Here is a 56941-nt window from a genome sequence, read left to right as displayed (position 1 = left end):
GGCGGCGTCGCTCGGCATGGTGCATTACAGCTCAAGTGCAGAGCTTACCGAGGTGAACGCCTTTGCCTTGGAGCATACGCCGAAGGAGCCGCAGCCTCCCGTGTGGGGCAACACGAAGACCCCGGCGTTCGGCAAGCCGTTTGCCGCGCCGCGGGAGGGAGCCCAGAAGCTGGAGCGGCGCGGCAAGGACGTGTACATCCAGTGGGATGTGGCTCATTCCAATGCAAGGCCGGTTGGTTACACGCTTTATGTGAAGGAAGGAGAGACCTTCCGATTCAATAAGGATTTGGCGGAGCAGAGTCAAGCGGTCGTCCATCTTCGCCCGGAAGTCCCGTCCGATTACGCGGGCCGGGGGGAACGCGCAGGACGCTTCCCTTATGAGGCGAAGGTGGAGGGGCTTATTCCAGGCAAAACGTACTTCCTCGTCATCCGGGCGAAGAACGCAGCCGGTCAATATGAGGAGAACCGGAAAGTGATGCGTGTAGTGGCGCCGTAGCATACCAGGAGAGCTGCGGCCCTTACCTGGAACCGGAAACAAAGAAAAGCCTGAGGCGTGAGCATGATCCACACCTCAGGCTTTAGCTATGTTTTACTCGGCAAGGGCTTGAAGTTCCTGCTTCCCGTCCCTACGATTTGTACTGTAGCCTTTACCGTCACTTTCACGTTGGGAAATTCCTCTCGCCAATTCATCTGTTTCCACCGGTTCAAGCCAATGGAATTTCTAACATAACGACCGATTCCAAGATTATCGACACGGTGGGTTTGCTGTTGCTTAATGATCGCTGCCGCCCTTCTCTCGAATTGCTCCTCCAGCTGCGCTTCAACGGCATGCTGTTCTTCCTTCTTGCTAAGATCGTGCCCCCCGTAATACTCCAAAACATACCCCTTAAGGCTGATAGCAACCGTCACCTGGATCGGTTCTTCCCGCTGCGCAAGTACTTCGATCTTTCTCTTGTTAGCTATGAAGCTGAGAACCAACCGTTCTTGCTTGGAGGATTCGGGCTCCTTCCAATTAAAGCTGATGTCTCCGTGCCGGTATCGATCCATCATCGAGAGGAACACCCGGGTTTCCGGCGGGTTAATTCGAGTAATATACCGATCGTCCTGGAACAAAGCGATCCCGCTGACCATGAAAAAGTCTTTCGTTTTCTTAATGATAGGCATGATCGGATCGATGCCGTCATCGTAGTAGTCCCGCGTGAATTCATGGAGCGTCGTCATGGGGATTGTGTTGAACTGGTGTTCTTTTTCCATCATGGTATGCAGGAAAGAGTCGATCTTGGCATCGTGCTTGAACTGAGCGGAGAGAAAGTCCTTACTGCTGCTGCCTTCCACCATCGTAAGTTTGACACGGTTTCCAATCTGGGGATCGCGGAGCATGGAATCGGATATTTTGTATATTCCCTCGCGGGCGATATCCTCATTATAAAGAATCGTGCGCAGCTGGCCGCTGACGATAATCCGATCGGATCTTCTTGAAAGATAAAGCTTCGCTTCCTTGCTTGAGGAAGCGGTTGTGCTGATGGCCTCTCGCCGGTCCTCTCCATCCTCTGAAATATGCGGCCCCGATACGGTTACGACGATATTGTTCGGTGCATCGAGGCCAAGCTTGGCATCCACTTTGTCATAACCTATCGTTTCGACCGTTAATAGCTTCTCAATCACCAATTGGTAGGAGCAGCCTCCGCATAACATCACTGCTATCACAGCGGAGATCCAGGCACTACGGTTGTTCATGGCTTAGGTTCCTCCTGAAAAGCACGATAAGAAGCAAGAGAATGCAGGGAACCAGGCAGGCTACGGCGCTCTCCAGCGTAAAGATCTGCTTCAGCCAATATTTGGTTTCCTGTTCCCCTTGGACCATGGTTGACAAGAGGTAAGAGCCAAGGAGAATGATGAATGTCCTCCAAAAATAAGAAACACGCGGTGTAAGTCGTTCGAAGGTTTCCAGGGCAATCCAGTAATACATGCAGACGGTAACCAGCATTTTCAAGAAGAACACGCTGAGAAGCAGGGTTTCAAGCCGCTCCACGAACGGTGCCCGTATATACTGAAGCATGCTGATGACAGGATAATAATCGATCTTTATCTGCTCAAAGCAAAAGAAGCCGAAGTTCGTAAAGGAAACGATCAAATAGATACCTGTTGTGAACAGGTTTCCGTACTGAAGTGATTTGGCGAATTTGGCTTTGCGATCGACATAGGGAAACAGGAATAGAAAGATTTCAAATCCGAGAAAGGCTCCAAACACGCTCAGCTGGCCGCTGAAATCAAATTTGCCCAATTGCATGAAATAGGGCGTTAGCCTAGTGAAACTGAAGTGGGGAATGACATACAGCGACAAAAAGATCATCCAAACGGAAAGCAGGAAAAAAATCGTCGTTGCCTTAACCATATTGTAGATTTTCTTGGATAGCATGAAGAACACGATCAACATCATGGCGATCAGTAAGTAATCCTCCGGGACCGTTGGAAAATTATACAGCTGTATCAAAAGGACATATTCCTTTGATATCAATACGCCGATGAAGGACCAGACGATAACGAATAGCGTGTAGATCGGATACAACAAATATTTGCTCATCATTCGTTCCATAAGCTCAAAGATTCCAAGGCCCCCCCCATGCTTGTAGATGAGGGTAATCACATAGATGACCAGCGCGCTGGCCGCCGAAGGCAAGACCAGCATCACCCATCCGTTCGTACCGTAGGTCTCTGCAAGCAATCGGGGAAGGCTGAGCAGGGTAATGCCGGATTGAATCATGTACATTAAGAAAAACAGATGATAATGGTGCAGCTTTTCGTTGTTCATGCTTGCTCCTTACCGCTTCATTCTCATTCGAACCCGATTCCTCGACTTCGCTTGAGAAGGCCTTGTTGTCATCCACTTCAAGCCTGTTCTGATCAATGTATCCTTCCAATCCTTCAGCCTTAGCGGTGTGAGAGGAACAAGGTAGGACGTGCCTAGGCTCGTTAAACTCGATAAGTGAATCACCAGAATGCAAATGCCAAGGATGATTCCGTAATTGCCCAGAATGCCTGCCATCAGGATGAGGCCGAAACGGGCGAGACGGATCGATCCGCTCAGAACATAGCTGGGTATGACGAAGGAGGCCAGTGCGGAGATGGCAACGACAATAATCAAGATATTGCTCGTGAAGCCCGCCTGAACTGCCGCAGTGCCTATGACAATACCGCCGACAATACCGATGGTCTGTCCGATCTTGCTGGGAAGACGGGCGCCGGCCTCTCGAAGCAGCTCTATCGTAACTTCCATAATGAGCGACTCCAATACCGGCGGGAAGGGGACCCTTGCCCGGGACTTGGCAATGGAGCTGATCAGATCCTCCGGAATCATTTCGTAATGAAAGGAGGTCAGAGCAACGTAGAACGCGGTAAACATCAGCGATATCACCACAGCAAGCAGCCTCAGCAGTCTCGTTGCGCTTCCCAGCAGCCAACGCTGGCTGTAATCGTCTGCAGACTGGAAGAAGTCAAAGAAGCCTGTCGGTGCACAGAAGGCGAAAGGGCTTCCGTCACAGATTCCGACGATTCTCCCCGCAAGAAGCTTGGAAATCGCCACATCAGGCCGTTCCGAGGTCAGAAATTGCGGGAATAACGAATAGGCATTATCGTCAATCATCTGGATGAGAATATTTGTGTCCAGAACGCCGTCGAACTCAATATCCTGCACACGGCTTTTTAAATCATGTAAAAGCTGTTCGTTGGCGATGCCTTCGATATAGAGCAGGTGTACCTTCGTTTTGGTGACTTCTCCGACCTTGAACTGGACCACCCTCAGCTTCGGACTCTTCAGCCGGGACCGGACGAGGGAAAGGTTGGTGTCGGAATCCTCCGTGAAGGAATCGTGCGGACCCGTGATGACGGTTTCCGTGTCCGAGTTGCTGACAGGTCTTGCTTTGGTGCCCGAGACATTGACAAGATGGACCCCATCCGCGTGGAAGACGGCGCAATTCCCCTCTAGGATGAGCTCGGTAACCTTCTCTGGCTCTTGACAGCTTTGGTAAATCCCTCTTTGAAAGAGGGAGACAAGCCCATCGGGAGTATCCATATGATGCAAGGGACTGTAGACATGAAGCTCCATGAGCTTCACATCCACTAGACCGTGGAAAAAGAGAAGGGTGATCCCTAGCTCGGGCAGAGATTGTTGGCTTAGGTCGGAACAATCTCCGAATTGGTCCAAGACATCCTGAAGCATGGATATTGCGCGCATAACGTTCACAATCACCCTTCATGTGTGTTGCTAAATTTAGTATTTGTTAGAAAAAAGGGTTTATGCGGTAAAGACCATAAGAAAAAAAAGCGGCGAAAGTTCGCCGCTTCTACGGATGGTCCGTATCGATGGGATCCGCCGAAAGAAGGTCTGCATCCTCAGGGCCTACTTCCGTCTGCATGGCTGTCTCGTTATGATCCCATGCCTCCGTATCTTCGGCGGAGCTGTCTGTCTCGAACAGAGCTTCGGGATCCGCATCATCCAGGAAGTCGATCTGGTCAGGGAAGCTGGAGCGGATGAATTGCGCGGCATCCGCATGCTTCTGGAAGAAGTTCTGCACAATGGTCATCTCATCGTTGTACGGGTACTCTTGCTCCTTGCGGTTCTCTTGTTGTTCGCTCATCGGTAGGGTACCTCCTCCAAGTTGTGGGCCGGTCTTCCCGGTCCTCTTCCATCTGCTGTTACCTTGCACTCTATATCATCCGCACTCTGTTCCATAATCATACATACATGGTGAACAAGCAAAGGCCTCCCTGCCGTACGTCGTGAGACGTGAGAGGAGGGAGGCCCTTGCCGGTTCCATATTTATTTTTTTACATCAAATGAGCTCTTCAGCGACACGATCCGGTTGAATACCGGCCGCTCGGCTGTCGTATGCTTCGGGTCTACGTTAAAGTACCCATGGCGGAAAAACTGGAATTTCTCTTGCCCTTTTACGCCCGCCATGTTTTCCTCTACATAGCCTTGAAGCACCTGAAGCGAATTCGGATTGATCCGGTCGGCGAACGACTCGCTGTCCGGATTGCTGTCATCCGGCACGAGAGCTTCGTACAAGCGGAATTCCGCAGCCTGCGCCCGGGAAGCTTCGACCCAATGGATCGTGCCCTTCACCTTGCGTCCCGTGAAGCCGGTGCCGCTCTTCGTCTCCGGGTCGTAGGTGCAGCGCAGCTCGATGACGTTGCCCGCAGCATCCTTGATGACTTCCTCGCACTTGATGAAATACGCGTGCTTGAGGCGCACTTCGTTGCCGGGATATAAGCGGTGGTAGCCCTTGATCGGCTCCTCCATGAAATCGTCCTGCTCGATATAGATCTCGCGGGAGAACGGGATTTGGCGATGGCCCATTTCCGGGTTCTCGCTATTGTTCTCCGCCTCCAGCATTTCGACTTGCCCTTCCGGATAATTGGTGATGACGACCTTCAGCGGCTGCAGCACCGCCATCGTCCGCAGCGCCTTCAGCTTCAAGTCCTCGCGGACAAAATACTCCAGCTGGGCAAAATCCACCGTGCTGTACGCCTTGGACACCCCGGTTTCACGGATAAAATTGCGGATCGCTTCCGGCGTAAAGCCGCGGCGGCGTACACCCGAGATCGTCGGCAGGCGCGGATCGTCCCAGCCATCAACGATACCGTCCTCCACCATTTGGCGCAGGTAGCGCTTGCCCATAATCGTGTCGGTCAGGCGCAGCTTGGCGAACTCGTATTGATGCGGAACGTTCGGCATCTCGCACTCCTGTACGACCCAGTCATACAGCGGGCGCTGATCCTCGAACTCCAGCGTACAGATGGAGTGGGTAATGCCTTCAATGGCATCCTCGAGCGGATGTGCATAAGCATACATCGGGTAGATGCACCATTTGTCCCCGGTATTGTGATGGTGGGCATGGGCGATACGATAAATGACCGGATCGCGCATATTGATGTTCGGCGAGCTCATATCGATCTTGGCGCGGAGCACCTTCTCGCCGTTGCCGAATTCGCCCTTGCGCATGCGCTCGAACAGGTCAAGATTCTCTTCTACGCTGCGGCCGCGATATGGGCTCTCGGTACCGGGAACCGTAAGGGTACCGCGTGTCTCGCGGATTTCATCGGCGCTGAGGTCGTCGACGTAGGCCTTGCCTTTTTTAATAAGAAGAACGGCCCGGCTGTACATTTCATCGAAATAATTGGAGGCGAAAAATAACCCGTCCCAGTCAAAACCGAGCCATTTGACGTCCTCTTTAATGGCGTTTACGTATTCCGTATCTTCCTTCAGCGGGTTGGTATCGTCAAAACGAAGGTTCGTTCTGCCGCCGAATTCATCTGCAAGCTCGAAGTTGAGGATAATCGATTTGGCGTGACCGATGTGCAGGTAGCCGTTCGGCTCCGGCGGGAAGCGGGTGACGATTTCCTTCACTTTGCCTGATTTGAGATCTTCCGTCACGATGTGCTTAATAAAATTAGAGGATGAGGAAGGTGCCGTTTTTGTCGTTTCCACGAGAGATCAACCTTTCTAGGGACAGGAATTGATTACCACTTAGCATATACCAAAAGAGGCCTCTTTACTCGCACCGCGGGGGTGCCGCTGAAAAAACTTATTCCTTCCATAGTATCAAATTGAGTTGCCTGAGGAAAGTCCTTCGGCCCTTAGAGGAAAAGAATTGTACTGCAACAAAATCACAGGCAGTGTCGTTTAGGGTAGAGAGGCATTACCTTGATGCGATGGGACTCTTTCAAGAGCTTGCTCCTTAGGGCCTGATCTTGTGTCTGAAAGCCCAAGAAATGCGCCGCAGGCCAATTCGATCCAGATTTAACAAATTATATAAAAGCGCTTCCAATATCCTCCTTTCGGAGGGAGTGAAAGAGCCCTTTCCTATTGCGAAAGGCTCTTTTCCCTATTTCCAGAGTATGCCATTGGACAGGGATTGCGAGTGTGGGAAGCACTAGAAAAAATATTGTGAACATTCCGTCTCCAGATGCATGTCGATTCATGACCGTCAGAGGTATGATGTGAACATCGAATCAGATTCCCGCGACAAAATTCGCAGGATCTCGATAAAGGCAAAGCCGGTGAAAACCGGTGACGCAAAGCTACAGGGGCTACCGCGTGATAACGCACGCTACGCCAGCCAGCTACCGAAAGACGACGGGTTTTGTGCACGTTTTTTTCTGCACCCCTCCTTTCGGGTCGACCGCAAAGGCAGGGGATTTTGTTATACAGAGAGGAGGGTCGACGGTTGATGATGAAGCTGGTTAACCGGGATACGGGAGAGCTGCTGGCAGGGCAGGTCCGAATGGCGCATACGTTCATGCAACGGCTGCGGGGACTCATGTTCACCAAGACGCTGGAGCCGGGGGCCGGGCTTCATCTGCAGCCCTGCCGACAGGTCCATACGTTTGGGATGAAGTATGCCATTGATGTACTGTACTTAAATGCTGAAGGGCGCATCATAGCCATGGATCAGGCGATGACACCGGGTAAGGTCGGAAGACTGTATTCTGACGCCGTCTCCGCGGTAGAGCTGCCGGCCGGGTGGCTGGGGCAGACACAGACCAGGATTGGACAAGCTGTGCGATTTGAAGCCCGCTAGAACTCACCTAAGATTGGGCAGGACCATGGGCAAAAACCAAGAAAAAGGAGAGGTTTACTTATGTTGAACAAATTGAAGGCGTTGGTGAAGGACGAGCAAGGACAAGGGATGACAGAGTATGGCTTGGTGCTGGGGGTTATCGGCGTTGCCGTAGTAGGAACGCTGTTTCTGCTGCGGGAGGAAATTCAAGAGATCTTCACGGACGCTCTGACGGATGTCCAGAGCCGTGACCAGGCCCCTGCTCCTGCTGCACCGTAAAGCACGGCCTGCAAGGAAACGCGCTGCAGCTCCTCTCCGTGGTTCGATACTTCGAACCGTTGAGGGACGGCGGGGAGCGGCAAACAAAGGGTCTGACGCTTCGGCTGCCGAATCGCAGGCCCTTTTTTTATCGAAGGCGTAATTCGCCGGAAGGGGGGCTTTCCAGCATGGTGATCAATGTGCTGTTACTCACGGTGCTTGCGGTCTGTGTCGTGACGGATCTTCGCAGCCGGAAAATTTACAATCACGTTATCTTTCCCGCCCTCATGGCTGCGTTCGTGCTGCATGCGGCCCACGGCGGCTGGGCGGGCATCGGCTTTGCGGCGGCAGGGTTCGCAGTTGGACTCAGTGTACTACTGATTCCTTATCTGCTGGGCGGTATGGGGGCCGGAGACGTCAAGCTGCTTGCGCTGATCGGCGCCTGCAAGGGAACGTCGTTCGTCCTGACCGCTTCTCTCAGCATGATGTTGTGCGGCGGTCTCATCGCGCTGATGCTAATCGTAATTCATAAGGAGGCTTGGGCTTGGGCCCGTTATCTGGTCATGGCCTTCTACAGCTACCGGTATGGGGTGCGGCTTACTCTAAAAGGGAAGATGGATGCCCTTACGACGACTTACCCTTATGGGATTGCTATTGCAGCAGGGACGTTCGTCTGTTTCTGGTCGACGAACGAGTGGGGGAACGTGACATGGCTGGTGATGTAAAGAAAACCAAGGGACATCATTGGCTGCACGGTCTTCTGCGGAACCAGCAGGCCCAATCGCTGACCGAGCTTGCGCTGCTGCTGCCGGTGCTGCTGCTGCTGGCCTGCGGAACCCTCGACTTCGGACGGTTGCTGTACGCTTATCTGCATATGAATTTGGCTGCGCAGGAGACGGTCCGGCAAGGGGGGCTTGGCAAGACAGATGCCGAAATCATCGCCTTCGCACGGAATTATGTCCGACTCGGCGGCAGCGGAAATCTTCAGGTACAAATTTCCCCGACGCAAACGAATCGGAAGTCCGGGCAATTCGTGACGGTGACGCTGCGGTACCCGCTGCCCTTCATGACACCGGTCATATCGAAATTTCTGCCGTCCCCCGTGGTGTCAGCCCATTCCACCATTCGAGTAGAGTAAGTCCATGTCCACCATAAAAGGAGGAAGCTTGATGAGAACGAGAGGAATAGCGCTCGTGCGTCAGCAGGAGGGCAGCTCGCTGGTGCTGGCCGCCCTGCTGCTGGCGGGTCTGCTGGCAACGGCGGCGCTGGTTGTGGATGGCGGGATCCTGTTCGTGACCAAGAGTCATCTGCAGAAAACCGCCAATGCCGCCGTGCTGTCCGGCGCTCAGGAGCTGACCCGCACGCAAGAGCAGGTAAGCGGCGTCATGCAAACGGTGCTGCAGAAGCACGAGGAGCACACCCATGTGCAAAGCACGAGTGTCACGATGGGACAGAAGGTCAGCGTATCGCTCCGCAAAGAGGTGCCGCTGGGCTTCGCCCGCATGTTCGGCTGGGAGCTGGCGCCGGTACAAGCCAAGGCGACGGCCGAGATCGGTGTGATGGGGAGCGCCGTCGGAGCGGCACCGCTGGGCATCAATGAGAACATCCCGCTGGAGTACGGGAGAGTCTATAAGCTGAAGGTAGACCAGACGCAGGTCGAGGCCGGTAATTTCGGTGTGCTGGCGTTAGGTGGAACGGGAGCCTCTACCTATGAGGACAACCTGAGACGAGGCTATAGCAGCGAACTGAAAATCGGTACGGTGATCGACACGCAGACAGGTAACATTGCCGGGAAAACGAGAGAAGGCGTGCAGCTTCGGTTGGATGAATGCCCGTATCCTCCAGGCGAGACGCATCACCGGGACTGCCCGCGGATCCTGCTGATTCCCGTTTATAGGGAGATCGAATCCCAGGGCAATCAGTTGAAGAATGTGATGATTACAGGCTTCTCTTATTTTTACATCATGGAGCCGATGAGTGCGAACGATACGTCCATATCCGGAATGTTTATCCAAAGGGCGGATACGGGAATCGTTGATCCTGGCGCGGTATCGCGCGGAGCTTACGCCATCAGACTGACAGAGTAGGTGACCGAAGAGGATGAGAGCGAAACTGATCTTGATTGTAGCCTTGATCATGGGGCTGGCGACGACTTTTTTATTCGCCAAATATATGAAGCGGTTCGATATGGTGTCGGAAGCGAATGTGACGCTGATCGAGGTGGTATCGGTCAAACAGCCTGTGAAGGAAAATACCCAGCTGAACTCGTCCATGCTGCAGGTCGTGCAGGTGCCGAAGATGGGCGTTCATCCGCAGACGGTTATGACCCTGGCTGAGGCGGAGGGCAAGATTGCGGCGGCGGATCTGCATCAAGGCGAGGTGCTTCTGAGCGGGCATATCCGCGATACAAAGGCGGAGGCGCTTCGGGTAGCTCGCAAGGTACAAGAGGGCTACCGGGCGGTATCAGTCGGCGTGAACTTCGTACAGACGGTGTCCAACCTGATCGAGCCAGAGGACCTTGTGGATGTGATCCTGTCTACGACAGACAAGAACACCAATGTCGTAACCACCATGCTGCTGCTGGAGAAGGTGCGGGTGCTGGCGATCGGAAGGCGGATGGTGGAGGCCGATAAGGATACGCCCTATGCGGAATATAGCTCCGTTACCCTGGAGCTGAAGCCGCAGGAGGCGGTCACCCTGGTGAATGCCGATGAACGAGGCAACATTTCGCTGGCGATTCACACGAAGGTCAATGCGCCGGCACCGCCAACCCCCGGAGCCGCGGCTCCGGCACCCGCGCCGGCCAAATAGCGGAAGCGAACGGAGATCATAAAGGAGGCCATGACAATGACGAGTGAACACACGGGACAGGAGAGTCGCAGCGGAGGCAAACGGGGAGAGATGATCGCCATATGCAGCGCGAAGGGCGGCATCGGCCGAACGGTGCTGGCCGTGAACCTGGCGGTGGCCTTGTCCAAGAACAATCATCTGCAGGTCAGCGTGCTCGACGGCGACTTCCAGTTCGGCGATGTGGGACTCGCGATGGATTTGCATTCGGCTTTCACGATGAAGGATGTGGCGGAGAGCCTGGAGGGCTTGGATGCGTTCGGCTTATCGGGCTTTCTGATGAAGCACGGCAGCGGGGTTCGTGTACTGGCCGCGCCGGAGCGTCCTGAACAGGCGGATCTGGTGACGGCCGAGGTGCTGGAGCAGGTCTGCAATCTGCTGCTGGCACAGCACGATTATTTGCTCGTCGACACCGGGGTAGGTTTGCAGGAGGCCACGCTGCAGGTCATTGAGAAGGCGGATCAGGTGTTCCTGCTGACGACGCTGGAAATGGCCGCGATCAAGAATACGAAGCTGATGCTGGAGACGCTGTCGCTGCTCGGCCTGCGCGATAAGGTTCAGGTGATCATTAACCGGTCGACGATGGAAAGTGTCATCAAGGCGACTGATGTGCCCGACATTCTAGGCGAGGAGCTGCCGATGTATGTGCCCAACGATTTTGCTACCGTGGCCGGGTCCCTTAATATCGGCATTCCGTTCGTAATGAATCAAGGCAAGACGGAGGTCGCGAAGGCGGTCTTCAAAATTGCCGAGCAAATGATTTCCCGCCGCGAAATCGCCTTGTTCAAGCCGAAGCAGCCGTCGCTGCTGCAAAGCCTGTTCCATAAGACGAAGAACAGCGCGTCATTCTTCTAAGCGAAAGGAGCTACGCAGATGAGTCTGCTGAATAAAATCCAAGCGCGAACGGCGGAGCGGCCTGTCCGGGAGGAGTCTGCAACGGAGAGCGCGGAACCGCTTTATGCAGCCCAGGAGCCGGGGACCGTTCACCCGCAAACGAGTGCGCCTTCGAGCCCCAAGCCGGGGAAGAAGGATCTGCTCAGCACCTTTCGAGATATTCGGCGGGGAGGCGAAAGCAGCGGTCCGAAGGAGGTCCGCGCCGCTCAGCCGTCCAAGCACCAGGAGCTGAAAAATCGGCTGTATAAGCAGATTTTGAGCGAAATGAAGGATGACGATGTGGAAGCGATCATTCCCAAGCTCGATGCGATGGCTGTAGAGATTATGAAGGAGGACGAATCGTTCCGGGGCAAAATCGACCGCAAGAAGGTTATCGACGAGCTCATTAACGATTTGACCGGCTTCGGTCCGATTAACCCACTGCTGCTGGATCCGGAGGTCAGCGAAGTGATGGTCAACGGGCCGAGCCAGGTGTATGTGGAACGGGGCGGCAAGCTGGAGCTAAGCTACGTGCAGTTCCGCGATGACGAGCACGTGATGAGCATTATTGAGAAAATCGTCGCTCCCATCGGCCGGCGGATTGATGAGAGCAGTCCGATGGTCGACGCCCGGCTTCCGGACGGCTCGCGCGTGAACGTCATTATCCCGCCGCTGGCGCTGAAGGGGCCGACGATCACGATCCGGAAGTTCTCAAAGGATCCGTATACGATCGACGATCTGATCCGCTTCGGGACGGTAACGAAGGACATGGCAGTGTTCCTGGAGGCTTGTGTGAAGGCGCGGCTCAATATTTTTGTCAGCGGAGGCACCGGCTCGGGGAAAACAACCACACTCAACGTGCTTTCCTCCTTCATTCCGAGCGATGAGCGTATCGTAACAATTGAGGACGCGGCGGAGCTGCAGCTGTGGCAGGAGCATGTCGTCTCACTTGAATCGCGTCCGCCGAATATTGAGGGCAAGGGGGGCATCACGATTCGCGATCTCGTGCGCAACTCACTGCGCATGCGGCCGGAGCGCGTTGTCATCGGCGAGGTGCGGGGAGGTGAGGCGCTTGATATGCTGCAGGCGATGAATACCGGCCACGACGGATCGCTGGCGACAGGCCACTCCAACAGTCCGCGCGACATGATCGCCCGTCTGGAGACGATGGTCCTGATGGCGGGAATCGACTTGCCGGTCAAAGCGATTCGCGAGCAGATCGCCGGAGCGATCGACGTGATCATTCAGCAGTCGAGGCTGAAGGACGGTTCGCGCCGCATCACCAACATTACCGAGGTACAAGGGATGGAAGGGGATGTTATCGTGCTGCAGGATATTTTCGCTTATCAGCAGTACGGTGTGGATGAGCAGGGCAAGGTCATCGGAAGGCTGCTGCCGACAGGAGTCCGTCCGAAATTTTATGAGCGGCTGGAGTCCTCGGGCATTCATATTCCGGCTTCTGTCTTTATTGACGGGGAGTAAGGCCATGGCGATCAAGTGGCTGATTGTGTTTCTATTCGCCCTGACAAGCATTTGCTTATTTATCGGGCTGCTTCAACTGCTGCTGCTGTCGGATCGAAAGCTAAACAAGCGGCTGAAGCATTACCTGGCGCTAAATGATAAGCGGAAGCTGAGCGGGAATCGGTTTAACCTGCTCGTCAATCTACAATTATATAAGCGTACGGTCAAGGATAAGGTGTTGACCAAGAAAAAGAACGACCGCATAGGGCACATGCTGAAGAGAGCCGGTCTACCGATCAAGCCGGAGGAGTATATCTTGTTCCAATGGATTGCTATGGCGGTGTTGGCGGGGCTTTTGCTGCTGATCACGGGCAGCCTTGCTTCCCTGCCGGCAGGCGTGGTGCTCGGAATTCTGCTACCGCGGTGGTATGTCAGGAAGAAGGAGCGTGCGCGGATCCAGTCGTTCAACGACGGTCTTCAAGATATGATCACGACGGTGATCGGCTCCCTGAGGGCGGGCTTTAGCTTTCAACAGGCGCTGAAGACCGTCGTTGACGAATCGGATGATCCGATACGCGAGGAGATGGATCTGGTGCTGAAGGAGATGCAGTATGGGGCTTCGATGGAGGAGGCTCTGCACAATCTGAAGGAGCGCATGCCGAGCGGCGATCTGGAGCTGATGATTCAATGTATTCTCATTCAGCGTCAGGTGGGCGGCAACCTTGCGGTTGTCCTGGAGACGATCGTGCAGACCATTCGCGACCGTAATAAAATTCAGCGCCAGGTGCAGACCCTAACCGCGCAAGGGCGATTGTCCGGAATCGTCATCGGCCTGCTGCCGGTCGCGCTCGGGGCGATCCTGTATCTGATGGAGCCCTCTTATATCGGCACCCTGTTCCGGCATCCCGTGGGCATGATGATGCTCGCGGCGGGCGTAGTGTCAGGAACGATCGGCTTCGTCATGATACGCAAATTGACTTCCATAGAAGTATGAGGTGAGGCGCTATGCTGTATTTCAGCTTTTTCCTGTCGGTTACACTGGCGATCTATGCGCTGATGGTGTTCGGCGAGGATCGCCGCAAGCAGGTGAAGCGCCGAATTGCCCTGATCACGGAGGGGGCCTCCGTGAAGGCGGGGCTGTCCGAGCCGGACGAGGCGGAAGAGAAGTCCCGTTTCCTTGCCGGTCTGGTAGGAAGAGTAGGGGGGCGCGGCTGGGCTGGGATCAAGCGACGCTTCAGCCGACGGCTGACGGAGAGGCAGGAGCAGCGTCTGGAGATTCGTCTGCTGCAGGCGGGGCGGCCCTTCGGCTTAGGCCCCGTAGAGTTTCGCCTGCTGCAGCTGGGGCTGTCGCTTTTTCTCCCTGTGCTGGCAGGTCTATATGTGTCGGCACTGGGGGAGGGTATAGGAACCGTCATCGTCGGGGCGCTGCTTGGATGGATGGCGGCCGCGTTCCTGCCCGGGTATTACCTTCGGATGAAGAGCCAGGGGAGAAGCAGGCTTGTGCTAAAGGAGCTGCCCGACGTGCTGGATATGCTGACGGTCAGCCTGGAAGCGGGGCTTGGCTTCGATGCGGCGCTCAGCAAGCTGGTCTCGAAGTCGGAGGGCGTGCTGACGGCCGAGTTCCAGCGCTGCCTGGAGGAGATCCGCCTCGGCAAAACCCGTCGCGAATCGCTCCAAGGCGTCCGCGAGCGGCTCGATCTGGACGAGGTGAGGGCGTTGATCAGCAGCATCCTGCAGGCGGAGAAGCTGGGCATCGGGCTCGTGCAGGTGCTGCGGGTGCAGTCCCATGAAGTGAGGGAGCAGCGGAAGCAGCGGGCGGAGGAGGCGGCCATGAAGGCGCCGATCAAGATGCTGTTTCCACTTGTGCTGTTTATTTTCCCAAGCTTATTTATTGTGCTGTTAGGACCGGCGGTGATTCAATTTATCGAGGCCTTCTCGAAATAGCGACAATCCCTTGGCGCGATCTATGGAGATCGACAGCCAAGGGATTGTTAAGGTTGATTCGGCCGGCCTCCTCGTCAGAACGGGTTCCCCGGCTGCTCCGCTTCAAACTGCTCCAGCAGCTGTCCCGCCTTGTCAAGGTCCTTGACGTGCACCTCCAGCTTCAGCGTTTCGGTGCGCGGCTGCGGCGAGGCGTGAATCGCGCCCATTTGTCCGGCCATCTCCGTTTGGACGCGGCAGCGAACCTGTTGAGATTTTAAGAAAGCGAACCTCGCCTCCAGCTCCTCTATGTTCTCTCCCGAGCTTATCATCAAAGTTCTCCAATTCGCACTGCGACGGTACAAAAAGATCAACAATCCAAGAGCAACGGCCAAAAGAAGTAAGGCTTCCATGAAGAACACCACCTTAGTTTAATTTGGTGAAGCTGCTTGCTTGTCGATACATTAACCTTGAGTTCTAGGAGTGAAACACATTTCTCGAAAAAAGAAAAAAGGTGTCGGGCTACCCCCTTATATCGACAAAGGGGAGCCGAAGCGTGTTCATAACACCCCAAACGGGTGAATAAGGAATGCAAGGGCTAACGATGCTAGTAGCAGGGTTACCATACTAATCGCTAAGAGGAGTGTGACTGTGATGAACGAACACACGAATCCATCGAATCCAAAGCATACCGAGCATGAGCAGCACATGGAGCAGCAGGGAGTACGGTTCGAGGAACCGAAGGATAGAGCAGTGGAGCATCATCATCATTATTATTACGGTGAATCGAAGAATGGCGGTGTTGGAGCCGGGACAGGAGCGAAGACCGCTCCGCAGCGGAAGATTTGGTATAACCAGGGATGGATGTGGCTTATCGTAGCGGTCATCGGGATTGGAGTGCTGATCGTCGGTATGACGATGCTATCCGATCGGATCGGCGGGGTAGGAGAGGCTGTCAAGGAGCAGACAGGGGCGATCCGGGAGCAAACCGGCGTGCTGAATTCGATCCAGCGCAGTCTGAACGAGATGTCGGCCGGACTCAGCAGCAGTATGAAGGACATATCAGAGGGAATCGCAAGCATTGAGAAAGCGATTCGAGAGGGAATTCAAACGCTGCTTAGCGTATTCAAGTAAAGATCGGACTGCCGCGGGCTTTAAGGGCCCTCGGCAGTTTTTGTCATGGGGCGCTTGCCCCTGGCCGTTGCTTCCCCCAGCTTCTGAAGCGGAACACAGCCGATGATAAGCAAGGCTGCCAACGCGTCCGTCCACGTCAACCGTTCCCCCAGAAGGAACACAATGAACATCAGTGTAACGAAGGGGGTAAAGAAGGTAAAGCTGGCGATTAACGAAGCGGAAGAATATTGAAGTGCCCGGAAATACAGGAAAAATCCCAGGATAATGTTGCTTAGACTGAGCCAGATTACACCGTACAGCTCGATTCCTTGAGGAATCATGAAGCGGGATGATACGAGCAGGGCCAAAGCGGACAACAAAAAGGCCACAAAGGTAAGGAAGAACGTGCTTAGCAGCAGATCGGTTTGATTCTTCTTAATGAGGTTGGTGAACAGTCCCCAGCTCACGGCAGCTAAGATAGCAAGGATATCCCCCCTAAGGTTCGTGAAGGCTACATTCGACAGGTCACCTTTGGTCACAAGCAGAACGGTTCCGATGAACCCCATGCCTAGAGAAAGCAGCTTGGAGCCATGCAACGGTTCTTTGTGGATGGGAACGGCGAGCAGCACAATGAAAATCGGGAATAAATAATTCAGCATGGAAGCCTCAACGGCCGGGATCAGCTCAAGCGATTTGAGATAAAAGAAGTCATAGAAAAACGTAAGCACCCCGCAAGAACCAAGCAGAAGCCATTCCGTTCGCTTCCACGAGAGCATAACACGCAGCTGCACTTTATAAAGAACAATAATGAAAAATACGATAACTCCGATCCCATACATATAGAAAAGCAGCTGATAGCTGTCCAAATGTTGTAAGAGTAATTTGCTGATAGCGGCCAAGGAGCCCCACATCAGCAATAAAATCGGCATCAGAACGAAGGGATTTTGAGATGCTTTGAGTTGATTTCCTTGCTTCCGCACTGTCATGATGTCATTACCATTCCTTACTCTTGTAGTATGAATTTTTCAGTCGCGTCAGCAGGCTGCCTGTTACGTCCGGTCTACTCCCGTTTTTTGAAAAAGAGGCCCGCCAACTCGGAGCCGATTATGATGGCGGCCAAACAGCCGAGTGCATAGGGAATCACGAGCGGGACGACCCGCAGGTCCGTAATGTGAATTTGCTGCAGGAATAAGGGATATAGGAGCATCAGCACGACGAACAGGATGATTTTGTACATAGATGGGGTCACCTCGACTAAGGGCTGTTCCGAGCGGTTCTATCCTTCGATTGTACTCCTTTTGCACTTGAATTGCATTCCTTGTCCGCTTCCGTTATCGTAAAGGAAAGACAGGAGGCGAAGCAGGATGAGAATCGAAGTGTTTCACGATACGGTGTGCCCTTGGTGCCGGATCGGCGAGCAGCATTTATTCACCGCGCTGGAGCGATGGGACGGAGAACCGGTTGAGCTGGTGTGGCGCGCCTTCCAGCTGGACCCGGGTACACCTGAGGGCGGCCTCCCATACCGTGAGACGTTGGAGGCGAAGTTCGGCGGAGCCGGCAGGATGGACCAGATGTTCTCCCAGGTATCAGCTGCAGGACAAGCCGCAGGTCTGGACTTCCGGTTCGACCGGATCGAAGTGATGCCGAACACGCTGCTGTCACACCGGCTGATCGCGGTAGCGCCGGAGGAGAAGCAGACCGAGCTGCTGATTGCGGTGAACCGGGCTCACTTCAGCGAAGGGCGGGACACAGGGCAGCTGGAGGTGCTGCTGGATGTCGCCTCGAGCGTCGGGTTGGATGCTGCGAAGCTGCGTGAGCAGCTGGATCGCGGCGAAGGCGCGGAGCAGGTACAGGAGGATCTGGACTTCGGACGTCAAGTCGGAATCACAGGCGTGCCGTTCTACATCATGAACGGAAAGTATGCTCTTACCGGTGCTCAGCCGCCGGAAACGTTCCTTCAGGTGCTGAAGCAAATTCAAGATGAGGCGGAAGAAGAAAAGTAAGCTTATAGGAATGAAGCCCGTTCGGATCCGAGCGGGCTTCATGTATTTTGCGGCACAGGAAACAAGTACTTGCACTGGGTATATATATGCGATATATTGCAAATAAACGATGTTTGTAGGAGAGCTTTATCATGCCGATACCGAAAAACTTTGCCTCGCCGATCCGCATGTCTGCAAAGGAACGCGCCTTCTCCCAGCTGCAGCGCTGGATCATTGAGGGCACCCTGCTGCCGGGAGAGAAGCTGCTCGACGCCGAGCTGGCGGAGTCGCTGGCGGTAAGCCGGACGCCGATCCGGGAAGCGCTGCAGCTGCTGGAGGTGCAGGGGCTCGTATCCATGCATCCCGGCAAAGAAACGCGTGTCACGATGATCGAGAAGGATGACATCCTGAAGATGTACCCCGTGTTGGCGGCGCTTCACGCACTTGCGGCGGAGCAGGCCGCTATGGTCGCGACGCCGGAGCAGCTGGAGGCCCTACGGGAGCGGAACGCTTTGTTCGAAAGAGCGATCCGCGCCGGACAGCCTTTTCAAGCGATGGAGGAGGATGAGGCTTTCCATAACTTGATCGTGGAAGTGTCCGATAATCCTTATGTCGCTTCATTTAGTGCCTCGCTGCAGGTGCACGTCAGAAGGTTTAAATATGTGTTTCTGAAGGAGAAGCTGACGGCCTCGCTCACTTCTGTAGAAGAGCACGCGGAAGTCATCGCTGCTTTGGAGGCGCACAGTACCGAGAAGGCGGCTGCCGCCATGAAACGGAACATCCTGCGCCCAATGAACGAACTGCATGCGCTGCTGTTGTAGAAGAGCCGGTTCCTCCCGCCTGATCTATGAATAGAACGCTATTATCAGCTCAGGATGGGCGGCACCGATATCGCTGATTAAGCCGGCCAGGACGTCTTTATCGAACGCCGCAGCGAAAATGTCCCGGTCCGGCCGGAAGGTGATGCTCGTTCCCGTTTCCTTCGTTACTCCCACTGTTACCAGGTCACTCTGAGGTATGCCGTGCTGATAATCCTGCCGTACAATTTTGCCTTCCCGCCGAACCTCTACAGACAGCCTCTCCGATAGGGCGTTGACCACACCCATAGTGATCCCCTTCTCCGAACCCGGGGAATGGTATGCTGCGCTGGCGTTTAGCCGGCTAAGATCCGTAAGCACATCCTGCACCCGGGATTTCTCCGTGCCGGGCAGGACATGCAGAGGGATGCCGCGCCCATTGTCGGCAATGGTGATCCCTCCGTCCATTTGGAGGAACACGCCCACTTCACTGCAATAGCCCGCCTGATGCTCAAGAATGCAGTTTTGTAAGACGGCCCGAAACAGCAGGTGAGGATCGTACTCTCCTTGAGGTGCCCCCATATAGGAGGCGGCGTGGTTTCTGGTTTCCAGCATGTCGATATAATCGCTCGTATCAAGCAAGTCGGACGTTGCCGCCAACAGCAGAAGCAGGGGCAGGGAGCGATGAGGAGGTAGAGAGTACTTGCCGCCGCGGTCCTCCTGCACCAAAAGCCCGGCTCCGAGCAATGCTTTCATATGGTGGTAAAGCTGCCCCGTCGTACCCATCTGCAGGCGCTCCACCAGTTCTGACCCGGTCAGAGGCTGAACCATGACTGACTTGAGAATATCAAGCCGCTGCTTGTGACTAATAGCAGCAAGCACTTTGGCGGCTTTCTCCCCGTCGAGCTCCAGAAGCTGACGAATCTGCCTTTCTTGGGGGTCCCAGCGGTAGCTTCGCTCTTCATCGCGGATATGGCCAGAATAATAGATAGTCCCCGCCCCGTCATCCTCTGCCCGGATGCTTCCGAGAGCCGAATCCCTCTGCTCAAAGCCTTCCTGAATCCTTTTGGAAGGGGAGGACCCTACAAGCTGGGTGACAAGCTGACGAAGATCATCCAACTGGACTTTTAGTGAATCCAGCTCTGCTCCGTAATCTCTGGCGGTAGCCAAGATACATCACCTCATTAAATTATTAAAATACGTATTTACGTAACTGCGTAAATAATAACATGAAGTGTTTTGTTTTGTAAATATATTCCTGGATGGATAACAAAAAAACGACCTTGAATTGAATTCAGGTCGTTTGGTGGGAGTGCTATTGCGCCATTTCCTTGGCTGCAGCCACCTTGCTGATCCCTGTGTGGATATCAAGCCAGCTGCTGAGCTGCCGGAAGCCGTCGAGCGAGAAGTGAACGATTTGTTTTTCCTTCCCTTCACCGGACATTTCGATGACGATCTTGTTCTCGCTTTCGGTGCAAATGGCAATGTAATTCGAAGTTTCTCCCTGCGCCTCCTCCTGCCAATTGCACAGGTAACTGCTGGTAAAGCTCTTCACGACGCCACTCCCTTTGAATAAGTTAATGACTTTCAAACTGTCAGCTGCATGGCTTACCGCCTCCTGCGTCGGGGTGAGCCTACTCTCCTCCGCAAAGCTAGGCGCCTCCGCCAGCTCCGACGCGGCGGTCTCTGCCTGAGGGGTCGCTACGGGTTCGGCAGCTTCCGAGGCTTCCACAGGCAGGGCCTCAGTCATAGCCTGCGCTTGCACTTCCGGCGTTGTCTCCACCGTCGCAGCGATAGCAGCATGGCTGCCCGACTCCTCCTCGAATGCGAGCGGCTTAAGATGCGGCATTGCGTACTTGCGAATGATCTCCTTCAGCCGTTCCGGGTTGAACGGCTTCATCACATAGCCTTTAGCCCCGGCATCCAGTGCGTCGAAGATCAGATCCTGCTGGTTGCTTGCCGAGCAGATCAAAATAACCGCTGTGGAATCGAGCTTTAGGATTTCCTTAATCGCATCGACGCCGTTCATCTCCGGCATGGTCAAGTCCATCATGACAAAATCCGGAATGAGCTCTTCATAGAGCTTAACGGCCTCGCGGCCGTTGCTTGCCTCACCTACGACCTCATATCCGGACTGTCTTAAGCAATCGGCAACCATTCTTCGCATAAAGTTCGTATCGTCTACCACCAGCACCCGATAGGACATATTCTGTGGCCTCCTTTGTGTTTTCACTGCAAATTCTGTGTCTCAACCGCTGCTGACTTCACGCAGCACTTCATCCACTGTCGTAATGCCGCTGCGTGCCTTCATGAGACCGTCATAAAGCAGGGACTTCGAGCCACTCTGCTCCAGCTGCTGCTTCAGTTCCTCCGGTTGGCGCCTCGATAACATCCAGTTTCGTAGTCCTTCCTCTGCCGTCACCACCTCTTGAAGAGGAACATACCCCCTATAGCCCGTCTGCTGGCATAGGCTGCAGCCACTGCCCCGGATGACCGTAGGCTTGCCGCTGATCTGGGCGGATACGAAGGAGCGGAAGTTTCCGATCAGCCCCTTGCTTGCCTTGCCGTCCTCCGGATGAAGCAGCCCATGGCTTTCGAATTGGGCGGCCTCCTCATCCGTGACCGGAACCGATTGGGCGCATTGCTTGCATACTCTGCGTACCATACGCTGGGAAACGACACAATGCAGGGAGGAAGCCGCTAAGTAGGGATCCGTTCCCCTATCCAGCAAGTGCTGAAGGGTCTCTGCCGCACTGCTGCCAAGGACACTCCCTATAATCAGCTTTCCCCCAGCTGCGGCGCGGAGCGCCATCTGCAGCATGCCCGGCGAAGAAAGATCATCGATCAGGATGGCGTTCGGCTCCTGCCTAAGCACGGAGCGGAGAGCCAGAGGGGCCGTGAGGCCGACTTCATCCTTCACTTCCACTTGCTGAACGCCGTCCAGCCTGCGCAGTACACGTTCCTCGACCGATGCGCATCGGAGCGTTTCTTTGTTCAGCTCCTCCATCAGCGTGTACAGCGTTGTCGTTTTGCCGCTGCCCCAAGGCCCTGAAACTAATATCAGTCCGGAGGGCCGTCGAACCGACTTTTCCAATTTATGGAGGTTCGGCTCACTGAGCGATAGTTCGGAGAGCTTGCGGATTGCTTCCGAAGCATCGGTTACACTGACGAAAAGGCTCTCCCCCGCGGTGGTTGGCAGAGTGGAGAGACGCAGATCGACCGTCCTGTCCGCTACATGGACCCGCAGCGATCCTTCCTGAGGGAGCTTACGCTCCGAAGGGTCGAGCGCAAAGGCGTTCTTCATCCGTTCCGTCAGCCCAAGCTGCAGTTTAGAGGGCAGCGTTGTATGGGTTCGCATCGAACGGTCGATTTTGAATCGGACCCAAGCACCCTCATTCTGTGGCTCCAGGTAAATACCGCAAGCCGTTTGCCGAACGGCCTCCTCCAGCAATTGCTCCCAGAGATCCGTCGCATCCTGCATACCGTAGTGCCGAAGCACGGCTTGCTCGATTTCCGTTCTTGTCGCAAGACAGGGCTGTACCAGCAAGCCGGTTGTCATTTGGATGTCCTTAAGGGCCTCCTGATTCAGGGGGTCCAGCATGACCACCCTTAGTTTTCTCCCTTTGACCTCCAGCGGCATGACCCCGTGCTTACGGGCTAACGTCCCTGGGATCAGCTGCAGGGTTTGCTCGTCGAACTGAGCCTCCTCCATATTGACTACGGGGACGCCGAGCTGGAATTCGAGCGCCTCTACAAGCTGCCGTTCTGTGATAGAGCCGCTTAAGGTTAGCAGCTCACCCAGCTTGCGGGGCGTGGTCGCCTGCTGCAGAAGGGTCTGCTCCAACGTTTCCTTCGTAATCAGCCCGTTCATGATTAGAAGCTCGCCAAGTCGCATAGGGATCTCCTCTCTCTAGAAATGAACGCAAAAAAGCCAAGCACCTCCGAGCAACCCGGCTGTCCTGCCATCCCTGGGGATGGGGTAGACCCGTGGCTTTGCGTCCCCTACTTTCGTACGGGTTTGCCTTTGTTCCTTGTCTTGGCTTCCTACACACATCGTCAAATTTCACTTACTATCAATTGTACCAGAGCCCGTACTAATCGATATGAGGAGGGAGAATCAATTGTAACCGATACCATCATAGGCCTGAAGAGGGTCATGGCGACCTTTCAAACAAGGAATACAGTCCCCCCAGGAGGGACTTTTTTCCTTATGGAAGCCGATTGCTTTTAACATAAACTCCGGGTTAAGGGTAAGGTGACACAGTGAATTCCGCCCCCCAGCTTATAGATTTCATCGACCTCTACGGGAATGAAGTCAATCCCATGTTTAGCAAGCAGGTCCATCGTACGAGCTCCGCTGCTGGAGAATAAGACCCTTCCCGGTTCGAGGGTCAGGGCATTGATCGTTAGGGGAGGATCCTTAGGATCTACATGCAGCAGCTCGATGTCGCGCTGGTGCAGCTCATCGAGAAACCAAAACGGCAGCAGCGCCGTGTTCACGAGAGCTTTGTGATGATCGATCGGCATAAAGGCTTCGTCCAGATGGATGATCGTTGAGGGCAAATCGATGACTAGGAGGCGAATTTGCTGCAAGGATAAAATGAACCGGATTTGCTCAATCCCCGCAGGATTAACCCGTTCGGACCGGCCGATTAGCGCAGTGGCCGGATCCAGCATCATAAAGCTGCCGCCCTCCGCAAGGCCCGTTCCCTGAACCATGCCTAGGATTGGAATTCCCAGCCCTGCGAATGTTCGGGTAGCCAGCGGTGTCTCCCCATAGCGCAAGTGAAGGGCCGGACGGGACAGGACAACACCTCCGGGTATTACCATAGCAAGGTCCCTCGTGAACATTCGCTCCGGGAGTCCATCGGAGGCTTCGTCCAGTGACAGGACTTCGATCCCCTCCTTCTTCAACGCTTGAGTCAAGCCGTCATATTGTGATTGCAGCCGTTTCAAAGCAGGGAGCTCCTCTTGTTGGTAGTCACTAGGTGTGTTGCCCTTTACCTCTTCGTTGAACACAGGACCGGCTTCGATTTCTGCCACATGGCGGTGCAGATGCAGCACTTCCCGGCCCGGACGATGCATCAGAATTTTGCCTATGCGGCCGATCTCATTCGATGCCCCCCAATAATCCCCCCATACTTCTCGAAGCATTTCCTTATCGTAAGAGGGCTTCGTCACCAAGTCCCTGGATAAATATCGTTTAGTAAGCTTCATAAGTGCAGTCTCATTCCTTTCCTCTCTTTTCAGTGTAACCACAGATCAACGGTTTCAGCCTAGGATTTGGGCAAAGAAGAAAGTAGTGGTACAATGGCAGGAGTATGATTATAGGAGATGAACCATGTTTAGCGAAGATGTTATTTTGACCAAAGAGGGGCTTGCGAATTTGGAGGCCGAGCTTGAGGAGCTCAAAACCGTAAAGCGTAAAGAGCTGGCCGAGCGCCTTAAGGTAGCCATCAGCTACGGCGATTTAAGGGAAAACAGTGAATATCATTCGGCGAAGGACGAGCAGGCATTCTTGGAAACTCGTATCAAGACGCTGGAGAACATGCTCAAGAAAGCCCGCGTCGTGGAAGCCGGAGCCAATGATCTTTCGACGGTACAAGTGGGCTGCAAGGTGGTTCTCCATGATGTGGAGTTTGACGAGAAGGTAGAGTACCAGTTAGTAGGTCCGGCCGAAGCGGATGTGGAGAGCAACAAGATCTCGTACGAAAGTCCCCTGGGCAAGGAGCTAATGGGTAAGTCAGTCGGTAGTAAAATCAGCGTTCCGGCGCCGTCCGGGATTATCGAATATGAGCTGTTAGAGATCAAGCTGTAGGCAGAACAACTCAAATCACTCCACCTAGGGGTGATTTTTGTTTTTCATGATTTCGGTATGGGGGCCGTTGACAGGCTTAGTGGGCGTTGGATACGATGATGCATATGGCTTTCAAGCACGCCTGAAGGTCGAGAAGCTGGGCGGCGCGGATGAGCTGCTGACGGCGCTGGAAACCATGTGATGCATCAGCGCCAGAATGAATGCAAGAGCTGGTGCCGATGTAGAACACGGGCTTATGGCGTACCTAGCGAGGATGAGAACTATCGGACGATGAAGCGAGGATCGGGAGGGGATGGATGGGTGGAAGAAAAAGGAGAAAAAGACACGTGGGCAATCGGCAGAGCCGCAGAGCAGGTCCTGATCGGACTCGCCGGATGGGGCGACCACGATTCGCTCTATGCGGATACGGGCGTGACCGGCAGGGATAAGCTCCGGGCGTACAGCGGGCATTTTCCTGTGGTCGAGGTGGACAGCTCCTTCTATGCGATCCAGTCCCCCGAGACCTTCGCCCGGTGGGCCGAGGAAACGCCGCCGGGCTTCCGCTTCGTAGTCAAGGCTTACCAGGGGTTAACCGGCCACCAGCGGGGGCCGGAGATGGTGCGCCGCGCGCTGGCGGCGCTGAAGCCGGTGGATCCGCACCTCCGCGGGGTGCGGCCTTCTCCCGCTGCGGCCCACCCGAGCCGCAGCGAGCTGTTCCGCGCGTTCCGCGACTCGATCGCGCCGCTGGCTCACGCGGGTAAGCTGCTGGCGGTACTGTTCCAGTACCCGCCCTGGTTCGACTGTACCCGCGAGAACGTGGAGTCGCTGCGCTATGCGCGTGCAGCGATGGAGGGGCTGCCGGTGGCGCTGGAGTTCCGCCACCGCAGCTGGTTTGCGCCGCAGCTGCGGGAGCGCACCCTCTCCTTCATGAGGAAGGAGGGGTGGGCGCACAGCATCTGCGATGAGCCGCAGGCCGGCGAAGGCAGCGTGCCGACCGTGCTGGAGGTCACGCACCCGGACCTGACGGTCGTACGTTTCCATGGGCGCAACGTCGCCGGGTGGAATAACACCGGCCAAACCGATTGGCGCGATGTGCGGTATCTTTACCATTACAGCGAGACGGAGCTCGCCGAATGGGCAGACCGCCTTGCGCAGCTGCAGCGTCAGACGGCTCGCATTGCCGTCATCTTCAATAACAATTCCGGCGGTCATGCGGCCGGCAACGCCAAGGAGCTTATGCAGCTCATGGATATTGACTACGAAGGCTTGGGTCCGAGGCAGCTGGATCTGTTCTAAGGGAACGGTGATGATGCTTGGTCATGCGGTAGACCGCCGCTTTTGGCCCCTATCCCTGTGGCTCAGTAATCGGCCGTCAAGAGCCCGATGGGACTCAGAATTCCCCTTCCGCTCATTCTCTGATCACGAATTGCCCCATGGTGCACGGAGTTTAATGCCTCCTCCCTTCTAGAGAAGGGGGGATGCTCAAGAGCAGAAGCTAATCAGCTGCCTGTAGGTATAACGAGGCATGTTCATGCACAGGTGTGTTAACGAAGACAACACAGATGCCCCATCCTTGGAATGGTTGATTCGATAACAAAATTCGTCAAGATAGACCTGCAGATGCTTGCGACCGAGGCCCTTGAAGGTACGGTTCATCCATCGGCTTGCGCGACCGGCCAGCTGAAGCAGCGGGACAAGCCTGGCGGAGCTATACCTTTGGGTTACGCAGGTTACAGCCGTGGCTGCGGAGCTGATTTCATTCTGTGTGAAGGCCTTAATCGCATCACGGTGAACGATTCGATTCTGAATATGCTTCTTGGAAATCAGCTTCATTTTGACATAGTCCGTGCCATCAGGTGCGGTTGCAGAGCTTCCGGTTCCGACAAAGAAAGGATGCTCTGTGGGGGAAGCCTGAAACGAAGCGTTCAAAGGCCGGTTATAAACAGCCGCATTTACTTGCACGATGCCCAGCAGGAGGTTCTCCATGTCAGCGGAACCAATGGCATAGCGAATTTTTTGCAGCATGGTCCAGGCTGTTTTGTAGGTTACACAGATGATCTGGCTCAGTCGTAGGGCCGAAGTCCCCATGTCGGAGGAAACCAGAGCTAGTGCAGTGAACCATTTGGTAAGGTCGGTTTTGCTTCCTTCAAAGACGGAACCTGTCAGTAGGGAGGCTTGATGGCGGCACAGACGGCATTCAAGAAAGTTTGTTACTAACCGTGTTCTGAGCAATGGGGATAAGGTTCAAACGAGATCGCCAAACCCCAATACTCCCCAGCACCCGGCTCCCTTTCAAAGACCCTCCCTCCAAACCAAGCCTCCCTTGCGAACCTTATAGCATCAGGATGACCGGCCCGGGTAAGCGGGATCACGAATTGCCCGTCCGGGTCCATTCAACAGGAGGATCAATTTCAACATGACTCGTACTCGCGCAAAAAAACATTGGCTGCTCCCCGTTACGATTACCGCAGGCGTTGTTGCCGCCTCACTTATCGCGCCTTTCTCCATGGCCGCTGAGCTTCTGCAGCTGCAGGTGAACGTAGTCCCCTTTAGTTGGAAGGTAAACGACCGCACCTTCGAATCTACGGAAGGTTATAAGGACGGCGCGGAGAAGCTTCCCGCCAGCTTGAACTATAAAGGCACAACCTACATACCGATCCGGCTGCTTGCTGAAACGCTAGGCTACCAGGTCACATGGAACGACGCCACCAAGACGGCAACCATCGCGAATGCGGCTGCCGGCGAAGATGATCCGATCTCGGATATCCCTATCAACAACGCGAAAAGTGTCTCCTATATTCCAAACCCGGCCACACTTACGAAGGCTGCCATGTGGCTGGCTAAGCCCGACGCGGCTGCGGCGAAGCTCGGTATCATTCCCGCAGGCACTCACGTCAGCGTAACGAAAGAGGAGAACGCAGATTGGCTGCAGATCTCTATGGACGGACAGACAGGCTTTATTCCGGCCTCTGCCGCAGCTTACCGGCGTGCAGCGGATCGTCCGGCGTGGGAGCAGAAGGCGGATGCGATCATTGCGGAGGGCCTCCGCTACCTAGGAGCACCTTACGAATTCGGAGCTTCCACGAAGCAAACCGCGACGTTCGACTGCTCGTCTTTCCTGAAGCATATATTTGCGCAGGAGGGCTATACTTTACCCCGGGATTCCCGCCAGCAAAGCCGCATAGGCAGCGACATCAAGCTATCGGAGCTTCGCAAGGGCGATCTGATCTTCTTCACGACACCCCAGCGGAAAAATAAATCCGGCACCGAGCAGATAGGCCACGTATCCATGTACCTAGGAGACAATTTGATGCTGCATACCTTCCGTGTAGGGATCGGCGTCACGGTAACCGAATTGGACAGCAATTGGACGAATCGAATCGTGAAGGTGAAGCGCATCTTGGAATAGCCGCATAAAATGGCTGATTTTACCCCACATTAACTTCGATCCTTATCAAGGAAGGAGGGCGTGGAGCCGCCATGACTACTCAAGATTCCAGTCTTCAGTCGCAGAATCCCATCTCGCAGGCTCAAAATTCTGTAGCAACAGCGCATAATGCCGTAACGCAGGCACAGTCGCATCCATCCCGACAGATGCTTCGCCAAGCGGATGCCGCTGTGGATCGGGCCGAGAAGGCTGTAAGCCAGGCACTCGATCAAGGCAATTCGGAGGCCGTTCAATTAGCAGCCGAACAGCTGGCAAACGATGAGAATGACTTGAGCGCCATCGAGCCGATGAAAGAGTAACCGAAAGACTCCGGTCGTCCTTAGTACATCAGGGCGTCCCGAGTCTTTTTTCATTGCCACAAGGCAGAAGGCCTATGCTACAATGGTAAGGAATGGAACGAATCTGAGGAGGTAGCGATTGTGATAGCAGAGCCTGGACTTGAACTTCTCCATGACGAACAAGCGACGCTTGGCGAAGGCCCGGCATGGGACCATCGGCAAGGCTTACTATATTGGGTAGACATTATCGGCAAAAGGGTGCACCTCTACAACCCGAAGCTTCGCAGCAATCGCACGATTCAGCTGGAACAACTGGTAGGCGCTGCGGTGCCTCGTAAAGAGGGCGGTCTGGTACTGGCCATGCAGAACGGTCTTCACTTACTGGACTTGGAAACCGAGCAGGTCCGATTCCTCGTCGATCCGGAGCAGGATCAGCCGGGCAACCGCTTCAACGACGGTAAATGCGACAGTGCGGGCCGATTCTGGGCAGGGACGATGGATATGAAAGAGGAAGCGCCCCGGGGGTCGCTCTATTGCTTGGAGCCGGACGGAACACTGCACAAGAAAATCTCCGGTGTCACCACCTCCAATGGAATGGGTTGGAGTCCCGATGACCGGATCATGTACTACATTGACTCCCCTACCCGCAAGGTGAGCGCCTTCGACTTCGAGCTCTCCACAGGAGTTATTTCGAACGGCCGCACGTTGTTCACGATTCCGGAAGGAGAGGGTTTCCCAGATGGCATGACCGTCGATGCCGAAGGCATGCTTTGGGTCGCGCAGTGGGACGGCTGGCAGGTATCCCGATGGAACCCGGCGACGGGCGAGCGCATTGGTCAAATCAGGCTGCCGGTCGCCCGTGTCACCTCCTGCACGTTCGGCGGCGACAATGATGACGAGCTGTATATTACAACCGCCCGGATCGGCTTATCCGAGCAGGAGCTTGCCGAGCAGCCCCATGCAGGTGGTTTGTTCCGTATTCGGCCGGGTGTGAAGGGAAGAGCAACAAGCTTTTATGGCGGATAAACAAGACTGGCAGGAACCGTCCGAGGAGGACGGGATCCAAACATATATTCAACTGATCGAGCAGGGCCTGATTCCCGAATTTCACGTGGAGAGCGAGGATCCGCACGACCCGGTGGAGGTGCATTACCTGCCAAAGCCATGGAAGCTCCTTGGTGCGGGGAATTACGCCGCGGTAGCGATGCATCCCGACTACCCTGACCGGGTGGTCAAAATGTACGCCCCCGGCCGCCCGGGACTGGAAGAGGAAGCGGATGTGTATCGGAGACTGGGGAAGCATCCCGCTTTTTCCGAATGCCTGTACTATGGGAACAATTATCTGGTTCTGCGGCGCTTAACGGGGGTTACCCTGTATGATTGCATCCGGCGGGGCATTTATATTCCTCGGCAGGTGATCGCCGATATCGACATGGCGCTTGATTACGCCAGGTCCAAGGGACTGAATCCTCACGATGTCCATGGAAAGAATGTGATGCTGAAGGACGGCCGGGGTATGGTGGTGGATGTATCCGATTTTTTGAAGCCGGAGCCGTGCAGCATGTGGGACGATCTCAAGAAGGCCTACGACACCTTTTATTTTCCGGTGTTTCATAATCTACCGGTTCCGGGCAAGGTGCTGAACATGGTGCGAAAGGGCTATCGTTATCTTAAGAAATTTCGAGATTGAAACCTCGTATGACCCGTTCCGTATTGTAAATCAATCGGCATCATGGGATGCTTATCAATCGAGGGGGAATTCCAAATGTCTTTCTTTAAAAAAATGATGGCTAGCGTCGGCATCGGCTCGGCAACGGTGGATACCCGATTGGAGTCGGTGGAGGTCGTCATCGGAGAGGAGCTTCGCGGTGTAGTTGCGATTCGCGGAGGCCAGCTGGAGCAGCAGATCGATAATATTTACTTATACATTAAGACGCATTATATCAAGGAAGAGAACGATACCAAGGTAACGAAGGAGGCGGAGGTAGCCAAATACCTCATTACAGAGGGATTTGTTCTGAAGCCGAATGAAACGAGAGAAATTCCGTTCGCTGTGCCGGTTCCTGATCGTACCCCGGTATCGTACCGCAGCACGAGGGTATGGCTTGAAACAGGGCTTGATATCAAAATGGCCCTTGACCCGACGGATCGGGATTACATGGAGGTACGAGCCAGCGACTCCATGCAAGTGATTCTGGATGCGCTCGATGTGCTGGGCTTTCGATTGCGCGAGGTGACGAACGAGTATGCTCCGCGGCTCGGTATGGGCTTGCCGTTCGTCCAAGAGTTCGAGTTCGTGCCGACCAGCAAGTTTCGGGGCTCGCTTGACGAGCTGGAAGTGCTCTTCTTCCCGCGCGGGGATGACCTTGAGCTGTATATGCAGATTGACCGCAAGGCACGAGGGCTCAGGGGGATTTTCGCGGAAGCGATGGAGATGGACGAGAGCTTTATCCGGTTTACTATACCGGGCAGCGAGCTTCGCCACGGGGCCTACGAGGCGGCCGATCGACTGGAGCAGCTGATTGCACGTTATATCTAAAGCATAACATTGACAGGCCTCTGTTCTTTTCTTAGAAAAAGAACGGGGGCTTGTTTCGTTATGGAAAGGCAGGAATTGAACGGGCTGTATCGAATACAGAAGAGTATCTTACTTAAACTTTCACCGGGAAGCAGGAGAATTGCAATGCATCAAAAGCAGGTTAACGTGTTGATTGTCGATGACCGACCGGAAAATTTGCTAGCTATGACCTCCACGCTGCAATCCCCCGACTATGCCATCGTCACGGCCGGATCCGGAGAGGAAGCTTTGCGGCTTGTGCTCAAGGATGACTTTGCGCTGATTTTGATGGATGTGCAGATGCCGGGACTCAATGGCTTCGATACGGTCAAAATGATTAAATCCCGCGAGCTTTCGAAACACATTCCCGTTATCTTCGTCACGGCGTTAAGTCATGCAACGGAGCATACGGTGCGCGGCTATGAAGTAGGCGCAATTGATTTTGTATTCAAGCCAGTTCATCCGGCGGCTTTGAAATATAAGGTGGAGCAATTTGTGCAGCTGTACGCTGACCGTCAGCGGCTCAAAGCTCAGAAGGAACTGATTGCTAACAGGACGGAGGAGCTGCAAGCGGCGAACACTCTGCTTCTTGAGACGACTAGGGAACTGAGGAAGATGGAGGCATTGGCCCGTGTTGTCGGCGAAACCTCTGTAGATTCCATTCTCGTTGTGGATGCGGAAGGGAAAATCATGAGCGCCAACCCGGCCATCAAGCCGATGCTGGGCTACCAGCCGGAGGAGCTGATGACCAAGCCGCTTAGCGTTCTCCTTCCGGATGCCGAGCAATGGTTCGGCACAAGTGTCAAGGCTCAAGAGGCGCTGATCGGAAGAATCGGACGCATCTCGGAGAAACAGGCGGTGCGCAAGGATGGAAGCACGTTCCCCACGGAGGTTCAGCTCGGGGAGGCGCGTATTGAGGATCGTTCCATCTATGTATGTTCAGTAAGAGATATTACGGAGAGAAAGCTTCAATATATGCGGCTTGAAGAGGCCGTGGCGCAGCGGACAAGCGACCTGCAGGAGGCCAATGCCAGGCTGAAGGAGGAGATGCAGGAGCGCTCCAGAATGGCTGAGCAGCTGAAGAGCTCTTATGATCAGATCAGCGACATTCTGGAAAGCATCACGGATGCGTTCTATGCACTCGATGCGAATATGCGCATTCACTATTTAAACGGATCTGCCGAGAAGCAGATTGGTGTCAGCCTAAATATGGCGTACGGACGATCGCTTTGGGACTTCGTATCCAAGGAGAAGAGCCGGACCTTCGAGCTGGTACAAAGATCAATTACGGAGCAGCTTCCGGTCAAGGAGGAGCTCTATTCGCTTCTGACGGGGGGCTGGATCGAGGTCCGCGTCTATCCGACGGCTCATGGGGCCAGCATTTATGTGACGGATACTTCGGAACAGAATCGGATGAAGCTCGACGTACAGTATTCGCAGGAACGGTTCTACAAAATATTTAAAGCAAGTCCCAGCTTAATGGGAATTCAATCGCTGAGCGACCATTCTTATCTGGACGTGAACGAAAGCTGGGTTCGCCACACGGGATATACCCCCGAGGAGCTTATTCAGGGAAAAGCGGATTTGCAGCTGACGGTGGAGCCTCAGGAATCCCAAGGTCAGCATTATTCGGTAGACGGAGAAGGCACCGTGCAGGATCTGAAGGTTAGTTATGTGACCAAGGCAGGAGAAGTCCGCGTCGGATTGCTTTCCACGGAAATTATCGAAACGCTCGGAGAACCTTGCGTACTCACGGTAATCACGGATATTACGGACCGGGTGGAGCTGGAACGGGAAATTGCCCGTCTGGACCGGCTGCATATGATCGGAGAGATGGCTGCGGGCATTGCCCATGAAATTCGCAATCCAATGACGACTGTACGCGGCTTCCTTCAGCTGATGCGGGCGAAGAAAACGCTTCCGGGCCGGGAGATTCTGGACATCATGGTGGAGGAGCTGAACCGGGCAAACGGCATTATTACGGAGTTTTTGGCGCTTGCTAAAAACAAGACCACCGACCGCAGGCTGCAAAGTCTCAACGGGATTGTGGGAGCGATCGTTCCGCTGATCCAAGCCGAGGCCACACTGGCGGGAAAAACCGTGTCCATGAAGCTTGGAGACGTTCCGCAGCTGGCATTGGATGAAAAGGAAATCAGGCAGATGATTTTGAATTTGGCGCTGAACGGTCTGGAAGCTATGGAGGCAGGGGGGACATTAACGCTGGCTACTTATTCGGATGGCGAAGGGGCCATGCTGGAGGTACGTGATCAGGGACATGGGATGAACCCCAACGTACTGCAGAAGCTGGGGACGCCGTTCTTTACTACGAAGGAAACAGGCACGGGGCTTGGGCTCGCCGTTTGCTTCAGTATCGCAGCGCGGCATCAAGCGCGGATTACTTGGCAAACCGGAGAGGTCGGCACGATATTTTGCGTTCGTTTCCCGCTGCATCCCGGCATGGAGGATCTGGAAACGGGCCATGCAGGCATACTGGCTTCCATCCATACTTCATAGAAGATTTGCAAGCTGTCCGAGGCCTGAGCCTTATGGCAGCTTTTTTTTGTAATTTGCACATTGAAGCATACATGAAATGGGGTTTATTGTTAAATGATAAGTTTTGTATGTTTTGGAAGGAGGAGCGAAAACGATGTCCAAAAATTTAACGGAAGTACTGAACACCCAGATCGCCAATTGGAGTGTGCTGTTTATCAAGCTTCATAATTACCATTGGTATATTAAAGGGCCGCAATTTTTTACCCTGCATACCAAGTTTGAGGAGCTGTATACCGAGGCTGCCCTGCATGTGGATAATCTCGCGGAGCGCCTGCTGGCATTAAGAGGCCAGCCGGTGGCGACGATGAAGGAAATTTTGGCAAAATCGAGCATTCAGGAGGCCGGCGGCAGCGAGAACGCGGATCAGATGGTCCAGGCGATCGTTAACGATTTCGGGACCATTATTCAAGAGCTGCGTGAGGGAATGAGCATTGCCGAGGAAACAGGTGATGAAACGACCGGCGATATGCTGCTGGCCATCCACAGCGGGCTGGAGAAGCATGTTTGGATGCTGGAATCGTTCCTGAGCAAGTAAGACGGTTGAAGAAAGCACAGCCACGCTTCGAGTATACGGAGCGTGCAGCTGTGCTTTTTCTATGCCCTCGTTCGCTTAGAGCTTTTGACTTGGGTTATAATGGATAGCAAAAGGGATAAGGCGGTGCTGTCTACCATGATCGGAAAAACGAAATGGCCTCTGCTCGGCTTAGCGGGGGCGATGCTGCTGAGCGGCTGCGATATGAGCAAGCCTTCGGCTCCTCCCGTATCGGCTCCCGGCAAGCAAACCGAGGCACCGGCGAGCTCGAAGTCGACCCCCTATACGGCCGAAGTGCTCGTATCGGGATTACAGGTACCTTGGGATCTTGCTTTTGCGCCGGACGGACGCCTGTTCTTCACGGAGCGCGGCGGGACACTGCGCATGATCGATCAGGGCAAGCTGGCGGACAAGCCGGTGTTCCGCTTCGAGGACGGGCTCTACAAGGAAGCGGAAGCAGGAGTTCTTGGGCTGACCCTGGACCCCGATTTTGCCAAAAACCACTATATTTATGTGTACCATTCGTACCAAGATAGCGGCGGGAAGCCGGTCAATCGGGTCGTTCGCCTCATCGAACAAGGGGGCAGCGCCAAACTCGACCGTGTCATTATGGACGGACTGCCGGGCAACCGGATTCATGACGGTGGACGTGTAAGGTTCGGACCGGACGGTATGCTATATGTCACGAACGGTGATGCCGCCTCCCCCTCCCTGGCACAGCAGCCGGACTCGCTGGCGGGCAAAATTTTCCGTGTGCAGCCGGACGGCCAGGTGCCCAAAGACAATCCGTTTCCCGGTTCACCGGTATACAGCTTAGGGCATCGGAACCCGCAGGGACTAGCATGGCATCCGGTGACGAAGCAGCTTTACAGCACCGAGCACGGACAGACGGCGCACGACGAGATCAACCTCATCGAGCCCGGGGCGAATTACGGCTGGCCGCTCATCCAAGGCGATGAGAGCCAGGTGAAGCCTGCGGATGCCGGGAAGCTCGGTCCCGGACCGCTCAAGACGCCGCTCGCGCATAGCGGGGACGACACCTGGGCCCCCTCCGGCATCACCTTTGTGACGAAAGGGCCCTGGAAGGGCAACCTGCTGGCGGCTAACCTTCGGGGGACGCAGGTGCTGCGGGTGACGCTCACGGAGGACGGCAAGGGCGTCCATGCCATTGAGCCGCTTTATAAGGGAGAATACGGCAGAATACGGGCGGTGGCCGAAGGGCCGGACGGGTCCGTTTACCTTCTGACGAACAATCGCGACGGCCGCGGACAGCCGAAGGCGGACGACGATAAAATCATCCGGCTGAGGCCGAATTTTTAAGCAAATGGGGATGGCAATGCCATGGAACACGACCTGCAGGAATTACTACAAGAGATCATCAAGGAGCGTAAGCTGATTCAAGCTACCGTCAGCCAGCCGCGCCGCAGCGATCCATCCGGATGTACGAAGGTGACAGTGAAGCCGGTACAATTGAAAGGAGATCTTTACTATCAATTCAGCTCCTTCTGCGGACCGAAGGTATTTCACGACAATCTGGAGCCCGCGGCGGCTCAAGAGAAGCTCAGTGTGCTTCTTGGCGAGCAGTATCGTCAGGCGCTGCTGCAGTCGGCGGATGCCGACTACCAAGTATTGATCAGCAAGAAGGGCAAGGTCGGGATTCTCAAGAAGCCGCCTACCAAGGAGGCTCCCAAGACGTTAACCCACAATCGGAAGAAGCAGTATCTTCTTGAAGAGGGAGTTCCGGTCCCTTTTCTCGTGGAGCTGGGCATCATGAATGCCGAGGGGAAGGTGTTGGCTGCGAAGTATGATAAATTTCGGCAGATCAACCGCTTCGTGGAGATGATTGCCGACGTTGTGCCGCATTTGGCCAAGGATCGCACGCTGAACATCGTCGACTTCGGCTGCGGCAAGTCGTACCTGACCTTCGCCCTATACCATTACTTGAAGGAGCTGCAGGGTCTGGACATCCGGGTCATCGGACTCGATCTAAAGGAGGATGTCATAGCACACTGCTGTGCTCTAGCTGAGAAGTTCGACTACCGGGGGCTCCGGTTCCTGGTCGGAGATATTGCGAAATATGATGAACTGGACCGGGTCGATATGGTCGTCACGCTGCATGCCTGCGACACGGCCACCGATGCCGCGCTGGAGAAGGCCGTACGCTGGGGAGCCGATGTGATCCTCTCGGTGCCCTGCTGCCAGCACGAGCTGTTTCGCCAGGTCCGCAGCGACGTCTTGTCGCCCCTGCTTCAGCACGGTATCCTGAAGGAGCGCTTCTCTTCCCTAGCTACGGATGCGATGCGGGCGCGACTGCTGGATATGATGGGCTATCGCACGCAGCTGCTTGAATTTATAGATATGGAGCATACGCCCAAAAATATTTTGATCCGCGCGGTAAAGGGCAAGCGTCCGCCGCAGGCCGAGCTGGAGAAGCTGCGGCAGGGCTATGAGGCCTTCCGGGATTTTCTTGGGGCGGATCCTTATTTGGAGCGCGCGCTGCAGCAAGAGTTGAAGGCTTGATGATTACTTAACCAAAACTTTCCTGTTTCGTCACATTTCCGGCCGAATCTTATCCCATCTTTCGCAGGCAACCATTATAAAATGGTACTAAGGACATGAAGATCTGCCGCGAGGATAGGAGGTTAGACGGATGTGGAAATGGGTACAATCTCTCACCGGCCGGTTTATGCTTTACACTACCGGTGTATTATTGGTATTGATGGGGTCGGTTTATCTTTTTCAATCCAATGAAATTCGTAAAGACGTAGAGGGGCAGCTGCTGGATAAAGGCCGAAGCCTGGCCATGGCTCTGTCGAGGAGCGTGCAGAGCGTGACGGAAGCGGATATGCAAACGGGTGTCACTTTATCCGATGGAACGCGCTTCACGGGGGATGAGGTTAAGAAGCGGCTGTTTGATGATAAGCTCCAGCTGATTCCAGAGAGTGAGCTGGAAGCCGCCAAACGCTCGAAGGACCCGGCTTATGCTTCGGGGAAGCAGGTGCTTTTTAACGGCAAGGAAATTCCGCTCTCCCAGTATGAGCTCAAATATAGGAGCGCCTACGATGCCTACACGGACGACCGCTGGCAAAAGGTGATCGATGCGTTTCTGACGGACGATCAGGTCGTATTCGCCCTGCCGATCGCGTTCTCGGCAAATCCTGATTATGCGGGTTATATCGCAACCCATAACACCAAATATAGCGCAACCGGCGGGAGCTCCAAGGATGATTGGGGCGTTGAAGGGCTTTTGAGTCAAAAGTACCGGGCCAACCGCGTTTTTAACGATACGACGGGCTATCAGGCGGCCGCGAATCAGAACACCTCGGACGTGCTGCTGCAAAAATATCCGCGCATCCTTGAAGGGAAGACGGTTGAAACGTGGGATATCTCCTATCCGTTACTATTGGACGGGAAGCATTGGGGCGGTGTTAGGGTAGCCCTGTCCAAGGAGGCTTCGGATGCTTTGATTGCGAAGCAGCAGCGAACGCTCCTTCTGGAGCTGACCGGTTTATTCGCGGGGATGCTGCTGCTGATCTGGGCTCTCTCCCAGTTCGCGGTCGGACGGAAGCTGCGGTTTATGCTGCAGGCCGCCGTGAACCTGAACTCCCACGAAGCCAATCTGGCCTACCGTATTCCGATCCGCAGCAAGGATGAGCTGGGCCGGCTCGGGGAGGAGATCAACGGCTTCATTGCTCATCTGCAGGAGATGATCGGAACCGTTCGCCGTCTTACCTCGCAAGTAACGGTTACAGCGGGGCAGCTGTCCGAAGGGGCTGCGCAATCCGCCGCTTCCGCGTCCGATATCTCGAGGGCGGTAGCCGAGGTGGCCGCGGGGGCGGAGACCCAGGCTACCAGCGCGGAGGACAGCGCTAAGGCCATGGAGGAAATGGCTGTGGGCATTCAGCGCATCGCGGAGTCCTCGGCCCAGGTCACGGAGGCCTCCCTATCCATGGTGGACGAGGCGAAGCTGGGTCGTGAAGCCTCGCATGGCGCCATGGGACAGATGCTAACCCTCAGCGATTCGGCCGATGCCGTAGGTTCGGCGATCCGTCAGCTGAACGAGCGGATGGATGCCGTCGGCGAGATGGCTGCTGTGATCACGGGCATCGCCTCACAGACGAGCCTGCTTGCGCTGAATGCGGCCATCGAAGCGGCCCGGGCGGGAGAGCAGGGCAAGGGCTTCGCCGTAGTGGCCGGCGAAGTAAGAAAGCTGGCCGAGCAATCGGAGGAGTCGTCGCGCGAGATCAACGAGCAGATTGCGGAGATCCAGGCCTCGATGAAACAGGCAGTTGCCGCCATGGAAACCGGCGGGCGTGAGGTTGCGCACGGCGTGGAGGAAGTGAAGCGCGTCGGCGAGGCCTTTGAACGGATTGTGGCGACGGCTCAGCAGGTGTCCGGGCAAATCCAGGAAATTTCCGCCGCTTCCGAGCAAATGTCGGCCGGTACGGAAGAGGTTACCGCCGGTATCGAGGAGATGTCGCGAATCGCCGGCGAGGCGGCACAGCATATGAAGATGACCGCAGACGCTTCCGCGCAGCAGCTGGTCTCTGCCGATCAGACAGCTACGCAGGCCGGCAGCCTTCGCGAGACGGCGGAGCAATTAGAGCAAACCGTAGGGCGATTTCGAGTGTAACCGCGCCCTGCGGTTTTTTTTCGTGGTACAATGAATTATCTACATCATGTCTCACCTAGAGGGAGTACGAACGATGGGCTACGTTCTATTAATGCTGGCCACCCTTTCTTGGAGCTTTGTCGGCATTCTAGTGAAGGCGGCTTCGGCTGCGGTGGACAGCACCACGATCACGCTCGCCCGGTTTGCTTTCGGCGTTTTTTTCTTGGGGCTTTTTCTTTTCATCCGCGATAGAAGCCTGCAGCTTCGCTTCGATATGAAATGGATATGGATCGGCGCGATTGGGAAATGCATGAATTATTTCTTTGAGAATATCGCCATCTCCATCGGGTATTCCTACGGCAACATTCTGGTCGGTCCCGTGCAGACCGTATCGCTGCTGCTTCTATCGGTTGTGCTGCTCAAGGACAAGGTGACCCCGAGAGGCTGGTTCGCTGCGGCAATGTGTGTAGCCGGCGTGCTCATTATCAGCTGGAACGGGGTGCCCCTTTCCGAGCTGTTCAGCGGAGGAGCGTTGACGACACTGCTCTTTGTGATCTCGGGGATCGGAGCAACCTTCCACGTGCTGAGCCAGAAGCTCCTCATTCGCGATCTGGATTCAGGCACCATGAACTTCTCCATTTTCTTCTGGGCGTCGCTCGTCATGCTGCTTCCGCTTCCTTGGCAGTTTGAGATAAAGGGAGCGATGACCTGGACAGTCTGGCTGGCCCTCGTGCTGCTCGGTCTGATTACGGGGCTGAGCTTCTACTGGTTCTCGCAGGCGCTGAAGAAGGTCGCGTTTCCGATCGCTGTCATTGTGAGCAACACGGCGGTGCTTTTCACGATACTTTGGGGATATCTGTTCTATGGAGATCCGGTGACGATCTATATTATCGGTGGTGCGGTGCTGTTTACGGTCGGACTGGTGGTGCTCAATCTGCCGTCAAAACGTGTGCGGCTGCAGGCTGCTGCAGGCTGCTGCGGAGCAGGGCAGCATTAAGCTGTAAGAGGAGGTAAGCCGCCTATGAAAATTGTTGGGCTTCCGCCCCTCGTCCGGGAGGACTCCCGGCTGTTGATTCTCGGTTCCATGCCCGGGGTTGCCTCACTAAAGGCGCAGCAGTATTACGGGCATCCGCGCAACCGGTTCTGGCCGCTGCTTTACCGGCTGCTTGACGGCGGGGAACCAAGCGGCTGCTATGACGAGCGAATGGGGTTCGCTCTATCCCGCGGCGTTGCCCTATGGGACGTGCTGTCCGTCTGCGAGCGGGAGGGCAGTCTCGATTCGGCGATCCGGGAGCCGGAGGCGGGGGATTTTGCAGCATTTTACAGCCGGTATCAAGGGATCCGTCATGTGTTCTTTAACGGAAGAACGGCGTCGGAGCTGTATCGTCGGCATGTGCTTCCGACACTTAGGGAGGAAGGAGTTCTCGCTTATGTGACGCTTCCCTCTTCGAGCCCGGCGCATACACTGTCCTTAGAGGCGAAGCTGGAGCTGTGGCAGCCCGTTCGAGAGGCTTGGCTGAATGTCTGAGCGCCCCTGGGGGTTATTGTGAAAGCCTCCCATAATTTGACGGCTTCTGATCCATACTAACCCTACACAGGTGTACAAAAGGGAGATGATCACCGTATGGCTAGAGACAATATCAAGGTTCCCTTCGGATATGAGCCGCCTGATCCGCGGCAGGGGGAGCGCGGCACGATGTGGGTTTACGACAGCTTCGAAGGATATACGGCCCAGGAGCTGATGCAGGTGCTTCACACGGCCGAGGACCGGCGGTTCGCGAAGGTCGTGTTCTATCCGCTTCATGAGGAGACGCTTCGCCGCATGGACCGCAGCGGGGCAGCGGAGCCTATGTACCGCCGGGTACAGCTGCTGGAGGCGCTGCTGGACGAAAGCGATACGGACATCGACTGGGTGATTGAAAATTTTGAAGCGAAGCGCAAGAAATATACGCCGGTCGATTTTGCGTTCCGGTTTTTGCAGGAGAAGTATAAGGGGCCGCATTTTGCCTACGTGACACAGCCGATGGCGAACCGGATGGCGGGCTATGACACGTTCGAGGAATGGATAAAACGCATCCGTCTGTTCATTGCTGAAGACGGCACCGGAGCAGGGTCGGGTGGACTTCATCCAAAGCTTCAGGAGTATGAACACCGCTGGGAGCCTGTACTGGTGCGGGTTTGAAGCAGCAATGCCCCCAAAACGGGAGCCGTCTGCGAAGCTTATAAGTACTCTATTATTACATGAGCTTCGGGCTTGTGAAGGAGGGTACTAGATGAAGTCCTCGCTTTGGCGAAAAACGCTGTTTATTATGATAGCCTGTGTATTGGCATCCGGCCTGGTGTACGGGGCGGTAATGCTGGGGGATGCTCCGGTATCCGCAGAAGTATCGAAGAGCACGCAGGGGCAATTCGTCAGCTTGGAGAACGGAAATAAATCCATCAAGCTGACCTCGGGCAGTTCGGAGGCAGAGTATCCGGTCGCTGCAAACGTATGGGTATACCGCAACCTGCAAAAGGCAAGTCTCAGCGATCTGCAGAAGGGGGATCGGGTGGAGCTGATCCTGAACAGCAAGGAACAGGCCGCCTACGTGAAGGCAAGCAGTGAGACTGCGGTTTCGTCGGAGGACGCACTTGTGTCGAACGTGGTACCTGTGCCGGCACCGGAGCCCTCGCCAACACAGGTGCCGGTTACGACACCGGCTCCAGCTCCAGCTGCGTCTTCCGGCTCAGCAGCACCTAAGGCAGACCCGGCAGCTCCTGCCGCTGCGGCAGGGACAGGAGCCTGGGCCTGGGAGAAGCTGGAGGTTGAGCTGGAGAGCCGCGAGCTGAAGCTGAAGATTGAACAGAAGGCGGAAGATGCCGGCAAGAAGATGAAGACCGACATCTACGTGCAGACGAAGGACCGCGCGGTTATCCGGCTGACCGATGCCGCCGCGGAGCAGCTCCTGCGAATGCTGCTGCAGGGCTTGCCTTCCGACCGGGCCGCTTGGGAAAAGGGTCTGAAGGAGCGTTTGTCCGCGCAGTTCGGCCTGAAGAGCGTTTCCCCGGATTGGAAGGTCGAGGTCAAGTGGAAGGAAGACGGATCTTCCGGTCCTCCGGGAAAAGGGGCGGAGAAAGCAGGCGAGAAGGCCCAGGGCAAGGCAAAGGGCCATGAGAAGGACAAAGGCCCGGACAAAGAGAAGGGCTACGAGAAGAACAAGGACAAAGGGAAAGACAACGGTCACGATAATGACGATTGATCGAAACGAAAAGAGGCTGCCGGGGAGGCAGCCTCTTTTTTGCCTACCGGCATTCCGGTAGCCCGAGCTCACATCAGCTGCTTCCATCCGTCCCAGAATACGTGCGCAGCGAAGTAGAGAAACATGAGTGCCGAGAGGAAGGACAACGTCCGCACGAACCGTTCACCAAGGGCTTGTCCGCTGCGGGCGCCGACTAGCGAGATGCCGAAGGACCACAGCAGCCCGGCGATGAAAAATCCGCTCATGAAGAGCATGAGACCGGACAAGCTCTCGGCAGGACCGCTGGCCGCGATGGGACCGGCTGCCGCCGCGAACCATAGGATGGCTGTAGGCGAGGACAGAGCGATACCGATTCCCCAGAGCACATCACTCAGCGGGGTTCTATCCGTCACAGATACACCGTCCAGCACAAAGGAGCGGGCACGGAATGTGTCGCGCAGCATGCTGTAAGTAAAATACAAGAGCACGGCCGTTCCGCCAATCCAGACGGCCCACCTCACGAAATCAAGCTGAAGAATGGCGGAAAAGCCGAGCAGCGCCAAGGACAGGTAAATGAGATCTCCGATTGCGGAGCCGAAGCCGAACAAAAACGCCGGACGAAGACCGCGTTCCATGGCCGTTTTGATCATATTGATGTTAACCATTCCCAGGTCAAAGCATAAAGACAGGGAAAACAGAAAGCCGGTTACGAACGCTAAAGAACCGCTCAAAGCAAACTCTCCTTCATTTCACTCAAGAAAGCTCGGAAAATAAAGGACAGTATATCATGAGCGGCTCGATCTGAACAGATAGGTTAGGTGATTCAATCGTCTTTCTTCTTGCCTTTTCCTTTGGCTCCGTTTCCTTGCTGCTGCTGCCGTGCCAGGTTCAATTGCTCTTCGAGCTGCAGCCGCTGCTGGAGCTGTGCCTGGGCCGCCGCTTGGGCAGCAGCCTTTGCGGCGGCCTGCGCATCGAGGACCTCCTGCGGCACGGGAAACGGAGATGCCGGCACGTCCTTCAGCACGCGGGTCATCAGCTCTCGGAACAGCACGGCTGGAACCGCTCCTCCGGAGGTAGTCAAATAATGGTTACGATCCGTCTGATCGTAACCGAGCCATATCGCAGCCGTCAGCTCCGGCGTGAAGCCCACGAACCACGCGTCCTTCGCGCCATTGGCGCCGATCTGCGCGAACTCCGCTGTCGCCGGCAGCTGCGTGGTGCCGGTCTTCCCGGCCACGGGCCTGCCGCCCAGCGCGGCGGCCTTGCCTGAGCCGGAAGCCACGGCCTCCTGCAGCAACAGCGTCAGCGTATACGCGTGCATGGGCTTCGTCAGCTGCGTCGGCTGCGGCAGCGCTTCGACCAAGGGGTGTCCCTCCTTGGTCGTTATCTTCGTGATGGCGTGGGCCCGCTGCAGCACGCCTTGATTGGCGAGGGCGCCGTAAGCCTGCGCCATCTGCAGCGGCGAGACGCCCTCGGATAAGCCGCCCAGCGCCATGCTGAGATTGCGGTCCGCCTTCGGCAGCTGAATTCCCGCCCTGCGCAGGTAATCCATGCCGGCGTCAAGCCCGATCTCGTTCAGCAGCCAGACAGCCGGGATGTTCCACGAGCGCAGCACGGCTTCCCGCAGCGAGACTTGGCCGCGGGTCTGGCCGTCCCAATCCTTCGGCTGATAGCCGCCGATATTCAGGTCGCCGTCGTACAGCGTGGATTCCGGCGTGTAGCCGCGCTCGAGGGCCGGGCCGTAGACAGCCAGCGGCTTGAAGGAAGAGCCGGGCTGGCGCTTCAGCTGGGTAGCCCGGTTGAAGCCGCGCTGCACCTGCTCTCCGCGGGAGCCGACCATGGCGCGGATGGCTCCCGTCTTGTGGTCAATGACGACCACGCTGCTCTGCACCGGCTGGTCGGCCGGACCCGCCGGGAACCAGGAATCCTCCCGGTACAGCTGCTCGGCGGCCTGTTGAACGGACGTATCCATGGCCGTATGAATCCGCAGCCCCATCGTAAGCACCTGCTGTTCGGTGAAGCCGTAGAGTCGCTCGGCTTCCTCCAGCACATAATCCACGTAAGACGGATACTTGCCCTTCAGCGTTTCGCCGTGGTTGGGCTTCAGCATAATCGGCGTGGCGACGGCCTCCTGATATGCCGCCTCCGTAATAAAGTGCTGTTCCCGCATCATCGAAAGCACCAGGTTTCGCCGCTCGAGCGCTTTTTCTTTATTTCGCATCGGGGAGTACAGGCTTGGTGCCTTCGGTAGCCCGGCCAGCAGGGCGGACTCCGGCAGCGTCAGCTTCTGCACGGGCTTGCCGAAATATTGCTGAGCGGCCCCTTCGACGCCCCAGCGCCCTTCTCCGAAGAAGATGCTGTTCAAGTACAGCTCCAGAATTTCGTCCTTGCTGTAAGTGAAATTGATTTTGATCGCGTAACCGAGCTCCTTGAACTTGCGGTTGAACGTCTTATCCGAATCGAGGAACAAATTTTTGGCCAACTGCTGTGTAATCGTGCTGCCGCCTTCCTTCAGGGAGCCGTGCTTCAGATCCCGCAGCACAGCACGCCCGATCGACCAAAGGTCGAAGCCGGCATGGTCATAGAACCGGCGGTCCTCCACGGCGATCACCGCATTGCGCAGGTCTAGGGGGATATCGTTCAGCGGGACCGGAACGATCCGCGAGGAGGATAGCTGGGACACCGGCTGCCCACCGGCATCGATAACGAAGGTGGGCTCGGGCAGCGGGTGCTCCAGCTTGCTGATATCCAGCCCGTTCACCCAGACCATCCCGGCACCTCCCAGCAGCACGGTGGTGAGCAAGGCAATCAATAGCCCCCATAGGAGAGGTTTGCGCCACGCTTTGCCGGCGGCCGTCCGCTTCCCGGAAGGCGTTGCCTTGTGAAAAGACGGCGTACGCCGTTCCTCTGTATTGTTTGGAACCATGGTAGGCTGATCATTCATTCGAGCATGAGCCCCTTTCGCGCAAGCTGCATCTAGGTTTGTTCCAAATCATTCGAAGCCGGCGGTACATTTCGAGAGGTTGACAAGCGGCACAAGCTTCGAAATGTTACATAAGTTACAAAAAAACTCCCGCTAGGCGGGAGTCGGTCTACAAACCGAAGCCTCTGCATAGGGGAGTTTTCGTAAAGAGCCCATCGCAAGGATGGTTATTATTGAATCGGGTCAGGCACCATGCCGCTTTCACGGACTTGGCTGTTCGTAGGCATATTGGACATGACCTTCCCAAGACGGACAACGTCCTCCTCCGAGCTGGCCATGCTGTTCATCGTGTGCTGAAGAGATCTTTTTCGTCGTTTGCCGGGGTCGTTGGCTAAGTAAGCGATAAGCTCTCCAAGCATTTCTTTGGCCGCGTCCTCCGCTTCCGAAGGCACGTTATCCTTCGAATGGAACCCAGCCTGTCCTAGATGTACCTCCGTTTGCCCGTCATCGCGGGTTTGGGTGAGGATACGGAACGGGTATTGCTGCTGTGTGAGCGGGTCGCGAAACAAAATTTCGTAAAGACAGCCCTCCCGGCAAGGGGCTTCGGTAAAGCCCAAAGCGGTCAATGTGCTGTGTACATGGGCAAACGGCTTGGTCATCGTCGGCAGCGTCTTTCTCGTGTTCATCGGATGCAACACTCCTTCGATTGAATTGGTCAAGCGCCCCGCGTTATGTCGGGGTACGTCTCCTTACCCGGCAAGGGACAAGCCTAAACCGAGGCTTGCCGTTTTTAAGTCGATGGTCTTAGCATACGACACCAGTCGACACCGCGTAAGGCAGCTGCAATGGGATGGATATTTTTGTATCGAACCTTCGCCGTGATATAATGAGGACAAACCCTAGATGAAAGTGACGACAATCATGCGGATTAATAAATTTATAAGCGAAACGGGGCTCTGCTCCCGGCGTGAAGTGGACAAGCTGGTTGAATCCGGGCGAATCACGATTAACGGTGTTAAGGCCGAGCTCGGCAGTCAGGTTAATGAAGGCGATGACGTGCGCGTCGACGGACGGAGAATCGGCGTGAAGAAGAAGCACGTTTACATCGCGCTGAATAAGCCGGTCGGCATCACCAGCACGACGGAGCGGCAAGTGCGGGGCAATATTGTGGACTTCGTTGGGCATAAAGAGCGTATTTTTCCCATCGGACGGCTGGACAAGGACTCGGAAGGACTCATTCTTCTCACCAATGACGGCGATATTGTCAACAAGATTCTGCGTTCGGAGAACGAGCATGAGAAGGAATACATCGTTACGGTGGATAAGCCCCTTACGCCGATGTTCGTGAAAGGAATGTCGAGCGGAGTCAAAATCCTGGGGACGATTACGAAGCCGTGCAAGGTTCAGCAGCTCGGGGAGCGGGTGTTCCGCATAATCCTCACGCAAGGATTGAACCGGCAAATCCGGCGCATGTGTGCCGCCTTCGGTTACGAAGTGAGACGACTGAAGCGAGTGCGCATCATGAACATCAAGCTGGCCGAATTGCCGGTAGGGAAGTGGAGAGACCTCGACCCGCAGGAGCTGGAACGCTTGATGAAGCTCGTCGGTCACGAGGCGCAGTAGCTCGGTTAGCCGTTGAACTTGTATCCGATTCCGCGTACGGTTAAGACATGCTTCGGATCGGTAGGGCTGGCCTCGATCTTCTTGCGCAAATTGCTGATATGAACAAGTAAGGTACGGGTATCGCCGTTGCTGTCGACGCCCCAAGTCATGCGGTACAATTGCTCGATGGGAATGACCTTGTTCGGCGACTTCGCTAAATGCACAAGCAGATCAAACTCCTTGGAGGAGAGCAGGACCGGCTTCCCGTCCACACGTACCGACCGGCTGAGCAGATCGATATCAAGACCGGGGAAGGAGATTTGCTGGGAGTCTTCTTTATGCTGCTCGATCAGCTGATTGCGGCGTAAATGCGCTTTCACGCGGGCGACGAGCTGTCCCGGGCTGAAGGGCTTCGTGATGTAATCGTCTCCGCCGATGCTGAATCCCAGAATGATATCCATATCCTCATGCTTGCAGCTGATGAATAGAATGGGTGTATTGTAGGTCTTACGCAGCTGCCTGCAAATTTCTATGCCATCCATCTCAGGAAGCAAAATATCTAGAATCACCAAATCCGGCCGATGCACCCGCATCAATTCCAGCGCATGTGTTCCGTTATTGGTGCTGATGACCTCATAGCCTTCCTTTTCAAGATAAAGCCGGATCAATTCCACAATTTCAGGTTCATCATCGACGATTAAAATTTTTTCTTCCGACATTAGCGGTTCTCCTTCGGGTTGAAGTAGGCGGCGCATGTATTTAAACATGAAAGAAAGTGGTATCCATTTCCAAATTATACTCCTATTATAAATGGTTTGGGCTAGGTTTCGCCATAGTTTTCTTCCTTGTGACAACGGCTGGATATAAATTTTTCGAAAATAGGACAAACGACCTTGTCCCGCAGGCGGTGCAAGGCACGCTGGATCTGCGCGGATACCGGTTTGCCGAGATCGGGAAGCTGCCGCTGAAGGGGGAGTGGAGCTTTTACTGGGGACATCTGCTGACGCCTGCCGACTTCCTTGAAGGCAAGACGCCCTCGGCGCCGCAATGGATTCAGGTGCCCGGTTCCTGGAACGCACGGACTTTCGACGGAACGAAGCGGGGAGGGGAAGGATACGCCACCTATCGATTATCTGTTCTTATCGATGATTCCACATCGCCGCTCGCCGTTCATCTTCCTTTCATCCGTACGGCGTATCGCGTTTGGATCAACGGCGTACCGATGGAGGGAAACGGCCAGGTGGGGACAAGTCCTGCGGAATCCGTGCCGCAGGTACAGGCGAGGGAGCTTTATTTTGCCAATAACGGATCTTCGATCGATGTTGTGATTCAGGTTTCGAATTATGAGCACCGGCTCGGGGGGATCTGGAAGACGGTGTATCTTGGCAGTGCGGCTGTGCTGGGAGGAGATTTCAGGAGAAGCATCCTTCTCGAAATGCTGCTAATCGGTGCCATGCTGGCTATGGGGACGCATCATCTGGGGTTGTATGTGCTCCGGAGGAAGGAGCGGGGCTCGCTCTATTTCGGCTTCTTTTGCATCCTCATCGGGATTCGTGCTGCGTTGATCGGCGAAGGGATTATCTACGTTTTTTTTGAGCAGCTTCCATGGAACGCCGTATTACGAACCGAGTACCTCTGCTATTATCTGGGGGTTCCTGCGGCGGTGCTGTTCGTCCAAGCCCTGTATCCGCAGGAGGTTCATCGAAGCGTAGCGAGGCTCTCGGTGGGATTAGGCATAGCCTTCTCTCTGGCGGTGCTAATGCTTCCATCGAAATATTACACCTATTCAACGCCATGGTACCAAGCTCTTACCATCGCTTTGTCGATTTATTTGCTTTACAGCGTAACGCTCGCTAAACTTCGCAAGAGGGATGGAGCGACGTTCGCTCTGATCGGATTGATTGTCTATACCATTACCGTTGTCATAGACATTTTATTTTATAACGAGTGGATCTCCATTGGTGAAATCACTTCTTACGGACTCATCGTGCTGGTGATTATGACCTCCTTTATTTTAAGCGTCAAATTCGCCAAAGCGTTCTCCGAAGTGGAGCTGCTATCCCGCCAAATGACAGAAATGAACAGCGGCCTGGAGCAGAAAATTCGGGAACGTACGGCGGAGCTCGAAAGAACCAATTCCAGTCTGGAGCGAACCAATGAGGATTTGGCCAGGCTGGAGCTGTCGAGAAGGCACTTGCTCAGCAATATCTCGCACGATCTGGGTACTCCGATGACGCTCATTCAGGGATATGTCGAGGCGCTGCTGGACGGCGTCGTTGCCGGAGGGGAGCAGCAGCATAAGTATTTGCGCATCATACATAACCGGATTACGGGCCTGAATCGGCTCATCAACGATTTGTTTCAGCTCTCGAAGCTGGAAGCGAGGCAGCTGGCGTTTGATATGCAGCTGGTGCCGGCAGAGGAGTTTGTACGCTATTTCGAGGACCGCTATGAGCTTGAGGTCAGTAATGCAGGCTTCTTGTTCCAATCGGTTGTCACCAGGCCGCCTTTCCCCGATGAGCAGCAAATGCTGAGACTGGATGTGGATCGAATCGATCAGGTGCTGACCAATCTGATCTATAATGCGATGAAGCATACACCGAAGGGAGGGACCATCGCCCTCCACTTGATTGTGGACGAGAACTCCCTTGTAGTGCAGGTACAGGATAACGGAACGGGCATCGATCCGCAGGATTTGCCGTATATTTTCGACCGTTTCTACAAAAGTGACAAGTCCCGCAATACCTCAGGTGACGGCAGTGGTCTCGGGCTATCGATCGCGAAGGAAATCATTGATTATCATGGCGGCCGGATTTGGGCGCAGAGCCGCGTCCGGCAGGGGGCCTGCATCTCCTTCCTGCTTCCGTTGATTAAGGAAAAGTAGGCGGCTACAGCTTCTTCAGAGAATCGCGGTAGGCAGAAGGAGAAATGTGATACAGCCGTTTGAACTGCTTGGAAAAATAGAGCGGGTCCTGGAAGCCGACCGACGAAGCGATCTGTTCCATGGTGAGCTCGGTGCGCTCGCGCAGAAGATGTCTCGCTTTATCCAAGCGTAGCCGCAGCAAGAAGGTGACCGGGGTCAGCCCGGTATGCTGTTTGAAGAGCGTGGACAGGTAGGCGCGGTTATAGCCGAGCGTTTCGGCCATCAGCTCAATGGTAATCGGCTCCGCATACTGCGTCTGCAGGTAATGGATTGCCTGCTGAACCGTCCGGTCGCCTCCCGAGGTCATCTGGGGGGCGGCGCCCTGCTGCGGCTGAAGCGCTTCGGCATATTCGGCGAGCAGCAGATGAAGATAGCCGTTCGCCTTCAGGCTTGCCTGGGAGCTGCGCGATTGAAACGCCGTTTGTACCTGGTGGTACAGGACAGCAATGCTGCGCTTGCGGCCGGTGTGCACAACGGGCTGTCCTGAGCTGAGCCCGATGTCCTGCAGGAGAGATTCGGCCTGCTTGCCCTCGAAGGCGATCCAGCGATAGTGCCATGGGTCGGCGAGATCGGCCATATAATTAATGAGCTTGCCGGGCTCAATGAGAAAGCTATCGCCTTGGCCCAACTCGTAGGTATGCCCCTGGCAGGTATAGGTGCCTTTACCCGATAAGATATGATGCAGCAAATAATAGTCGACGACCTTCGGCCCGGGCTTATGTCCGGGCTTGGTTTGGCTGTAGCCGGTGAAAAGAACGGAAAGCTCCCCCTCCTCCCGGGGCTGGGGGTTTGAGACGACAAAATAGCTTTCGTTTTTTTTGAGTGGGGGAGTTGTGCTCATAAGACGATCCTGCCTTTCCTCATAGGTATCTAACATTATACCATGCCATTTGCGAAGGCTTACCATAGAAAATCTAACATTTTTCCATGTGGTTCTGACATCGCTCCATAGCTTGAAGGAGACGGTGAGACTATACTGAAGGCATAGGAAGCAAGTTGATTCGATATTAGGAAAAGGCGGTGCCTACATGGCAGATATCCAAGCTTTGAAACAACGTTTCTTAGAGCTGTACGGTGAGGAAAGCACACATCCGATCCGGGTTTTTCATGCGCCTGGCCGCGTGAATCTCATCGGTGAGCATACAGATTATAACGGCGGCTACGTATTTCCGGCAGCACTGACCTTCGGTACGACGATGATCGTCCGGCAGCGGGACGATGAGCAGGTAGGCTTTGCTTCGACAAACTTCCCCTTACACAAACATATTTCCATTCAAAATCTCGTAAATGCCAAAGAGGATGAATGGATGAATTACCCGAAGGGGATTATCCAGGAGCTGCAGGAGCGCGGCGTGAAGGTGAAGGGCTGCGATATTCTTTACAGCGGTGCCATCCCGAACGGCTCAGGTCTGAGCTCGTCGGCATCCATCGAGGTGGTGACCGCTTATGCGCTGCTCACTCTGGCGGGAGAGAAGACGGATACGGTGGAGATTGCCCTGCTGTCTCAGAAGGTCGAGAACGAATTCATCGGTGTGAAGTGCGGCATCATGGACCAATTCGCTGTTGCGAACGGCAAGAAGGACCACGCGATTCTCCTGATGTGCGATACGCTGGAATACAAGCATGTTCCGTTCCAAAGCGGAGAATACAAGCTGGTGATCGGCAATACGAACAAGAAGCGCGGGCTGGTGGATTCCAAGTATAACGAGCGCCGTGCACAATGTGAGCAGGCCGTCAAGGACCTGCAGGCGAAGTACCCGGATATTACGCTTCTGGGGCAGCTCTCCTTGGAGCAATTCAATGCCGGCAAGCAGCTGATCGCTGATAATGTCGTAAGGGACCGGGCACAGCATGTTGTCGAAGAGATCGACCGTGTGCTGCAATCGATGCGTGTACTCGAGCAGGGCGACCTGGAAGCCTTCGGCCGGCTGATGAATGCTTCCCACGATTCGCTGCGCGATTTGTACGAGGTGACGGGCCACGAGCTGGATTCCATGGTAGCTGCGGCCCGCACGATTCCTGGGGTGCTTGGCTCCCGTATGACCGGAGCGGGCTTCGGCGGCTGTACCGTATCGCTCGTGCATCAAGACAGCGTCGATCGCTTCATCGAAGAGGTCGGTCGTCAATATACGGAGCATACAGGGCTGGCAGCGGACTTCTATGTCTGTGATATCGGCGATGGCGTGAAGGAGCTGTAGGCCTGATTTTTCAAGGGGACAGGTTCGGATAAGAGAGAGGAGAGAGGGACCATGGCAATTATGGTAACGGGCGGAGCAGGCTATATCGGCTCCCATACGGTAGCGGAGCTGCTGGCGAAGGGCGAGGAAGTAGTTGTTGTCGATAATCTTGAGCAGGGCCACCGTGAGGCGGTGCTTGGCGGGAAGCTGTACGTAGGCGATATTCGCGACAAGGCGTTTCTGGATACGGTGTTTAAGGAAAATGAGATCGATGCGGTCATTCACTTCGCGGCCAATTCGCTGGTCGGGGAGAGCATGCAGAATCCCGGCAAATATTATCACAACAACGTATACGGCACCTTGTGCCTGCTGGAGAAGATGAACGAGTACGGCGTCGGCAAAATCGTATTCTCCTCGACCGCCGCAACCTACGGGGAGCCGGAGAACATTCCGATTCTCGAAACGGATCGTACGCTGCCGACGAATGCTTATGGCGAGACGAAGCTGGCTATGGAAAAAATGATGCGCTGGTTCGATACCGCACACGGCATCAAATACGTCTCTCTCCGCTACTTCAATGCTGCAGGGGCTCATGAGAGCGGCAAGATCGGTGAGGATCATTCTCCGGAGACGCACCTCGTGCCTATCATTCTGCAGGTGGCGCTGGGCAAGCGCCCGCATATTTCGATCTTCGGTGACGACTACGCTACGCCGGACGGGACTTGTATTCGCGATTACATTCACGTGTCGGATTTGGCCGATGCGCACATTCTGGCGGTGGAGAAGCTTCGCGCCGGCGGTGAAAGCAGCGTGTACAATCTTGGCAACGGTAAAGGCTTCTCGGTCAAGGAAGTCATCGACATCGCCCGCACCGTTACGGGCCATGCGATCCCCGCTGTGGTAGAGCCTCGCCGTGCGGGAGACCCGGCTACGCTGGTCGCCTCCTCGGATCGTACACGGGCGGAGCTCGGCTGGAACCCGAAGCGGGATCGGCTTGAACAGATCATTGCATCCGCGTGGGCATGGCACCAAGCCCATCCGAACGGCTACGGCAAATAAGCATCGCAGGGGGTACGTGAAATGGATAACGTAACGAAGGCAGCGTACGGGATCGAAAGGCTGCTTCAGTTTGCTCTTCATAATAAGCTGATCGAGCCGCTGGATGTTTATGCTGCGAGGAACGGCTTGCTCGATCTGCTGCGGATCGCAGAACCGTATAGCGGCGAGGTAAGTGAGCCTGTTGCGGCAACACCTGTGGAGCTGCTGGAGCCGCTGCTGGATTATGCTGCCGAAGCCGGCATTCTGGAGGACAACAACACGACGCTCCGCGATCTGCTCGACGCCCGGATTATGGGGTATTTGATGCCGCGGCAGTCGGAGGTGGCAGGTCGCTTCTGGGTCACCGGGAAAAAGGTCGGCGTAGAGAATGCGACCAATGACTTCTATAAGCTGTGTATCGACTCCAACTACATCCGGATGGACCGGATTAACAAGAACCTGTACTGGCTGGCGCCCACGGAATATGGGGAGCTGGAGATTACCGTAAACCTCTCCAAGCCGGAGAAGGATCCGAAGGAAATCGCTATGCTCAAAAATGCGCCGGCGGCGTCCTATCCCAAATGTCTGCTCTGTATCGACAACGTCGGCTATGCAGGCCGGCTGAATCATCCGGCCCGGCAAAACCTTCGGGTCATACCTCTGCAGCTCGGCGGGGATCCTTGGTTCTTTCAGTACTCGCCGTACGTGTACTACAATGAGCATAGTATCATATTTGACCGGGAACACCGCCCGATGAAAATGTCACGGGCAACCTTCGAGCGATTGCTCGATTTCGTTGAACAGTTTCCGCATTATTTTATCGGCTCGAATGCAGACCTTCCGATTGTAGGAGGTTCGATTCTGAACCATGATCACTTCCAGGGCGGCAAGCATAAGTTCCCGATGGAGAAGGCGCCGGTAGAAGCGTCGTTTACCCATCCGGACTATGCCGGTGTGAAGCTGGGTATCGTGAAGTGGCCGATGTCGGTCATCCGCATTTCAAGCCATAACCGGGTGCAGCTGCTGAAGCTGGCTTCGAGCATTCTGGAGACGTGGAAGGAATACAGCGATCCGGCCTGTGACATCTTCGCTTATACGGAGAAGGACGGCGTGCGGACACCTCATAATACCGTAACGCCGATTGCGCGTAACAATACGAGCGGCGAATACGAGATGGACCTGGTGCTCCGTAATAACCGGACGAGCGAAGAGCATCCGGACGGTATTTTCCACCCGCATCGGGAGCTGCATCACATCAAGAAAGAGAACATCGGCTTGATTGAGGTGATGGGCTTGGCCGTGCTGCCGGGCAGGCTGAAGGAGGAGCTTGAGGAGCTGGCTCAGCTGCTCGTAAGCGGTGAGACCGCGGCGGTTCAAGCAGAGGAACATTCGCTGCATAAGCATGGCGCATGGATTTCGGAGCTTCAGTCGCGTTATGGCAGCGTCGATCTAGAGGAGGCAAGGCAGCTCCTTCAGAGCGAGGTCGGCACGAAGTTCTCCGACGTGCTGCGGGATGCGGGCGTCTATAAGCGAGATGAGCAGGGTCGAAGCGGCTTCCGGGCATTCCTGAAACAGCTTGGATTCGAATAAGCTTTTAAGTTAGCAGCCCCGCGGGCGATCCCCTCATAACGATGGGCGGTACGCTTGCGGGGCTTTCGTTGCATGAGTTCAAGGCACACGATCCAACTCCTCCCGCATATCTTCCGAGCATGGGGGATAAGGGCCAAAGGAGCTTAGGCCAGAGCGGCACCAACCGGTGAATGATTTCAAGCACGTGACAGGTTGCGGCAACTTTTTCTTACTTCTTCTGTTATACTTCATGTTCCAGACAGGGATTTGACATACAAGGAGAGGAACCATCGTTGAGCAATAAGCACATCGTTATCGTAGATGACCAGTATAGTATCCGTCTGCTGCTTAAAGTAGCATTAGAGGCGGATGGGCATGAGGTTTTCGATACCGCCGAAGGACATGTCGCTCTAAAGTATATGGAAGAGACGCAGGTGGACATTGCTTTGCTTGACCTCAAAATGCCGGGTATGGACGGTCTTGAGCTTTTGACTTGCATGAGGCATAAGGGGATTCCGACGCCTGTCGTCATGATGACGGCGTATATGGAAAGCAGTCTGATAAAGGAAGCCCAGAAGCTTGGGCTGTTGGGATATATGAGCAAGCCGTTTGATATCGATGAAATGCGAAGCATTGTGAGCAGCGTCGTACCGGGAGCATAGGAGGAGCGGAAGGGCATAAGATCAGGGCGGGATTGCCATATTAAAAGGTACTAAAGATGTTTCCCTTCCGTAGGAGGAGCTATGAAACGAAGCTTAGTACCGGCCCTATCGTTCTTTCTGTTACTTGCCGTCTTATTAACAGCCCCGCCAGCGGTAATGGCGGAGTCCCTGGGGAAGCCGCGGTTGACCTTCGCTGTGATCAGTGATATTCACGTACAAAGCTGGGACAAGGAATCCGTTCGCAGGTTCAGACAGGCTTTGGAGGACTTACATAAGGCGGCACCGGGTTCAAGCGCATTGATTGTGAACGGGGACACAGGCAACGGGTTTCCTGAGGATTACTCGACTGTACAGCGTACCATCGCAGCACATCTGCATTGGCCTTATGTATTCTATACGATCGGCAATCATGAATTTTATAAAGCATGGCATCGCGGCAAGCAATGGAGTGAGGCAAGCTTTCCGAACGGAGAGACGGAGGAAGCCTCCATCGGGCGCTTTCTTCAGTTGACTGGGGAGCCGCGCGTCTATTATGATCGCTGGCTTCAAGGTTATCACTTCATATTCCTGGGCTCGGAGCGCTATCGTCAGTCCGATCCCGGCAACGGAGAGGATGCCTGGCTTTCGGACGAGCAGCTGGGCTGGCTTCGCAGCAAGCTGCAGGACGATGCGCAGAAGGATCCGCAAAGACCTGTGTTCCTCTTCCTGCATCAGCCTCTGCAGGGTACCGTCTCGGGCAGCAGCGAGAGAGGGGTCGTGCAGCTAGAGGAGCTTCGTTCTATTCTTCGAAAGCACCCGCAGGTGCTGCTGTTTTCCGGGCATACTCATTTTGAATTGGAGAAGCCTGACATGGTGATTCGCGGCGACCGCGTCACTATGGTGAACAGCTCTTCCGTGAGGGAACCCTTCAAAGCAGCCCGTGAACCGTACGCTGAAAGCGAGGATGAAAGCGAAGGCATCGTCGTTCAGGTAAGTCCCGATGAGGTAAGCATTCGCGGCCGCAGCTTCAAGCGGCACTCCTGGATCACGGGAGCAGACTACATGGTTCCTCTTCAAAACAAAACCGGCCCCTAGTCAGGGCCGGTTTCTCTTTACAACGATTCTTTTCTGGATTTGGGCTCCACACGCAGGACATCCTCGCTTCGAGTAATCCCCTCAATCTCAATGCCCTTTTCATTCAATGAGCTGGTGACGGCAATCTCGTCCTGAGCCGGGAAAATATAAGCCGGAGCGCTGTCGGTGCTCGACAGAAGCTGCTCTGCCACCTGGACAAGCTTCTCCATCGAGAACGGTTTGCGCAGGAACTTCTCCATATCCTTCTCATGATAGTGGGAAGGAGGCTCCAGTGCGGTGGAGACGATAACCGGCGTACGGTAATAGCGGGGGTGGCGGTAGAGCTCGCTTATGAAATCCCAGCCGCTTTGTGCGCCCTCCAGATGAATATCGACGATACATAATCGGGGCCCCTTTTCCTTGCATTGCTGCAAAGCCAGGATAGCCTCCTCGGCGGAGCGGACGATCAGAAAAGGACAATCAAACTTAGTCAATGCAACTTGAATGAGGTCTCCCAAATTATCGTCATCCTCAATGACGAGGATAGCGTTCTCGGCATTTTGGACCTGAGTGAGTTCAAGCTCCAGTGTGAAAATAGACCCGGCTCCCATCACCGATTCGAACCAGATGCGTCCGTCATGTCCTTCTATAATCTCTTTCACGATGGATAGGCCGAGACCGGTACCGCCGATTTGTCTGCGATCGGAGTTATCTACCCGGTAAAACTTCGTGAACAGCTTCCCTCGCGCTTCTTCCGGAATGCCTAAACCGTAATCCTGAACGGAGATTTGTACCTTGCCGTCCGTTTGAACGACTCGGATATCGACTCGATCTCCCTGAGGAGAATACTTGATTGCATTGCTCATCAAATTATGAACCACCTGCTTCAGGCGATCCGCATCCCCGCGAACCCAAAGCTCACTTCTCGGTGCGTCAAGGTGAATCTCGTGCGATTGCTTGCCTTTCCACTGCTCAGCCACCTCTTGAAGCAAACCGTTAAATTCCACCGGCGAGAAATGGTATGATTGCTTTCCGGACTCCATACGCTGCAGGTCCAGAAAATCATTAATGAGCTTGGATAGGCGGTTGGCTTCCTTGTATATGGTTTCCATGTAGCGCTTGCGCTTCTCCGGCGTCAGCTCCCGGTGCAGCATTATCTCAACAAACCCAAGCACACTGGATAATG

The 56941-nt window shown here is 55.1% G+C and carries 57 protein-coding genes and 2 riboswitches (2 of these 59 only partly in view); of the genes, 38 read left to right on the top strand and 19 right to left on the bottom strand.

Translation table 11 applies throughout. The features are described 5' to 3' along the window. Window positions 1-496, top strand: partial view of a fibronectin type III domain-containing protein gene (locus tag QMO62_RS17710; protein ID WP_284642928.1) — the end only. Its footprint begins 1604 nt before the window's first position; the window shows 496 of its 2100 coding nt (coding positions 1605-2100); the start codon falls outside the window, past its left edge; the stop codon is at window positions 494-496. Window positions 497-582: 86 nt separating this feature from the next. Here the strand turns inward: QMO62_RS17710 and QMO62_RS17705 are convergent, their stop codons facing one another. The 5 genes from QMO62_RS17705 to QMO62_RS17685 form a co-directional block, all read right to left on the bottom strand. Then, a complete protein-coding gene (locus tag QMO62_RS17705; RefSeq protein WP_284642927.1) occupies window positions 583-1737 on the bottom strand; it encodes a Ger(x)C family spore germination protein in 1155 nt (384 codons plus the stop codon). Beyond that, entirely contained in the window at window positions 1724-2812 is a 1089-nt protein-coding gene (locus QMO62_RS17700; protein ID WP_284642926.1) for a GerAB/ArcD/ProY family transporter, read from the bottom strand. The genes QMO62_RS17705 and QMO62_RS17700 overlap by 14 nt, the downstream gene beginning before the upstream one ends. 9 nt (window positions 2813-2821) lie before the next feature. Then, window positions 2822-4219: a spore germination protein gene (locus QMO62_RS17695; protein WP_284642925.1), complete on the bottom strand. Its 1398-nt coding sequence runs from the start codon at window positions 4217-4219 to the stop codon at window positions 2822-2824. A 124-nt stretch (window positions 4220-4343) separates the two neighbouring features. After that, window positions 4344-4637, bottom strand: coding sequence for a hypothetical protein (locus tag QMO62_RS17690; protein ID WP_284642924.1), 294 nt, complete (start codon window positions 4635-4637; stop codon window positions 4344-4346). 182 nt (window positions 4638-4819) lie between these two features. Continuing rightward, entirely contained in the window at window positions 4820-6490 is a 1671-nt protein-coding gene (locus QMO62_RS17685) for a glutamine--tRNA ligase/YqeY domain fusion protein (protein WP_284642923.1), read from the bottom strand. 552 nt (window positions 6491-7042) lie between these two features. Next, window positions 7043-7133: riboswitch (cyclic di-GMP riboswitch) on the top strand. Between the two features lie 99 nt (window positions 7134-7232). On the opposite strand from QMO62_RS17685, the gene QMO62_RS17680 reads away from it, so the two are divergent. The 10 genes from QMO62_RS17680 (at window position 7233) to QMO62_RS17635 (ending at window position 14945) form a co-directional block, all read left to right on the top strand. Then, entirely contained in the window at window positions 7233-7583 is a 351-nt protein-coding gene (locus QMO62_RS17680; protein ID WP_284642922.1) for a DUF192 domain-containing protein, read from the top strand. Window positions 7584-7643: 60 nt separating this feature from the next. Then, complete coding sequence (locus QMO62_RS17675; protein WP_284642921.1) at window positions 7644-7841, top strand: Flp family type IVb pilin; 198 nt, start codon at window positions 7644-7646, stop codon at window positions 7839-7841. 167 nt (window positions 7842-8008) lie between these two features. After that, window positions 8009-8545, top strand: coding sequence for an A24 family peptidase (locus tag QMO62_RS17670; protein WP_284642920.1), 537 nt, complete (start codon window positions 8009-8011; stop codon window positions 8543-8545). Then, a complete protein-coding gene (locus QMO62_RS17665; RefSeq protein WP_284642919.1) occupies window positions 8530-8958 on the top strand; it encodes a TadE/TadG family type IV pilus assembly protein in 429 nt (142 codons plus the stop codon). The genes QMO62_RS17670 and QMO62_RS17665 overlap by 16 nt, the downstream gene beginning before the upstream one ends. A gap of 31 nt (window positions 8959-8989) precedes the next feature. Beyond that, window positions 8990-9907 (top strand): pilus assembly protein TadG-related protein, encoded by a 918-nt coding sequence (locus QMO62_RS17660; protein ID WP_284642918.1) that lies wholly within the window; start codon window positions 8990-8992, stop codon window positions 9905-9907. Between the two features lie 13 nt (window positions 9908-9920). Continuing rightward, window positions 9921-10631 carry a Flp pilus assembly protein CpaB gene (gene cpaB / locus QMO62_RS17655; protein ID WP_284642917.1) on the top strand — a complete coding sequence of 237 codons (711 nt, stop codon included), beginning with the start codon at window positions 9921-9923 and terminating at the stop codon, window positions 10629-10631. Between the two features lie 36 nt (window positions 10632-10667). Then, window positions 10668-11522, top strand: a complete 855-nt coding sequence (locus QMO62_RS17650) for a CpaE/TadZ family protein (protein ID WP_284642916.1) — start codon at window positions 10668-10670, stop codon at window positions 11520-11522. Between the two features lie 18 nt (window positions 11523-11540). Beyond that, window positions 11541-13022 carry a TadA family conjugal transfer-associated ATPase gene (locus QMO62_RS17645; protein ID WP_284642915.1) on the top strand — a complete coding sequence of 494 codons (1482 nt, stop codon included), beginning with the start codon at window positions 11541-11543 and terminating at the stop codon, window positions 13020-13022. Window positions 13023-13026: 4 nt separating this feature from the next. Continuing rightward, on the top strand, window positions 13027-13995 hold the full coding sequence (locus tag QMO62_RS17640; RefSeq protein WP_284642914.1) for a type II secretion system F family protein: 969 nt from the start codon (window positions 13027-13029) through the stop codon (window positions 13993-13995). An 11-nt stretch (window positions 13996-14006) separates the two neighbouring features. Next, window positions 14007-14945 (top strand): type II secretion system F family protein, encoded by a 939-nt coding sequence (locus QMO62_RS17635; protein ID WP_284642913.1) that lies wholly within the window; start codon window positions 14007-14009, stop codon window positions 14943-14945. Window positions 14946-15019: 74 nt separating this feature from the next. On the opposite strand, the gene QMO62_RS17630 is transcribed toward QMO62_RS17635, so the two are convergent. After that, window positions 15020-15334: a hypothetical protein gene (locus QMO62_RS17630; protein ID WP_284642912.1), complete on the bottom strand. Its 315-nt coding sequence runs from the start codon at window positions 15332-15334 to the stop codon at window positions 15020-15022. Between the two features lie 241 nt (window positions 15335-15575). Between QMO62_RS17630 and QMO62_RS17625 the strand changes: the two genes are divergently transcribed. Continuing rightward, on the top strand, window positions 15576-16055 hold the full coding sequence (locus QMO62_RS17625; RefSeq protein WP_284642911.1) for a hypothetical protein: 480 nt from the start codon (window positions 15576-15578) through the stop codon (window positions 16053-16055). A gap of 20 nt (window positions 16056-16075) precedes the next feature. Here QMO62_RS17625 and QMO62_RS17620 read toward each other — a convergent pair whose 3' ends face one another. Both QMO62_RS17620 and QMO62_RS17615 read right to left on the bottom strand, forming a co-directional pair. Further along, window positions 16076-17020, bottom strand: coding sequence for a DMT family transporter (locus QMO62_RS17620; RefSeq protein ID WP_284642910.1), 945 nt, complete (start codon window positions 17018-17020; stop codon window positions 16076-16078). A 74-nt stretch (window positions 17021-17094) separates the two neighbouring features. Continuing rightward, complete coding sequence (locus tag QMO62_RS17615; protein WP_284642909.1) at window positions 17095-17271, bottom strand: hypothetical protein; 177 nt, start codon at window positions 17269-17271, stop codon at window positions 17095-17097. Window positions 17272-17398: 127 nt separating this feature from the next. Between QMO62_RS17615 and QMO62_RS17610 the strand changes: the two genes are divergently transcribed. After that, window positions 17399-18037 carry a DsbA family oxidoreductase gene (locus QMO62_RS17610; RefSeq protein ID WP_284642908.1) on the top strand — a complete coding sequence of 213 codons (639 nt, stop codon included), beginning with the start codon at window positions 17399-17401 and terminating at the stop codon, window positions 18035-18037. Between the two features lie 131 nt (window positions 18038-18168). Next, on the top strand, window positions 18169-18837 hold the full coding sequence (locus QMO62_RS17605; RefSeq protein WP_284642907.1) for a GntR family transcriptional regulator: 669 nt from the start codon (window positions 18169-18171) through the stop codon (window positions 18835-18837). Between the two features lie 24 nt (window positions 18838-18861). Here the strand turns inward: QMO62_RS17605 and QMO62_RS17600 are convergent, their stop codons facing one another. The 4 genes from QMO62_RS17600 to QMO62_RS17585 form a co-directional block, all read right to left on the bottom strand. Next, complete coding sequence (locus QMO62_RS17600) at window positions 18862-19983, bottom strand: ArsR family transcriptional regulator (RefSeq protein ID WP_284642906.1); 1122 nt, start codon at window positions 19981-19983, stop codon at window positions 18862-18864. 145 nt (window positions 19984-20128) lie between these two features. Next, window positions 20129-21019: a response regulator gene (locus QMO62_RS33555; protein ID WP_372516684.1), complete on the bottom strand. Its 891-nt coding sequence runs from the start codon at window positions 21017-21019 to the stop codon at window positions 20129-20131. A gap of 42 nt (window positions 21020-21061) precedes the next feature. Next, on the bottom strand, window positions 21062-22708 hold the full coding sequence (locus QMO62_RS17590; protein ID WP_504928721.1) for a GspE/PulE family protein: 1647 nt from the start codon (window positions 22706-22708) through the stop codon (window positions 21062-21064). Window positions 22709-22754: 46 nt separating this feature from the next. Continuing rightward, window positions 22755-22846: riboswitch (cyclic di-GMP riboswitch) on the bottom strand. A 194-nt stretch (window positions 22847-23040) separates the two neighbouring features. Further along, window positions 23041-24030 (bottom strand): dimethylarginine dimethylaminohydrolase family protein, encoded by a 990-nt coding sequence (locus QMO62_RS17585; protein ID WP_284642904.1) that lies wholly within the window; start codon window positions 24028-24030, stop codon window positions 23041-23043. A gap of 124 nt (window positions 24031-24154) precedes the next feature. Here QMO62_RS17585 and greA point away from each other — a divergent pair, with 124 nt between their 5' ends. From greA to QMO62_RS17570, 3 genes are all read left to right on the top strand, one after another. Then, on the top strand, window positions 24155-24631 hold the full coding sequence (gene greA, locus QMO62_RS17580; protein WP_284642903.1) for a transcription elongation factor GreA: 477 nt from the start codon (window positions 24155-24157) through the stop codon (window positions 24629-24631). Between the two features lie 46 nt (window positions 24632-24677). Further along, a complete protein-coding gene (locus QMO62_RS17575) occupies window positions 24678-24812 on the top strand; it encodes a hypothetical protein (RefSeq protein ID WP_284642902.1) in 135 nt (44 codons plus the stop codon). 119 nt (window positions 24813-24931) lie between these two features. Then, the gene (locus tag QMO62_RS17570; protein ID WP_284642901.1) at window positions 24932-25906 is read left to right on the top strand and encodes a DUF72 domain-containing protein; all 975 of its coding nucleotides are present in this window, start codon (window positions 24932-24934) and stop codon (window positions 25904-25906) included. 186 nt (window positions 25907-26092) lie between these two features. Here QMO62_RS17570 and QMO62_RS17565 read toward each other — a convergent pair whose 3' ends face one another. Beyond that, on the bottom strand, window positions 26093-26842 hold the full coding sequence (locus QMO62_RS17565) for a DDE transposase (RefSeq protein ID WP_284642900.1): 750 nt from the start codon (window positions 26840-26842) through the stop codon (window positions 26093-26095). Window positions 26843-27026: 184 nt separating this feature from the next. On the opposite strand from QMO62_RS17565, the gene QMO62_RS17560 reads away from it, so the two are divergent. From QMO62_RS17560 to QMO62_RS17495, 14 genes are all read left to right on the top strand, one after another. Continuing rightward, window positions 27027-28019 (top strand): NlpC/P60 family protein, encoded by a 993-nt coding sequence (locus QMO62_RS17560; RefSeq protein WP_284642899.1) that lies wholly within the window; start codon window positions 27027-27029, stop codon window positions 28017-28019. 71 nt (window positions 28020-28090) lie between these two features. Continuing rightward, complete coding sequence (locus QMO62_RS17555; protein WP_284642898.1) at window positions 28091-28357, top strand: hypothetical protein; 267 nt, start codon at window positions 28091-28093, stop codon at window positions 28355-28357. Window positions 28358-28477: 120 nt separating this feature from the next. After that, entirely contained in the window at window positions 28478-29362 is an 885-nt protein-coding gene (locus tag QMO62_RS17550) for an SMP-30/gluconolactonase/LRE family protein (RefSeq protein WP_284642897.1), read from the top strand. Next, the gene (locus QMO62_RS17545; RefSeq protein ID WP_284642896.1) at window positions 29352-30026 is read left to right on the top strand and encodes a serine/threonine-protein kinase; all 675 of its coding nucleotides are present in this window, start codon (window positions 29352-29354) and stop codon (window positions 30024-30026) included. Before QMO62_RS17550 ends, QMO62_RS17545 begins: the two co-directional genes overlap by 11 nt. Before the next feature lie 75 nt (window positions 30027-30101). Beyond that, window positions 30102-30875 carry a sporulation protein gene (locus QMO62_RS17540; protein WP_284642895.1) on the top strand — a complete coding sequence of 258 codons (774 nt, stop codon included), beginning with the start codon at window positions 30102-30104 and terminating at the stop codon, window positions 30873-30875. A 144-nt stretch (window positions 30876-31019) separates the two neighbouring features. Continuing rightward, window positions 31020-33407, top strand: coding sequence for a PAS domain S-box protein (locus QMO62_RS17535; protein WP_284642894.1), 2388 nt, complete (start codon window positions 31020-31022; stop codon window positions 33405-33407). 133 nt (window positions 33408-33540) lie between these two features. Then, the gene (locus QMO62_RS17530; RefSeq protein WP_284642893.1) at window positions 33541-33981 is read left to right on the top strand and encodes a Dps family protein; all 441 of its coding nucleotides are present in this window, start codon (window positions 33541-33543) and stop codon (window positions 33979-33981) included. A 99-nt stretch (window positions 33982-34080) separates the two neighbouring features. Then, window positions 34081-35298: a PQQ-dependent sugar dehydrogenase gene (locus tag QMO62_RS17525; RefSeq protein ID WP_284642892.1), complete on the top strand. Its 1218-nt coding sequence runs from the start codon at window positions 34081-34083 to the stop codon at window positions 35296-35298. Between the two features lie 21 nt (window positions 35299-35319). Beyond that, entirely contained in the window at window positions 35320-36498 is a 1179-nt protein-coding gene (locus tag QMO62_RS17520) for a class I SAM-dependent methyltransferase (RefSeq protein WP_284642891.1), read from the top strand. Window positions 36499-36628: 130 nt separating this feature from the next. After that, window positions 36629-38611, top strand: coding sequence for a methyl-accepting chemotaxis protein (locus tag QMO62_RS17515; RefSeq protein ID WP_284642890.1), 1983 nt, complete (start codon window positions 36629-36631; stop codon window positions 38609-38611). A gap of 73 nt (window positions 38612-38684) precedes the next feature. Beyond that, complete coding sequence (locus QMO62_RS17510; RefSeq protein ID WP_284642889.1) at window positions 38685-39587, top strand: DMT family transporter; 903 nt, start codon at window positions 38685-38687, stop codon at window positions 39585-39587. A gap of 24 nt (window positions 39588-39611) precedes the next feature. Continuing rightward, window positions 39612-40118 carry a DNA-deoxyinosine glycosylase gene (locus tag QMO62_RS17505; RefSeq protein ID WP_284642888.1) on the top strand — a complete coding sequence of 169 codons (507 nt, stop codon included), beginning with the start codon at window positions 39612-39614 and terminating at the stop codon, window positions 40116-40118. 96 nt (window positions 40119-40214) lie between these two features. Beyond that, window positions 40215-40772: a hypothetical protein gene (locus QMO62_RS17500; protein WP_284642887.1), complete on the top strand. Its 558-nt coding sequence runs from the start codon at window positions 40215-40217 to the stop codon at window positions 40770-40772. 91 nt (window positions 40773-40863) lie between these two features. Then, window positions 40864-41829, top strand: coding sequence for a hypothetical protein (locus QMO62_RS17495; RefSeq protein WP_284642886.1), 966 nt, complete (start codon window positions 40864-40866; stop codon window positions 41827-41829). Window positions 41830-41897: 68 nt separating this feature from the next. Here QMO62_RS17495 and QMO62_RS17490 read toward each other — a convergent pair whose 3' ends face one another. The 3 genes from QMO62_RS17490 to QMO62_RS17480 form a co-directional block, all read right to left on the bottom strand. Continuing rightward, window positions 41898-42539, bottom strand: coding sequence for a LysE family translocator (locus QMO62_RS17490; protein WP_284642885.1), 642 nt, complete (start codon window positions 42537-42539; stop codon window positions 41898-41900). Between the two features lie 92 nt (window positions 42540-42631). Continuing rightward, the gene (locus tag QMO62_RS17485) at window positions 42632-44752 is read right to left on the bottom strand and encodes a transglycosylase domain-containing protein (RefSeq protein ID WP_284642884.1); all 2121 of its coding nucleotides are present in this window, start codon (window positions 44750-44752) and stop codon (window positions 42632-42634) included. 209 nt (window positions 44753-44961) lie between these two features. Continuing rightward, window positions 44962-45417 carry a hypothetical protein gene (locus tag QMO62_RS17480; protein WP_284642883.1) on the bottom strand — a complete coding sequence of 152 codons (456 nt, stop codon included), beginning with the start codon at window positions 45415-45417 and terminating at the stop codon, window positions 44962-44964. 235 nt (window positions 45418-45652) lie between these two features. Here QMO62_RS17480 and rluF point away from each other — a divergent pair, with 235 nt between their 5' ends. Next, window positions 45653-46354: a 23S rRNA pseudouridine(2604) synthase RluF gene (gene rluF / locus QMO62_RS17475; RefSeq protein ID WP_284644971.1), complete on the top strand. Its 702-nt coding sequence runs from the start codon at window positions 45653-45655 to the stop codon at window positions 46352-46354. 5 nt (window positions 46355-46359) lie between these two features. Here rluF and QMO62_RS17470 read toward each other — a convergent pair whose 3' ends face one another. Then, on the bottom strand, window positions 46360-47052 hold the full coding sequence (locus tag QMO62_RS17470) for a response regulator (protein ID WP_284642882.1): 693 nt from the start codon (window positions 47050-47052) through the stop codon (window positions 46360-46362). A gap of 128 nt (window positions 47053-47180) precedes the next feature. Here QMO62_RS17470 and QMO62_RS17465 point away from each other — a divergent pair, with 128 nt between their 5' ends. Next, the gene (locus tag QMO62_RS17465; protein WP_284642881.1) at window positions 47181-49217 is read left to right on the top strand and encodes a sensor histidine kinase; all 2037 of its coding nucleotides are present in this window, start codon (window positions 47181-47183) and stop codon (window positions 49215-49217) included. Between the two features lie 4 nt (window positions 49218-49221). Here QMO62_RS17465 and QMO62_RS17460 read toward each other — a convergent pair whose 3' ends face one another. Then, the gene (locus tag QMO62_RS17460; protein ID WP_284642880.1) at window positions 49222-50097 is read right to left on the bottom strand and encodes an AraC family transcriptional regulator; all 876 of its coding nucleotides are present in this window, start codon (window positions 50095-50097) and stop codon (window positions 49222-49224) included. A 187-nt stretch (window positions 50098-50284) separates the two neighbouring features. Here QMO62_RS17460 and QMO62_RS17455 point away from each other — a divergent pair, with 187 nt between their 5' ends. From QMO62_RS17455 to QMO62_RS17435, 5 genes are all read left to right on the top strand, one after another. Beyond that, window positions 50285-51454, top strand: coding sequence for a galactokinase (locus QMO62_RS17455; protein ID WP_284642879.1), 1170 nt, complete (start codon window positions 50285-50287; stop codon window positions 51452-51454). A gap of 51 nt (window positions 51455-51505) precedes the next feature. Further along, window positions 51506-52492, top strand: coding sequence for a UDP-glucose 4-epimerase GalE (galE, locus tag QMO62_RS17450; RefSeq protein WP_284642878.1), 987 nt, complete (start codon window positions 51506-51508; stop codon window positions 52490-52492). A gap of 21 nt (window positions 52493-52513) precedes the next feature. Further along, entirely contained in the window at window positions 52514-54061 is a 1548-nt protein-coding gene (locus tag QMO62_RS17445; RefSeq protein ID WP_284642877.1) for a UDP-glucose--hexose-1-phosphate uridylyltransferase, read from the top strand. Between the two features lie 272 nt (window positions 54062-54333). Then, window positions 54334-54702, top strand: coding sequence for a response regulator (locus QMO62_RS17440; RefSeq protein ID WP_284642876.1), 369 nt, complete (start codon window positions 54334-54336; stop codon window positions 54700-54702). A gap of 81 nt (window positions 54703-54783) precedes the next feature. Beyond that, entirely contained in the window at window positions 54784-55776 is a 993-nt protein-coding gene (locus QMO62_RS17435) for a metallophosphoesterase family protein (RefSeq protein WP_284642875.1), read from the top strand. Between the two features lie 17 nt (window positions 55777-55793). Here the strand turns inward: QMO62_RS17435 and QMO62_RS17430 are convergent, their stop codons facing one another. Further along, on the bottom strand, window positions 55794-56941 hold the final stretch of the coding sequence (locus QMO62_RS17430; protein WP_284642874.1) for an ATP-binding protein. The gene runs 1738 nt beyond the window's last position; 1148 of the gene's 2886 nt are visible here — the last part of the coding sequence; the start codon falls outside the window, past its right edge — the gene reads right to left on this strand; its stop codon occupies window positions 55794-55796.

The organism is Paenibacillus silviterrae, from assembly GCF_030167925.1.
GTDB classification, from domain to species: Bacteria; Bacillota; Bacilli; order Paenibacillales; family NBRC-103111; genus Paenibacillus_G; species Paenibacillus_G silviterrae.
This window is presented reverse-complemented; position numbering and strand designations above follow the sequence as displayed.

Coding starts and splice junctions, on each gene's coding strand:
- QMO62_RS33555 (WP_372516684.1), bottom strand. CDS start 21,019: ATGTCCTATCGGGTGCTGGTGGTAGACGATACGAACTTTATGCGAAGA.
- QMO62_RS17455 (WP_284642879.1), top strand. CDS start 50,285: ATGGCAGATATCCAAGCTTTGAAACAACGTTTCTTAGAGCTGTACGGT.
- QMO62_RS17670 (WP_284642920.1), top strand. CDS start 8,009: ATGGTGATCAATGTGCTGTTACTCACGGTGCTTGCGGTCTGTGTCGTG.
- QMO62_RS17515 (WP_284642890.1), top strand. CDS start 36,629: ATGTGGAAATGGGTACAATCTCTCACCGGCCGGTTTATGCTTTACACT.
- QMO62_RS17660 (WP_284642918.1), top strand. CDS start 8,990: ATGAGAACGAGAGGAATAGCGCTCGTGCGTCAGCAGGAGGGCAGCTCG.
- QMO62_RS17485 (WP_284642884.1), bottom strand. CDS start 44,752: ATGAATGATCAGCCTACCATGGTTCCAAACAATACAGAGGAACGGCGT.
- QMO62_RS17530 (WP_284642893.1), top strand. CDS start 33,541: ATGTCCAAAAATTTAACGGAAGTACTGAACACCCAGATCGCCAATTGG.
- QMO62_RS17505 (WP_284642888.1), top strand. CDS start 39,612: ATGAAAATTGTTGGGCTTCCGCCCCTCGTCCGGGAGGACTCCCGGCTG.
- QMO62_RS17535 (WP_284642894.1), top strand. CDS start 31,020: ATGCATCAAAAGCAGGTTAACGTGTTGATTGTCGATGACCGACCGGAA.
- QMO62_RS17495 (WP_284642886.1), top strand. CDS start 40,864: ATGAAGTCCTCGCTTTGGCGAAAAACGCTGTTTATTATGATAGCCTGT.
- QMO62_RS17695 (WP_284642925.1), bottom strand. CDS start 4,219: ATGCTTCAGGATGTCTTGGACCAATTCGGAGATTGTTCCGACCTAAGC.
- QMO62_RS17590 (WP_504928721.1), bottom strand. CDS start 22,708: ATGCGACTTGGCGAGCTTCTAATCATGAACGGGCTGATTACGAAGGAA.
- QMO62_RS17525 (WP_284642892.1), top strand. CDS start 34,081: ATGGATAGCAAAAGGGATAAGGCGGTGCTGTCTACCATGATCGGAAAA.
- QMO62_RS17680 (WP_284642922.1), top strand. CDS start 7,233: ATGATGAAGCTGGTTAACCGGGATACGGGAGAGCTGCTGGCAGGGCAG.
- QMO62_RS17445 (WP_284642877.1), top strand. CDS start 52,514: ATGGATAACGTAACGAAGGCAGCGTACGGGATCGAAAGGCTGCTTCAG.
- QMO62_RS17540 (WP_284642895.1), top strand. CDS start 30,102: ATGTCTTTCTTTAAAAAAATGATGGCTAGCGTCGGCATCGGCTCGGCA.
- QMO62_RS17700 (WP_284642926.1), bottom strand. CDS start 2,812: ATGAACAACGAAAAGCTGCACCATTATCATCTGTTTTTCTTAATGTAC.
- QMO62_RS17630 (WP_284642912.1), bottom strand. CDS start 15,334: ATGGAAGCCTTACTTCTTTTGGCCGTTGCTCTTGGATTGTTGATCTTT.
- QMO62_RS17645 (WP_284642915.1), top strand. CDS start 11,541: ATGAGTCTGCTGAATAAAATCCAAGCGCGAACGGCGGAGCGGCCTGTC.
- QMO62_RS17640 (WP_284642914.1), top strand. CDS start 13,027: ATGGCGATCAAGTGGCTGATTGTGTTTCTATTCGCCCTGACAAGCATT.
- QMO62_RS17575 (WP_284642902.1), top strand. CDS start 24,678: ATGATTTCGGTATGGGGGCCGTTGACAGGCTTAGTGGGCGTTGGATAC.
- QMO62_RS17460 (WP_284642880.1), bottom strand. CDS start 50,097: ATGAGCACAACTCCCCCACTCAAAAAAAACGAAAGCTATTTTGTCGTC.
- QMO62_RS17690 (WP_284642924.1), bottom strand. CDS start 4,637: ATGAGCGAACAACAAGAGAACCGCAAGGAGCAAGAGTACCCGTACAAC.
- QMO62_RS17615 (WP_284642909.1), bottom strand. CDS start 17,271: ATGTACAAAATCATCCTGTTCGTCGTGCTGATGCTCCTATATCCCTTA.
- QMO62_RS17705 (WP_284642927.1), bottom strand. CDS start 1,737: ATGAACAACCGTAGTGCCTGGATCTCCGCTGTGATAGCAGTGATGTTA.
- greA (WP_284642903.1), top strand. CDS start 24,155: ATGTTTAGCGAAGATGTTATTTTGACCAAAGAGGGGCTTGCGAATTTG.
- QMO62_RS17620 (WP_284642910.1), bottom strand. CDS start 17,020: ATGACAGTGCGGAAGCAAGGAAATCAACTCAAAGCATCTCAAAATCCC.
- QMO62_RS17665 (WP_284642919.1), top strand. CDS start 8,530: ATGGCTGGTGATGTAAAGAAAACCAAGGGACATCATTGGCTGCACGGT.
- QMO62_RS17605 (WP_284642907.1), top strand. CDS start 18,169: ATGCCGATACCGAAAAACTTTGCCTCGCCGATCCGCATGTCTGCAAAG.
- galE (WP_284642878.1), top strand. CDS start 51,506: ATGGCAATTATGGTAACGGGCGGAGCAGGCTATATCGGCTCCCATACG.
- QMO62_RS17500 (WP_284642887.1), top strand. CDS start 40,215: ATGGCTAGAGACAATATCAAGGTTCCCTTCGGATATGAGCCGCCTGAT.
- QMO62_RS17480 (WP_284642883.1), bottom strand. CDS start 45,417: ATGAACACGAGAAAGACGCTGCCGACGATGACCAAGCCGTTTGCCCAT.
- QMO62_RS17555 (WP_284642898.1), top strand. CDS start 28,091: ATGACTACTCAAGATTCCAGTCTTCAGTCGCAGAATCCCATCTCGCAG.
- QMO62_RS17585 (WP_284642904.1), bottom strand. CDS start 24,030: ATGAAGCTTACTAAACGATATTTATCCAGGGACTTGGTGACGAAGCCC.
- QMO62_RS17470 (WP_284642882.1), bottom strand. CDS start 47,052: ATGTCGGAAGAAAAAATTTTAATCGTCGATGATGAACCTGAAATTGTG.
- QMO62_RS17560 (WP_284642899.1), top strand. CDS start 27,027: ATGACTCGTACTCGCGCAAAAAAACATTGGCTGCTCCCCGTTACGATT.
- QMO62_RS17520 (WP_284642891.1), top strand. CDS start 35,320: ATGGAACACGACCTGCAGGAATTACTACAAGAGATCATCAAGGAGCGT.
- QMO62_RS17635 (WP_284642913.1), top strand. CDS start 14,007: ATGCTGTATTTCAGCTTTTTCCTGTCGGTTACACTGGCGATCTATGCG.
- QMO62_RS17650 (WP_284642916.1), top strand. CDS start 10,668: ATGACGAGTGAACACACGGGACAGGAGAGTCGCAGCGGAGGCAAACGG.
- QMO62_RS17435 (WP_284642875.1), top strand. CDS start 54,784: ATGAAACGAAGCTTAGTACCGGCCCTATCGTTCTTTCTGTTACTTGCC.
- rluF (WP_284644971.1), top strand. CDS start 45,653: ATGCGGATTAATAAATTTATAAGCGAAACGGGGCTCTGCTCCCGGCGT.
- QMO62_RS17510 (WP_284642889.1), top strand. CDS start 38,685: ATGGGCTACGTTCTATTAATGCTGGCCACCCTTTCTTGGAGCTTTGTC.
- QMO62_RS17675 (WP_284642921.1), top strand. CDS start 7,644: ATGTTGAACAAATTGAAGGCGTTGGTGAAGGACGAGCAAGGACAAGGG.
- cpaB (WP_284642917.1), top strand. CDS start 9,921: ATGAGAGCGAAACTGATCTTGATTGTAGCCTTGATCATGGGGCTGGCG.
- QMO62_RS17625 (WP_284642911.1), top strand. CDS start 15,576: ATGAACGAACACACGAATCCATCGAATCCAAAGCATACCGAGCATGAG.
- QMO62_RS17545 (WP_284642896.1), top strand. CDS start 29,352: ATGGCGGATAAACAAGACTGGCAGGAACCGTCCGAGGAGGACGGGATC.
- QMO62_RS17610 (WP_284642908.1), top strand. CDS start 17,399: ATGAGAATCGAAGTGTTTCACGATACGGTGTGCCCTTGGTGCCGGATC.